We start from the raw sequence: 56300 nt of genomic DNA on the forward strand, positions 1-56300 counted from the left end.
TGCGGGTCGGCGACGGCCTCCCAGATGGCACCCTCGTCGAGCTCGGCGTCACCGAGCAGGCTGACGAACCGACCGGCCTCAGGCGTCTCGGCGAAGTGCGAGCTGGTGTAGCGGTGCGCGATGGCCGCCCACAGCGCAGCGGTCGCGCCGATGCCGACCGAACCTGTGGAGAAGTCCACCGTGTCGGGGTCCTTGAGCCGGCTGGGGTAGCTCTGCAGCCCGCCCTTAGCGCGCAGCGTGTTCAGGTAGTCGGCCTCGAGGTCGCCGAGCAGGTAGTTGACGGCGTGCAGCACCGGCGAGGCGTGCGGCTTCACCGAGACGCGGTCCTCCCCGCGCAGCGCGTGGAACCACAGGGCCACCATGATGTCGACCATCGACGCGGACGAGGCCTGGTGGCCGCCGACCTTCACGCCGCTCACGTTCGGGCGCCCGCGGTTGGCCGCGTCGACGATGGCCGCCGACAGCCAGAGCACGCGCTTCGAGATGTCGCGAAGCACGCCCGCGTCAGTAGCCGGCGCGCGTCCGGACACGCCTGCATCGAGGTGCGTTGCGGTGGCCGACGGGGTGGCGGGCGAGGTGGGAGTGGCGGGCGAGGTGGGGGTGGCGGTCATGCGGTGCTCCTCAAGGCTTGTCGCGTTGCACCAAGAATGCACTATGCTGCACTCGTGGACAACAACGCCTCCCACCTCTCCGCCGCCATCGGCGCAAAGGTGCGCGCCGAGCGGCAGTCGCGGGCGTGGACCCTGGACCAGCTCGCGGAGCACTCCGGGGTGAGCCGGCGCATGCTCATCAACGTCGAGCAGGGCACCGCGAACCCGAGCGTCACCACGCTCCTGCGGCTCAGCGACGCGCTCGGCATCGGCCTGCAGGCGCTCGTCGCCGTCCCGCAAAGCAAGCCCGTGAAGGTCATCCGCGGGGGCGAGGCCCCAGCGCTGTGGACCGGCGAAGGCGGCGGCCGCGGCGTGCTGCTGGCCGGCACCACCGCACCCGACATCCTCGAACTCTGGGACTGGACCCTTGCGCCCGGCGATCGGCACGACAGCGAGGCGCACGTCCGGGGGACGAAGGAGATCCTCCAGGTGCGTGAGGGCACGGTGACCGTCACCGTCGGGGACCAGGTCGAGGTCCTTGAGGTCGACGACGCCGTCTCGTTCGCGAGCGACGTCCCGCACTCGTACGCCAACGAGGGCTCGGCCCCGGCCCGCTTCTCCCTGACCGTGTTCGAGCCCGGTGTCGGTGCCAGCACCAAGACCGACCCGTCGGCGGCCAGCCATGACTGACCACCGTGTCGACCTCGCGGCGTTCCTCTCGGGCGCCAGCATCGACGCAGCTGTGGCCGCCCTGCGGCCCGACTACCGCGCCCTCCTCATCGCCGTCGACGGCTTCGACCCGCACACCGACAAGAACGGCAGCGAAGCACTGCTCGTTCGGGCCGAGGAGCCGGCACGCGACCTGCTGGCCGAGACCCCGGTAGAAGAGCTGCCGCACGTCGCAGCGTGGCGAGAGGCGTACCGGGCGTTCGGCGCCAAGCGGCAACGCACCCAAAACAGCCTCGAGGCACTGGTGCGTCGCGCCGGCGCCCCTGAGTCGGGTCTGCCGCGGGTGAACGCACTCACCGATCTCTACAACGCCATCAGCATCATCCACCAGGTCCCGCTCGGTGGCGAGGACCTCAACGCCTACGTCGGTGCGCCGCGGCTCGTGCGCGCCACCGGCGCTGAGGCGTTCGACACCGTCGCCGGCGGCGAACCCGTCGTCGAGCACCCCGATGCCGGCGAGGTCGTCTGGTGCGACGACACCACCGCGACGTGCAGGCGCTGGAACTGGCGCCAGGGCCGGCGCACCCAGCTCACCGACCAAACCACCTCGGCGCTGTTCATCCTCGACGCTCTCGAGCCGATGACCTATGAGGCCCTCGCCGCGGCCGGTGACGAGCTCGTCACCCACCTGCGCCAGCTCGGCGACAACGTCGCCGTTGCCACCCGCCTCCTCACCCCACTCGTCACCGCCAGTACCCCCGCTCAGGAGCACCCGTGATCTGCTGCCAGTTCATCTTCAAGCCCGGCACATACGACGACGACTTCCACCGCTTCGACGGCCAGATCGACGACTACGCCCGCTCGCTGCCCGGCTTCGACCACGTCGAGAAGTGGCTCTCCCCCGAGGGTGACGTCGTCAACGCGATCTACTACTTCGCCGACCAGAAGTCCGTCGCACTGCTCGCCCGGTTCCCCCAGCACCGCGAGGCAAAGGGACAGGTGGACCGCTGGTACGACGGCTACCGCATCGTGATTTCGGAGATCAAGGCCTCGTACTCCGACGGCCGGCTGCCCGCACCCGCCGGCGCCTCGCAGATGACCGACGACACCCCAGACCAGGACGCCGGCCGAGCCGTCGTCAGCACCGACCCGAGCGCCGGCTCCAACGACTCCAGCGAGGACTTCTCATGACCAGCACCGACACGAGCGCACCCGACGGCACGAGCCGGCCGCGGCCGGACAAGCACGACTTCGACACCCTGACCGGGAACTCCTGGTCGGTCCACGGCGGCAACCATGCCGACGAAACCACCGGCGCCATCCGCACCCCCATCGTGATGGCCAACTCTTACCGGCTACCTGGGGATCCGAGCGACATCGACGCCCCCGGCTACCAGGGCCTGGTCTACACGCGCGAGCACGGCGCGAACCAGCGCGGCCTGGAGGAGAAGCTCGCCAAGCTCGACCACGGTGAGGCCGCAGCCGTGTTCGGGACCGGCATGGCCGCCCTGCACGCTGCGTTCTTCACCGTCCTCAACCCCGGTGACCACGCCATCGTGTCCAACGTCGTCTACATGCGCGTCGCCGGACTGTTCACCGACGTGTTCCCGAACAAGCTCGGCATCGAGGTCGACTTCGTCGACATCACCGACCTCGACTCGGTGCGCGCAGCCGTACGCCCCAACACGAAGCTCGTGCACACCGAGGTCATCGCGAACCCCGACCTCCGTGTCGCCGACGTCCCCGCCCTAGCCGCCATCGCCCACGACGCTGGCGCGCTGCTGACCATCGACTCCACCTTCACGCCGCCCCCGATGATGCGACCCCTCGACCACGGCGCCGACCTCGTCATCCACTCGCTCACGAAGTACTACAACGGCCACGGCGACGCCATGGGCGGCGTCGTCATCGGCGCCCGCGACCTCGTCGAGGAGACCCGCACCGGACCCATGTGGCACGCCGGCGGAGCCATCTCGCCGTTCAACGCCTGGCTCATCATGCGCGGCTCCACCACCCTCCCGCTCCGCCTGGAGCGGCAGTCACAGAACGCCCAGGCGGTCGCGACGTTCCTCGAGGCTGACCCTCGTGTGGTGCATGTGTCGTACCCCGGCCTGCCCAGCCACGACCAGCGCGACGCCGCCGTCCGTCAGCTCGACGGCGGGTTCGGCGGTGTCGTGTCCTTCGCCATTGGGGGCACCCACGCCGACCGACTGCGCTTCGTGAACGACCTGCGCGTCATCACCTCAGCCGTCTCCCTCGGCCACGACGAGACCCTCATCGCCTACGAGGAGTACCCCGAAGGCCCCGCCAAGGCGTTCGCGCAGCCGTTCCGCGACCACGGCCTCGTCCGACTCGCCATCGGTCTGGAGGCACAGGAAGACCTCATCGCCGACCTCGACGCCTCCCTCACCACGGCGTACGGCCCGGCGAGCTGACATCCTTACAAGTCCGTCATCGGCATGTGCGGATACTCGGACTGCGCCAGATAAGCGGCGCTGTGACGCAGGTTGCGGGGACCCTGTCGCCCAGTCGAGCCACTGAGGCCAACGAGGGTTGGCTCGGTGCCGTCGCTGTCGTCGGGCGATCGCCTTCGACGTCAGAGATGAAGCGCAGCCATCGAGTGTTCGGCTGTCGGCAGCGGCCGAGTGGATCAGTCGCCGAGAAGCCAGGCGATCGCGTGGTCGATGTACGGCTTGGTCCGACGTCCGGTCGGCACCAGGTTTGGTGCCGTACGCCGGAGCTGGGCCAGCCCGACGTAGGCGCTGAAGGCGAGCATCGCTCGGTCTGAGCCGCCGTCGGCATCGAGCTCGGCGAAGACCTTGTCGACGAAGGCGAGGCGCTTGCGCGCCACCCGTTCGAGCGCGGCCGCGACCGGCGGATCGTCGGCCGCTGCGAGAAGGTTGGCATCGATCAGCACGCCAGGGTGCTCCTCGAACGCCGACTCGAGCAGCTTCTTGAACCGCTCCCGCGGGTCCGCGACGTCCGCGAGGCGCTCGATGATCCGGTCGGTGTAGTCCCGTTCCCAAAGCTGCAAGGCCGCCTCGATCAGCGCCGGTCGGTCCTTGAAATGCCAGTAGAAGCTCCCCTTCGTCGCACCCAGCTCCCGTGCCAGTCGCTCCACCGAGACGTTGGCAGTGCCCTTCTCGGCGATCGCGGCGAGCGCCGCACTGGTCCAGTCCGCCGCGCCCAGCCGGTCCGCAGTGCTCGTCTTCTTTCTGTCGCGTGTCATGTCCATACGCTAGCGTATTGACTTATCCATACGTAGGCGTATGGTCGTCCGTACTACTACGTATGGAGGACAGCATGAGGTTTGTGACGATGTTCAGTCACGGCGCGAACTGGCAGGCCGGCAGGACGGTCTACCAGCAGGGCGCACCGATCGACGGCCACTTGAGATCGATGCGCCACCGGTTCGACGAGGGTGTCCTACTCCTCGGCGGGCCGTTCGAGGACGGTGGCGGGATCGCGGTGATCGAGGCACCGGACGAGGAAGCGGCAGCGGCCTTGCTGGATCGCGATCCGGCAGTGATGGCCGGAGTGTTGAGCTATCGACTGCACCGTTTGCACGCCTACTTCGACGCCTTCGCAAGCGTGCGCACCGAGGTGTCGGTCGCCGCTCTGGCCGCGCAGCGCAAGGCGGGCTGAGGCATGCGATCTTTGGCACTCATCGGCCCCGGACCGGCATGGACGGATCCTGGCACTGTGTTCGACCAGGACCCGCGCGTCCTGCGCGATCACCTGGCGCACATGCGCCGCCTGTTCGACTCCGACGCCCTGCTGCTCGGTGGGCCCGCCTACGACGGACGGTCGGGCATCGCACTTCTCGAGACGCCCAGCCTTGACGGGGCGGCGGCGCTGATCGGCGACGACCCGGCTGTCCGCACGGGGCTCTTCACGTACACGATCCGGCGGCTGACGCCGTACTTCGATGCCTTCGACGGCACCCGGAGCCCGCGATGACCGGCCCGACGAACGAGCCGACTCGCCTGCAGCCGGCTTCGTCAGCGCATCGCGCCCCGACCCCCAAGGACAAGACCCAAGGAAGGTTCAACATGTCTCAACTTCTGTACCGCATCGGCCACCTCGCCGGCCGCCACCCGTGGCGGATCATCGCAGCCTGGGTCGCGCTCGCCGGCGCGATCCTCGTGCTCAACGTCTCGCAGGGCGGCGAGTACGACGAGAGCTTCAGCCTCCCCGGCTCGGAGTCGCAGCGTGCTGCCGACGCCATCGAGGAACGGCTTCCTCAGCAGACGCTGTACTCCTCGCACGTCGTCTTCCACGCCGACCGGGGCCTCACCGACCCGGCCACCCGGACCGCGATCCGGCAAGCGGTCGACCGGCTCGCCGAGGGCCAGCACGTCGTGGGCGTGAGCAGCCCATACGATCCCCGCGGACCGACGATCAGTGACGACGGCCAGACCGCCTTCGCCACCGTCGCCTTCGACGTCCAAAAGGTGGGCCCGGAGGAGCTGGCCGAGGCGGAGCGCTCCCTCCAAGAAGTTCGCGATGCCGGCATCCAGGTCGAGTACGACGGTGCCTTGGGCTACGCCAACGTCGAGACGGGTGGGAACGGCGAGATGATCGGCATCTTGATGGCGGTCGTGATCCTCGCCGTCGCATTCGGTTCGATGGTCGCGATGAGCCTTCCCATCATCACCGCACTGGTCGCGATCGTGGTCGGTAGCAGCGCCATCGGGATCATGTCCGGAATCGTGCAGGTCTCCGAAGTGACCGGCGTCGTCGCCATGATGCTCGGTCTCGGCGTGGGCATCGACTACGCGCTCTTCATCTTGACGCGGCACCGCCAGAACTTGGCGTCCGGCCAGTCGGTGCCCGTGGCCATCGGGCGCGCCAACGCCACGGCTGGCCTGTCGGTGCTCTTCGCCGGCGTCACCGTCATGGTCGCGATCGTCGGTCTGAAGGTCTCCGGCGTCCCGATGATGGAGAAGATGGGCTACGGCTCGGCCATCATGGTGGCCGTCGTCATGCTGGCGTCGATCACCTTGCTTCCCGCCATCCTCGGTGTGGTGAGGCACCGGGTGAACAGTGCCCGCATCCCGTTCGTCAAGCCGCGCGAAGGACAGGACTCCGACGCGGCGTCTGCTCGCTGGGCAGCGCGCGTCGTCGCCAGACCGGTGCTCTACGGCGGTGTCGCAGCTGCGCTGCTGGGCGCGCTCGCGATCCCCGCGTTCTCGATGTACCTGGGCTTCGCAGACGCCGGGAACGACGCGCCGTCGTCGACCACGCGTCAGGCCTACGACCTGGTTGCCGACGGCTACGGCCCGGGCGTGAACGGGCCGCTGGAGGTGGTCCTCGACAACGAGGGCGCCCTCATCCCCGCGAGCACGATCCGGCAGGTCTCGACGGCGTTGGGAGACGCCTCGGGCGTGGCGTCGGTCAACCGACCGGAGACTAACGACGCACATGACATCGCGATCCTCACCGTCATCCCCACCACGTCCCCGCAGGACGAACGCACCAATGAACTGGTGGAGCGCCTCCGTGAGACGACCCTCCCTTCTGCACTGCGCGGATCCGGAGTCACCGCATCCGTGACCGGCTCGACCGCGCTGATCGACGACGTGTCATCACAGCTGCACCAGCGGATGCCGTGGTTCCTCGCCGCCGTGGTCGGACTGTCGTTCCTGGTGCTGATGGTCGTGTTCCGCTCCGTCCTGGTGCCACTGAAGGCAGCCGCGCTCAACATGCTCAGCATCGGAGCGGCGTACGGCGTGGTCGTCGCCGTCTTCCAATGGGGCTGGGGGGCCGGAGCGATCGGCGTGCACGAGACGGTGCCGATCATGCCGCTCGCGCCGATGCTCATGTTCGCGATCCTGTTCGGCCTCTCCATGGACTACGAGGTGTTCTTGATGAGCCGGGTGCGCGAGCAGTACCGGATGCACTTCGACCCGCAACGCGCAGTCGTCGAAGGGGTCGGGTCGACGGCCCGGGTCATCACCAGCGCGGCACTTATCATGATCTGCGTCTTCGCCTCGTTCGTCCTCGATGTCGACGTGACGACCAAGATGTTCGGGATCGGCCTCGCAGCCGCGGTCTTCCTCGACGTGACCCTGGTCCGGATGGTGCTCGTTCCCGCGGCCATGAGCCTGCTGGGCCACCGTGCTTGGTGGCTCCCGGCTTGGCTCGACCGCCTGTTGCCAAGGATCGACATCGACGGTGGGACCGACGACGGCGAGGAGTCGTGGCCCGAGGCACTGCCGTTGCCGGTCGACCCGGAGCCGGAACGCGTGCTTGTTTGAGCAGCGCCCTGCCTTGAGCCCGGGCGGCACCTCGACCTCGAGGTGCCGCCCGGCCCGGCCGTGCCCCTTCCCGGTCCTGCACTCGCGGCGGGGAACGTCGCCCTTGTCACCCGCCGCAGGCGGGGTCATGCTCGTCGTGTGGTCTCCTCCGTGCTGGTCGAGCTAGCGGAGGATCCGGAGTTCTTCATTCAGCCGCCCGACGGGTCGCAGCGGGTAGCGCAGAGTTCCTACTGCGTGCTCATCGGCCCCCGCCGACGATGGGCCGGCGTGTGTCGGCTCCGGCTTCCGCAGCAAGGAGAGGAGGTGGCTCGAGCCGTCGAGGAGATCGAGCAGATCGTCGCAGGAATCGACCGCGTGGTGTGGAACGTCGGCTCCTCGGCAACCCCCGACGACCTCCCCGGCCGACTTCGCGAGCTCGGATTGTGTGACCCCGACCCGCCCATGGACGCCGTCTGCGCCGGCATGGCGCTGGCCGCAGAGCCCCCTACGGTCACCGGCGTCGACGTACGCCGTATTGCGACACTCGAAGAACACCGCGCGGGGCTGGAGATCGTGCTGACAGCATCGCGCTGGCATCCGCGCGCTGCTGCTGACGAACGAGCCAGGGCCGCGGAGACGTTCGAGCGTCGCACGCGTCGCGGTGGGAACCAATGGCTGGCATGGGTCGACGGGCAACCGGTCGCCTTCGGACTCGCCGAGCCGACGCCCGCCGGCCTCTACCTAGCGGGTGGAGCAACGCTGCCGCAGGCCCGGAGCCGCGGCTGCTACCGGGCGCTCGTACGTGCCCGATGGGACGAAGCCGTTCGGCTCGGCACGCCAGGCCTTGCCGTCCAAGCACAGCACAGCACATCCGCACCGATCCTCAGCAAGCTGGGATTCACCCAAGTCGCCTCGATCAACACGCTGCAATCGCCTGCGACCTGATCGGCCCTCAGCGTCGTCCAGTGCGGGACCCGACGAGCGATCCGGTCCCCGAAGCGCCGCTGGACGAGCGACATCGAGGCGATCCTAGCGCCGCCCGGCCGGATCAACGGCGTCGACCCCGACCAGTGAAGGATCAGTGGTGCGGAGCTCCACTGATCCCGCGAGCGGCAGCTGCGCGGCAAGTGACCCTCCCTCCAGCACCGCCCTGGAGGACTTCAACCTCCCACGTCAAACCTCGGATGGAGGTCACGCATCCGATTCGCGGCGGAAAGACGCTGCCGCTAAACCGCCCGAGGCAGCGCCTGCGCTAATTGTGTCCGCCGGCCCTCACCTGTGCTGGACGAGAACGTCACGATTGATAGAGCGTCCATCGTGGCGTGTCGCCGACGCCACCGCGCATCCGGCTAGGCCACCGGGTGGGGTGACCCACCCGGTGGCCTGACTAGAGAGCCCTTTGGGGCGGCAGCGTCAGGGCCGGCCGGACACCTTCGGTCCCCAGTCCGAGTAGCTGTCGTAGAGCTTGGTCCGAGTCACACGACGGATATCGGTGCCGTCGGCACGCATCACGAACACATCCGCCGAGTTGGCCTTCACCCCGCCGGTCGCCGGTCGCCGCCCGACCGTGATCCACTTCCCGTCCGGCGAGTAGGACGAGCCGAGATATCGAGTAACGCCGTCGTCGGCAAACGTCAATTGGCGCAGGCCCGTGCCGTCGTAGCGGATCGTGAACAGGTTGGCGTTGACATCCTCGTTGTCGAGGTTGTCGTGGAAGAGGATCCGCTTTCCGTTGGGTGACCAGTCAGGAGTGTCCCCGGCCTGGAGCCGGTATGGGGTAACACGGTGCTGACGACCAGAGCGCAAGTTCAGCGTCCAGATGGCTACGCCGCCGGCCGGCCGGGCTGCCCGAACGTTACGTCGCTGGAACAGCAGCATCTCTCCGTCTGGTGAGAACTGCGGTTCGGTGTCCTCGCCAGTGCGTGGTGGGTGGCGCTGGGTGAGCTGTCGGACGCGGGTGCCGTCGGCACGCATGACGAACAGTCCGAAAGCCTCGACTTGATCGTCCACGACGGGGCCGAACGCGCGGGAGAAGACGATCTGCGTGCCGTCGGGCGACCACGCTGGCGAGATATTGCACTCGCCCCCGTCAGGCAGGCAGTTGCCGTCGGGGTATGCAGTGTTCGTCAGCTGCCGTAGTTCGGTGCCGTCGCTGTTCACGACGAAAATGTCGTCCATGGTGGGGCCGGAGCGTTGGAACACTATCCGCCGGCCGTCAGGAGAGACGTCGGGGTTGCGATCGACGAAACCTTCGGGCGGGTGCGTCACCTGGAACTCGTCGGTGCCGTTCGGGCGCACGGTGAAGACCGCACCCGTGTCTTGGTCGGCGTTGAGAAAGCGCCGGAACGCGATCCGGCCGTTGTCGTCAGGAAAAGTCGCATGCGCAGGGACCAGAGCCGTTGCCACGAAGGCAACAACGAGCGACGTGATCAAAGGACTTCGTTTCATTTCATCTCCTCCTCGCAGGGTGGCCCGTCGGGCCACCGACGGTCAGCGGCGATCGTTCGGCGTCGCATCGCGTGAGGTTGCGGGCGTGTCGACTGCTCCGACACGCGAGGTGACAAGTGTCGCCCTTTGTTGCAATAGCAGCGCATAAGCGGCTGTAGCGCCTAGCCAATCCTTAGGCAACCCGAGGGGGCACAGATCAGGGCGGGCAGGGGTGTTCGCGGCGCAATGACGCACCTCATGGGACGAGTGCGGCGGACGCCGATCCTGCGGAAGCCTCGACGTAGCCCCGCCTTGCAGCGGCCGGTGTCCTCTGGCGCGGCAGCGGGCCAGGGAGTAGGCATGAAGCAGACCGAAGGAGCTGTCATGGTTGCCCCACAGCAGACATACGCCGCACACCTCGAGATCGATTACCCCGATCGGCTGAACCGGGTCACCACGCTGTTCCGCGTGGTGCTCATCATCCCCATCGCCATCGTGTTGTCGCTGGTGAGCGCGTCCGCGACGTCGACCACGGTCATCTACCAGTCGGGCGAGGTGGTCGAGAAGACGACAAGCACCGGTGGCGGCATCGCCGGTGGTCTATTCGCCGCCACGGTGCTGATGATCGTCATCCGGCAGCGCTACCCGCGCTGGTGGTTCGACTTCTTGCTCCAGTTCAACCGCTTCGGGACGCGCGTCGGCGCCTATCTCGCGCTGCTCACCGATCGCTACCCCTCGACCGAGGACGAGCAATCCGTCCACCTCGACCTGGACTACCCCGACGCACGCGAGAGCCTCAACCGGTGGCTGCCGCTCGTCAAGTGGCTTCTGGCTCTGCCCCACTACGTCGTCCTGCTGTTCCTCGGGTTCGGCGCCATCGTGGCAGTCGTGATCGCATGGTTCGCGATCCTGCTGACCGGTCGCTATCCGCGCGCGCTGTTCGACTACGTCGTCGGGGTCGGCCGGTGGGCGCTGCGCGTGCAGGCGTACGCATTCCTCCTCCTCACCGACTCCTACCCACCCTTCAGCCTTCACTGATCCGCGCATCGAGCACACGCCGCGTGGTGGAGTGCCTTCGCGGCGGATAACGCAGCCCCGTTCATTGGGTGTGGATGGGGTATCGCAGGTGCGTGACCCCGACCCCCTGGATCGAGGACGGGCTGCCGAGGACCGCGGGCGTGCCGTCGAGATGGTCGAAGAGCCGTACGCCAGAGCCGAGCAGGACCGCGGCGATGTCGACGCTGATCTCGTCGAGCAGGCCGGCGTTGAGCAGCTGCTGGATGGTGTCGGCGCCGTGGACGCCGACTGCCTTGCCCCCAGCGGCGGCCTTGGCTTGTGTCACGGCGCTCTCGATCCCGTCGGTCACGAAGGTGACGGTTGAGTCGGCTCGTGGCCAGCCGGCAGGGATCTCGTGAGCGAGGACGAACGCGGGTCCCCACGCATGGTCGCCTCCCCAGCCGCCGGCGACGTCGAACGTGCGGCGACCAGTGAGCACGGCGCCGAGCTCGGACGTGAGCTCCCGGACGTGCTGGGCGCTCGACTCGGACATCGAGAACGTCATGGGGTTCGATCCGCCGGTGTGGATCTGGACATCTCCCGAGCTGGCGTACCAATCGAAGACCTCGGCCACACCGTCGTCGGGATCGGCAACGAACCCGTCTAGTGACATGGACATGATGGCGACAACCTTGGACATAGCAGTGGTCCTTCCTGTGGTGGAGATGAAGGCAGCTCGTCGCTCGCCCCTGTCCATCCCACGAACGGTGGTCCGCAGATACGACACGGTAGGCCGGGTCAGATTCACCGATCATGCGACGAGGAGCGGCGCTAGAGATCCGAAGCGCTCAATGCTCACCAGCTACCGCGGTCGTTGGCGGCGGAAAGACTCACCCATCGCGGCAGATGAGTGCAATTCGGTGTCGTTCGCCCCACCGCGTTTCGTAGGGTCAAGCCATGGACCGGCTTGCGATCGTCATCGAGCGGAGCCAGGTCGCGATTCTCGTTAACCACGAGCGCCTCGAGGAACTGGCCCGCGTCGTCGAACTGCCGCACGCCAGGGCCGAAGCAAAGCCAAGATTGGCCGGCGACTACGAACCTCTCTTCCTCGACGACATCGCGTCAGACCGGAAGCACTTCCTCGGGGAACCCATGGCAGCCTGGTTCGGCGACGGTGACACCGTCCTGATGGGCTGTGGTTGCGGGACGTGGGGATGCTGGCCGCTCACCGCGAGAGTGAAAGTCGATGCCTCGCACGTCCGCTGGCACGACTTCCGCAACGGCCATCGTGACTGGAACCTGGGCGCCCTCGGCCCCTTCGTGTTCGATCGGCAGCAGTACGAAGCTGCGCTCGTGCCCGTTCGCTGATCGTGCGGAGTCATTCGCCGGGCGCACCCGCTCATCGGCAGATCCGAGCGCGGACAGCGGGATGACAACGCGCTTCCGGCCTAGTCGTCCGACGCGACCAGCAGCGTCAGCAGTCGGCTCGCACGGTCCATGACCACGAACTCGTGGAACCCGTCAACGCCGACAACCCAGCCCCACTCGTGCTCGGCAGTTGAGCGAAGGTCTGGTAGCCGGTACACCGCGTCACCGCCGAGTCGCGGCAGGACGAGATCGTTGAACTGAGCCAGGACTTCGACGCGTTCCTGCTCTCCGTCCAGCCAGGCCGACAGCCAGCGACGCAGGTGAACGCGCGCCTCCTCGGGGTGGCTCTGTTCGTACACGCCGGGGCTGATCGCGCCCAGTTCGTACGGACCGTGAAGGCTGTGGTGGTCCTGTTCCTCTGTCGCTTGTCCCGCGTAGTGGTCGTGGTACTCGGGGGACTCGATCAACGCGCTGAGCAGATCCCGGTCGCTGGACGTGGAATCCACGGCGAAGCGCTTGATGTCGGCCCAGTGGAAGTACGGCTTGAAGAGCACCAGTTGGTGGTCGAGAAACGTCAGGCGGGCGGTCACACGAGGAAGTCTCTCCGCTCGACGCCTCGCCCGCATCGACATTGACCGCTCATCGGCAGGTGCGGATGACTTGGTGCGCGCCGACGGACGGCGGACTGACTCACACATCGCGATTGCCGTTACGCGCGACGTGACGCCAAGAGGAATGAACCCGGCGTCAACTTCGCTTCAGCTCCTCAGCAAGCATGACGATGATGCCGCTGGGGCCGCGGACGTAGGTGAGCCGGTAGACGTCTCCATACGTAGCCACGCCGCGGAGCGGGTGGCAGCCGTGTCGTGCGGCAATCTCGAGGGCCTCGTCGATGTCGTCCACCGAGAAGGCCACGCGGTGCATGCCTATCTCGTTGGGCAGCGTGGCCTCCGTCTCGATCGCCGCGGGATGGATGTACTCGAAGAGCTCGAGGCGACCGGCCCCGTCCGGCGTTTGGAGCATGGCGATGTTCGCGTGGTTGCCGTCGAGACCGACGGCTGTGTCGGTCCACTCCCCGCTGACCGTGTCACGGCCCAGGACGGTGAGCCCGAGGTCGGTGAAGAAGGCGATCGCCGCTTCAAGGTCGCGAACGGCGATCCCGACGTTTTCCAGCTTGATGGGCATGCCTTGCACGCTATCGAGTCGAGCGCTACCGCCTCAGTCGCCTTCCGCCGAGTCCCGGTGGTCAGACTCACTCGTCGCGGCAGATCGAGGTGTCCTCGCCCGCGTGGTCATTCAGCGATGACGATGGTGTTCTGACACGCTGCGAGCAGCCACCGGCCGTCCTCCTTCGCAGCGACGTACATCGGTGACCCGATGCCGGCGGGTCTGCCGTCGCGGTCGTAGGACCGCTGGATCACCTTGACGGCTGCGACGTCCGGCCGAATGAACAGCACGCGCTCGATCTCGTAGGTTGCTCGTCCGTCGGCGCTCGCACCCGGCAGCACCTCGGCCGTGAAGGTGGCGATGGCCTCGCGTCCGGTCAATCGCCGGCCGTGCCCGGTCGTCCAGATCGCATCGCTGCGAAACAGACGGACGAAGGCATCGACGAGCTCGTTCGTCTGGGCGTACTCGACGGCAGCGATCAGCTCCCGGAGTGATCTCAGCTCGGCGTCCTCATCCGCGGGGCGGTGGGCGGCGGACGTGGCGTCAAGGCTCATGCTGACACCCTCGGACATCACGTGTGGTTGAGGTCAACGTCCTTCGTGGCGCAAGCAGCGTGCCCTGCGACTGTGGGCGTCAGGGGTCGCGCCGGGGCTGTACGAGGCCGTGGTCGAACGCGAAGACCACCGCCGCCGCGCGGTCGCGGACGTCGAGCTTGGCGAAGATGTGGCCGACGTGCGTCTTGACCGTCCCTTCCCCGAGGACCAGGCGGCCGGCGATCTCGGTGTTGGTGAGGCCCGCGCCGATCAGGGACAGCACCTCGCGCTCTCGTGGGGTGAGCAGGTCGATCTCGGGGCCGAGCCGGGCTGGCGCAACCCCTTCGCGGTACGCGGCGAGCACCCGGCCGGTGACGCCCCGGTCGAGCCAGGAGTCGCCGGCCGCGACCGCCCGGACCGCGCGTTGGAGGTCTTCGGCGGGAACCCCCTTGAGCAGGAAGCCGGCGGCACCCGCGCGGAGGGCGCCGGCCAGGGTCTCCTCGTCCTCGAACGTGGTCAGCACGAGCACCGGCGGCGATCCGGGTACGGCGCTGAGCAGACGCGTTGCCGTGACGCCGTCGACCAACGGCATCCGTACGTCCATGATGACGACGTGGGGGCGCAGCCGCGCGACGGTCTCGACGATCCGCTCACCGCTGTCGAGCTCGCCGACGATGTCGAAGCCGAACCGTGGCCGCAGGATGCCTCGCAGTCCTGTGCGCACCAGTTCCTGGTCGTCGACGAGGAGCACCCGCACGGAGTCGTCCATCACGGCAGCACTGCCTCGACGAGCCATCCGTCGTCCGTGGGTCCCGCGGTCAGGTGGCCGCCGAGGCTTTCGGCGCGTTCCCGCATACCACGGAGTCCGGCGCCGGGAGCGGCTGCAGGGTTCGGTGGCCCGTCGTTGCGGATGGTCACGGTCGTACCGTCCTGGGTCGGACCGACCCGCACCACGATCGGATGGCCGGGTGCGTGTCGGGTGGCGTTGGTCAGCGCCTCCTGAACGATTCGGTAGGCCGCCAGTCCCCGCGTGGCTCCGAGTGCTCCGAGGTGGTCGTCGACATCGAGCTCGACGTCGGCGCCGGCGCGCCGGAACGACTCGACCAGTGCTGGGAGATCGCCTGCGCCCGGGAGCGGTGCCCGGCGGTCGGGGAGGTCGGTGTGCATCAGGCCCACGGTGGCACGTACCTCCTCGAGGCTCTCGCGTGTCAGCCGTTCGGCTTCCAGGAGCGATTGACGTGCCTCTTGTGGGTCCTCGTCGAGGGCGAGTCGGGCGCCGCCGATGTGCAGCAGGGACACGGTCAGCGCATGGCCGATGACGTCGTGCACCTCGGCGGCGATCCGGTTGCGCTCCTCGGAACGGGACCGCTCGGCCAGCTCGTCCTGTGCCTCCTTGAGCTGCATCATGGCGAGCCGCAATCGACGGGCGAAGACCGTCAATACGGTCGTGAACGAGATCCCGGCGAACCATGCGCCCCATCCCGGTTCGGTCGGGTCCATGAGCCACTCCCCGACGACGACCAGGACCAGGACGGCACCCGCCGAGACCGCCAGTGCTGTCGGCGAGGTCAGTGCGACCCAGGCCGCGACGACGCACAACCCCATTCAGGCCAGGTTCGAGGACTGCTCGTGTCCGAGGAAGACCAACGCGCCCGCGGCGACCGCCAAGCCGGCGACCAGCGGCCAGCCCGTCGCGCGGCGCCAGGCGAGCACGAAGCCGGTGGCGATCGCCATCGCGACCGCGGCGAGTGCCGCCGGAGTCGACCGGTCGGTCATGAGCGCGCCGAGGGCGGCGAACAGCGCGAGCGCGGCCGGTGCCGCGATCCGCGCCGTCCGGTCCGTCATGGGCACGAGCCTAGGTTGGGTCGCGGTCGTCTCACAGCGCGGTGCGCCGCGCGGCCAGAGCTGTGGCCACCACGGCGATCGCGGTCGTCGTCAGCAGCGCACCGGTGGCGTTGCCGATGCCGAGCCAGGGCTCGCGGATCGCTTGGTTGGCCAGGGCGAGCGGAAGTCGGTCCGCGATCTCCCGCAACGCCTCCGACATCACCGCGGGCGGCGGCCCACCCACACCGAGCAGGAACGAGGGGAAGAAGAGCAGCAGCCCGATCGCCTGGGCGGCCCGCGCGGACGGGAGCAGCGTCCCGAGCAGGACGCCGATGCTGACGAACGCGACCGAGCCCACGACGATCCCAGCGGTGACGCGGACCGGGTCGTCCACATCCGGAACGCCGTAGACCGGGGCGGCGACAGCGAGGAGCAGGAGGCCCGCGATTGCGATCGCGGACAGCCCGATCGCGAGCTGAGCGACGGCGAAGGACCATCGCGGGAATCCCGAGGCGGCGAACCGGCGCAGCACCCCGCGCTCGCGGTACGACGCGATGTGGACGGGCAACATGATCAGGCCGGTGGCGCCGATGACGACGGTGAAGTAGGACGCGACGTACCAGTGGGATGGATTCACCGGGAACGCCTCGTCCGGTTCGGTCCCGAACGACCCACCGATGATCAGCATGGTCACGATCGGGAACACCAGGACGAACGTCAGGGTGAGCGGGTCCCGGCCGAGCAACCTGAGCTCGGTGGTCAGCAGTCGCCGGGTCGTCGACCGATAGCGGCGCCGTTGGGTCACCGTCTCGTCGGCGCCTGGCACTGCGGGAGGCGGGTGGTGGATGGTCGAGGTCATGATGCAGCTCCTGTGAGGTTCTGGTCGGTGGGCTGGTCGAGCAGGGTGAGGAGAGCGGCCTCGAGGTCTGGGATGTCGACGTGGAGGTCCGGCGGGATCGGGCGCTGCGAGGCGACGAGCCACGCGCCCACGTGAGCGATCACGCTGCGGGTGCCGCGGACGGTGACCTGATCGTTGCTGTGCGCGACGTTGGACGCGCCGGGCAGACGGTTGAGCTGCTGGAGCGACTCCGCGGTGGCAGCCACATCCTGGTGCGGCAGCGTGAACCGCACCGTTGCGTGGCCGGCGTGCCGGGCGACGAGCTCGGCAGGGGTCCCGTGGTCGAGCACCCGCCCGTCGCGCATCGCAACGACCCGGTCGCACAGGGCCTGGGCCTCGTCGAGCTCGTGGGTGACCAACAGCACCGTCGTGCCGTCGGCGTGCAGCTGGGAGATCGCCGACCAGACCTCGCGCCGGGCGGCCGGGTCGAGGCCCTGGGTGAGCTCGTCGAGGATCACCAGACGGGGCCGGTTGACCAGCGCCAGCACGAGGAACAGACGCTGCCGCTCGCCGCCGCTCAGCCCCGCGAACGGCGACCTGCGTCGCTGCGCCAACCCGAACCGCTCCAGCAGCAGGTCGCCGTCGATCGCCCGGCGACCGGAGAACAGGTCGACTGCCTCGGCGACCCGCAACCGGTCCGGCAGCCCGGAGCTCTGCAGCTGACTGCCGACGTGTTGCCGCACCCGGTCGGCGTCCCGGACCGGGTCCAGGCCCAGCACCCGGACCTCGCCCGAGTCCTGGCGCCGCAGCCCCTGGAGGATCTCGACCGTCGTGGTCTTGCCGGCACCGTTGGCGCCGATGAGACCGAGGACCTCGCCGTCATGGACGGTGAGGTCGAGGTGGTCGACGACCGTCCGGTCGTCGTAGGCCTTGGTGAGCCCGCGCACGGCGACGACAGGCTGGGCCGGGCTGGAGAGATGCTGGATGTCCATGGCCCCATTCGACCGCTGAGCGGTCCCGTCGCACATCGACCGGCGGTCAGAACCTCGCCTCCCCCCACGGGCAGAGTCCCAAGACCCTGGCGCTGCCGGCGGTCGCGATCACGCGTTCGTTCAGCCCCGGCCTGGCCGCCGGTGTCACACATCGGGGTCGACCGGCGTCTTGATGTCCTACCCACCGCATGAGGAGGACGACATGACTGGAACGACCCGCATCCCCGCTGCCGAGATCACGGGCTTCAAGGGTTGGCTCATCAAGCGCTTCGCCCGCAGGACGCTGGGCACGGTGCCCACGTCGATCGGCGTCTACTGGCACCACCAGCAGGTGCTGATGGACATGGCGTCCGTCGGCAAAAAGGTCCAGAAGTGGGACCGGTGCGACGAGCAGCTCAAGTCGTTCGCGCACATGGTCGTGGCCTCGCGCGTCGGCTGCACCTGGTGCCTCGACTTCAACTACTTCGAGGCCCACAACAAGGACCTCGACATGGAGAAGGCCCGCGAGGTCCCGCGCTGGCGCGAGTCAGGGGTGTTCTCCCCGCTGGAGCGGGCCGTGCTCGAGTACGCCGAGGCGATGACCGAGACCCAGCCGACCGTGACCGACGACCTCGCCGAGTCGCTGCTGTCGCAGCTGGGTGAGGCCGGGGTGCTCGAGCTGACCGCGGTGGTCGCGTTCGCCAACTTCACCACCCGCGCCAACGTCGCGCTCGGCATCGAGTCCGACGGCTTCGCCGATGCGTGCGGCCTGAAGCCGTTGGCCCAGCCGACCACACGGCCGGCCGCCGTAGGCTCGTGACCGTGACCGAGGACCCGTTCGTCGCGCACCGCGGACTGCTCTTCACCGTCGCCTACGAGATGCTCGGCTCGGCCGCCGAGGCGGAGGACGTCGTGCAGGAGTCGTGGATCCGCTGGGACGCGATCGGCGACGATGCCCGCGCAGAGGTGCGCGACCCCCGCGCGTTCCTGGTCCGGATGGTCACCCGCAAGGCTCTCGACCAGCTCCGCGCCAGCGCGCGACGGCGCGAGCAGTACGTCGGCGAGTGGCTGCCCGAGCCGCTGCTGACGGCCCCTGACGTAGCCAACGACGTCGAGCTGGCGGAGAGCGTCTCGTACGCGATGCTCACCGTGCTGGAGACGCTGACGCCGGTCGAGCGAGCGGTGTTCGTGCTGCGTGAGGTCTTCGACCTGCCGTACGTCGAGATCGCGGCGGCCGTTGACAAGTCCCAGGCCGCGGTGCGGCAGATCGGTCACCGCGCCCGCGAGCACGTCGCATCCCGCCGGCCGCGGGTCGCAGTCCACCGCAGCGAGCAGCAGCAGGTCGTCGAGCGGTTCCTCGCCGCCGTCACCCACGGTGACCTCCAAGGCCTCCTCGACGCCCTGGCCCCTGACGTCGTGCTGGTCGCCGACGGCGGAGGCATCGCCCAGGCGACGCTCAAGCCTGTCGTCGGCGCGAAGAAGGTCGCCAACCTGCTCCGTACCTTCGAGAAGTTCGGCGCCGGCGCCCGCATCGTCCCCGTTACCCTCAACGGCTCACCCGGCGCCAAGATCGTCGACGTCGTCGACGGCTACGACACCGCCATCAGCCTCGTCGTCGAGAACGGCCGCGTGTCCCAGATCTACGCGATCCGCAATCCGGCCAAGCTCGGCGGCATCGACACCGAGGCCACGCTCAGCCTGTGACCCGAGAGCGGTGGAGATGGCAAGAACCCGCAGGTCAGGTCGACCTGCGGGTTCTTCGTTGTGCTGTGGAGCTGAGGGGATTCGAACCCCTGACCTTCTCAACCAGTTTGGGCGGTCCAAGCGTGGCCCCGACGAGGCCCGACCTTTCGAAGGTACTCGGCGAAACACCCGCTGACCTGGGCAGATGTCCTGGATCGGGAACGGTTGCGCCGTTGAGTCTAGGCGACGATTCGGCCTGTCTGGGAGGTGCTCGATCGACCTCGGCGTGCTCAACTGCCGAGTTTCCGCCGAGTAGTCACCGGGAGGTCCCCCTCAACTCGACTGCCGGCGCAACTACTTGACCGCTTCGCAGCGACGGGACGGGTCAGCCCGCCGGAGTGGTGTCCGAGCTTGATCCTCGGTTCGGGTCGTGTCGGTCAGACCGGGAGGGCCCTAGCGACGCACGGTGGAGTCGCGTGGCCGAAGAGCTCGAGCGCACCCGTCCACGAGTCCGCTGCCCCATTCGGCGGATGCACGATGAAGGCGCCGATAGGCGGCGTTAAGACGCGGGCAGGGATGCTAGCGGTGGCGACACCTGGCCTTGCAGCTGAACTACTCCGGCGGTGCGCTCCCGTGACGGTGGGCGACCTTCCACGTCCCGTCCTCGCGCCGGTAGATCTGTGTCGCACGAAGGGTGTAGGTCCGAGGGACTCCGTCGACAGACGCCGAGGTGTGCTCGAGCCCCACCGTATACGCGGTGTCCCCGAGCACCTCGGCCTCCAAGAGCTCGAAGTCGTACGAAGTGCACTCAGAGAAGCTGTGGGCGAGTCGGTCGAAAAGCTCGTTCAGTTCCTGCTGACCGATGGCATTCTTCCAAGCACCCAACACAGTCACCGGTTCGTTCCGCGACCAGATGGCCCGGCGTGGGCCCGAGTCGCCATTGTGAACCGCGACCTCCGCGTCTCGCAGGACGGACTGCACCCACGCCACGAACTCATCGCGTTCGGTCATGGACGCAGGATCCCACCGGGCCGCCATCCCCGCCAGGCAACGGGGTGTCGGCCTGCGGGGAGCCGTGGCACCTGCCGTTATGCACGTGGCCCGGTAAGCGCCGCCTGGCACATGAGCGACTCCGAAGCTGCTGCCCAGCGGCCACCTGCCGGCGCCGCGGGATTGGGGGTCGCCAGCTGCGTCACAAGTTGGCGCAGGCGACGTCTCCTATTCAAGGACACCGCGGGTGAAGGAACGGGTAATGACTGTGCAGATCATTGAAGTGACCCGGCACAAGACGGAGAGCGTCTTCGACGCCGACTTCTGGCTGGACTGCGAGCGCGAGGCCGATCTCATCCTCCATGCCATCACCGGCGTCGCCGGCGAGTAGTTCGGCCGCCCCTTAACCGCGCCAGCACAGTCGGTCGGACCGCGACGGCCGTCGCGAGCGGCGCGGCGACTGCGGCCAGAAGGGCCCATTGGACGTTTCGCTGTGTGGCGGGCGTCGTCGTACCGGCCGTTGCCGCGCATGCTGAGACGGTGACGGTCCGCGACGCTGTGGAGTGGCGCGGCGACCAGGGCTGCGACCGCGATGCGTGCGCGAATCACATGGGTTGTGCGACTCATCCGGGCCGCCCGACGCGAGAGGTCATGAGCGGACGATAGACAACCGGCCCGGAGAAGCATGCAAGATTCAACGATTCCGCTGCGGTCCCCGAGCTCACGCGGGGCCGCACACGGATCTCGGCAGATCCGCGCACCATCAGCGGCAGATCAGTGCGTTCTCGGTCGAACGTGGTCAGACTTCCTGGGGTGACTGTTCTGGAGTTCTGGCCCGACTACGGACCCGGCCCGCTGTGGACCGACGACGGCAGGCCTGTCGACCTCTCGTCGCTTGGCCTGAGCGGTGATCTCGTGGAGAGGGTCGCGGCCTGGAATTCGGCGTATGAGGAGACCAAGGTGCCTATCGAGGGGACGGGCGACGACGCTTGGCTGAGCGAAGGGAAGCGACTACTTGGTGCGATCCGGGACGCGGTCGGCCGCGAGTACCGAGTCGTCGTCACCGAGCCGTGGTGGGGCGAGGAGCCCACCTGAGGTGCGACCGCCCATCGGCAGATCCGCGCGCTTGATCGCCAGAGATCTGGGCACCTCAATCGCCTGTCTCGCGGGAATTCCGGGCGGCCTGCTGCGCTCGCATGATTGCCTGATCCCTCCAGTTGAGAAGGAAGGCGCCGCTCACAAGCCCGGAGATGGCGCAGGCGCCCAGTGCGATTCTCACCGCGCTGGCCAGCGCCTGGTCGATCGCGCTCGACGCCGTCTTGTCGAGGTACATCGCAATGGCAGCGAAGTAGAGAGTGAGCGCACACAGCACGAGGGTGGCCACCCCCGTCAGACGCACCGCGCTGGGCGACTCACGTCGCTCGCGGCCCAAGGGCTCTGGCTGCATGGTCGCTTCGCGCTCATCCTTCTGCACGGCGGTACCGTCTCACGCGGTGTTGTCATCCACTCGCACATCGGCAGATCCGCGCACCCATCGCGGCAGATTCGGGCGAGCGTAGCCGCCCTCAACGCGGCATGTGCGTGCGTTTCGGCGCGATGCTCGGCCCCGGTCGGTACGGTCTGCGGGTGGCCACTTGGGACGCCGACGCCGAGACAACGCACCCGGTTGACTTCCGTCTCGTGCGCGACACGTTCGTCATCATGTTCTGGCAATCGTCACTGCTCGACGAGACGGTCGGTTGGCTCCAGTCGCACGCTTACCACGGCGCACATGATCCGGCCGGCGTGCACAGCACGAACGGGTGCGCTAGTCGCTCGTGACGGCTCTTGTCGCCTCATCCGGCCCGAGCAACACAGGTCAGGCCTAGTTCCACGCATCCATCTCGACAGTGCACTGGCGCATGTCGCAGGGCGGCAGCGGACGGGTCGAGAAGCGGGGCCGAGCTCGCCTTCCTCGACGCGGTCAGTTCACAGAGAACTGGCCAGCCGTCGCAGCTGGGCTGCGGCGTCTCGCTGGACGGGCGGGCCGTGGCCGAAAAGAATGACCTGGGGCTCCAGAGCGGCAAGTTTGCGAACCGACTCTTCGGCTGTCCTCAGGCTATTGGAGAACTCCGACATCGGGCCTTGCAGCCCGTTCATGGTGTTGGAGATAGCGTCCCCGGCGATGAGCACCCGCGAATCTGTATCAATGACGGCGATGTGGCCGGGGGTGTGGCCGGGGGTCTCGACCAACTGCAACCCAAAGACTTCCTCGCCGTCGGTGACCGGGCGGACCTGTCGCCCCGAGAAGTCCTGGATGTGTCTCAGATCTGCCGCGCCCGCGTAGATGGTCGCGTCCGGCGCCCGAGAACTGACCTCTATAAGGCCATCGTGATGGTCCCAGTGAGCGTGGGTGATCAGGACGTGCCGCACGTGACCCCATCCAGTACCTGCGGCTCCAAGTACCGCTTCGAGTTCGTCCAGGCGACTACCGAGGCCGCAATCGACCAACGCGGCCTCGCGGCCGCGCACGAGCACGTAGGCCGACACATAGGCGAAGTCGACTCGCCACCAGTCCAACCCGGCGGCAGAGCCGCTACGGTCCGGGCCGCTGGGTACATCCGTGTCGTCGTCGCCATCGGCGTTGCAAGCCGCCGCGAGCCCCAGCAACGCAAACCCGATGACGCCCCTGCTTGCCTGCACAAGGAACCACCGCCGCCCCCGCACGCTCGTCGCGGTCACTGTCATTCCCCGAGCGTGCGACGACTGCGGACGGCGGTCAAGGCTCTCGATGTACCCGGCCAGGACGTCAGTAGCGGCGAGCCTGGCTGTCCTGGCCGGATCGGGCGACTTCGACCTGGATTTGCTTGAGAGCCGCACGCTCGACGGTCGTACGCAGGAGCTTCACCATGGCGGCTTGCGCGGGGGGAAGATGGAACGTTCCCACCCTCTGATGACGATTAGAGGTTGAGGGCGACAAGTGCTCACGGTGATGGGACACGATCATGGTCGATGCAGCGAGGTCCGGTGGGGATCCGGCGCCGGACGATGCCGGTTTCCGCGAGTGGATGATCGTTCGGTCCTCGACCCTGCGACGCAAGGCGTTCTTCCTGTGTGGGGACTGGTCGTCAGCTGACGACCTGGTGCAGGACGTCCTGGTCGCGATGTACCCGCGGTGGTCGCGGATCGTGCGCGGCGGGAATGTGGATGCGTACGCCAACCGAGTGCTGGTCGGAAAGGTCGTCGACGCACGGCGCCGGCCGTGGCGGCGCGAACGGTTCTTCAGCAACGTCCCAGACTTGGTCGACGTCACCAGCGAGCGCGCGATCGCCGCGGTCGACGAACGGGACGGGCCTCTGGTGTCGGCGCTGGCGGCACTCCCGGCCGGCCAACGCGCGGTCCTTGTCCTCAGGTTCACCGACGACCTCACCGTCGAGGGGATCGCCGACGTCATGGGGATCCCCGCTGGCACGGTGAAGAGCCGCCTCTCTCGCGGCACAGAGGCCCTGCGAGCCCATCTCGACGCATCCGGTGACCCGGCACGGCGATCGGCACATCCCGATCCGACCCCGACCCTCAGTCCCGTCACGGAGGACCGATCATGAGCGCAGACGTGCAGGAGCTGTTCGATCGAGCAGGTCGGAATGCACCCGCCCCAGCCCTGGACGCTGACGCCGTCCTGCGGCGTGCCCGGCACCACCACCGGCGCCGCATCACCGGCGTGGTGACAGCGACCATCGCCGCGACCGTGGTCCTGGGGGTCGGCCTGGCGGGTCAGGCCGACCGGCCCACGGCGCCAGATCCTGCGGCGCCCCTCCCGACCACGTCGGCACCGGGAAGCTTGGGCCGCCTCGCGTTCGAGCTCGACGGGGACATCTACGTGGCCGACCGGGACGGCGCGAACCGAGTCCGGATCACGGATACCGCCCGATCCGGCGCAGAAGAGGTGTGCGCAGGCTTCTGGGTCGACGGACCCGCCTGGTCGCCCGATGGGCGGCACCTCGCCTACCGAGGGGACAAGGACAGCGGTGACACGCGACCCAACGGTTGTTCCACGAGCACGACCGTCACCATCAGTGATCCATCGGGCCGCCGCATCGCATCCTTCCCCAGCTCCGGCTGGCGCATCGCGTGGTCGCCCGACTCCAGCCGCATTGCTACCTGGGTCGACCTCGAGGGCACGTTGGGGATCTGGGGGCTCGACGGGGTACGCCAAGCGCTGCTTACCGTGCCGCCAGAACTCTTGCCGAGCTGCGACTGCGACCCCGTGTGGTCACCCGATGGCACGTCCCTCCTGCTCCGCGGTGCGGAGATCCCCGTAGACGGCTCCACGCCGCGGCAGCTGTCGCCAGACGACCCGCGATCCCAGTCCCAGTTCGAATACTCGCCCAACGGAGCAGACATCGCGTACGTGCCTCCGGACGGGCTCTACGTCGCGGCGGCCGATGGGTCCCAGGCCCGCCATCTGGTCCCCCAAGATCCCGATGACGCCCTGTACTGGTGGTACGGCATCGAGTGGTCCCCGGCGGGCGACCAAATCGCCTTCGTGAACAAACCGGGCGGCGAGTCGCCCGACGGGAGCCATATGAACGAGCTCACCCTAGTAGACGTGGCGAGCGGGACCCTGGTCCCGCTGGCCGACATGGGTGGTGGCCTCTACGAGTACACCTCCAAGATCACGTTCTCCCCCGAGGGTGACCAGATCCTCTTCACGAGGATTGACGCCACGGGTGCGAAGTCCCTCTGGACGATCAAGACCGACGGCTCCGACCTCCGACGACTGGTCGACGGATCCGAGTGGGGCGAGTGGCAGACCCTCGGCTCGACGGGCTGAGTCACGGGCTCACGTGGCCCACCGCCCCAAGGGTCGGTGCCGCACGCGTTCACCGGGGCGGTCGAAGGCGCTGAAGATCTCCGCCGGTCTGGCAACGGTGCTACCGAACCCGTGTCCGTCTGGAGCCCCATCGGTAGGCGTCTACATTGTGTGACGTCGCCGTTCGAAGCTTCCAGTCACCGCCCCTACTGGGCGAAGTAAAGCGCCCGCTCATCGGCGGATCCGGTCGTTCGCACCCGCGCCGACAGGCGGCGGAATGACGCCCGCTCCTGAGGGCCGGTGACGGTAGCGACGATCGGCCGGTTAGGGCGCCCGTCAATTCTGGACAGCACTCGCGCGTGAGGGGGATGCTGGAGGTACGCCGCTCCAGTCGGGGAGGTCGCGTTTGGGTGCGTTGCCGAGACCTGATATCCCGCCGGGTCCTCAGCGGGATCTCGTGTCTGCGCTCCATGATCTTCATCATCGTGCTGGCTGGCCGAGCCTTAGGACGTTGGCCGGGAAGGCGGGCTGTAGCCACACGACAGTTTCGACGGTCTTCTCCTCGCCCAAATTGCCATCGTGGGGATTGCTGCAACTTGTCGTGGACGCGATGGGCGGCGATGTCGGTGAGTTCCACCGGCTGTGGCTATCGGCCACGGACGGAGACCAGGCCTCTGGGGCGGCCAGACAACTTGCGGGCCGTCGATTCGAGCTCGCCACGGTCCAGCGCCACTTCGATTCGGGTGTGGGGCTTTGCGTTGTGACGGGCGAGGCGGGCATGGGTAAGACGGCGCTTGTGGGCGCCGCGCGGGCCGCTACCGACGTCTTTGTGGCGCGGGGCGACGGGCTCCCGCTTTCGACTTCTGTGCCCCTACTACCGCTGGCGACGATGATGCGCGAGATTTGGGAGCACGACGAAGGACAATGGCTGTTGGACGCGCTGGCCCGTGAGCCGAGATACGTTGCCGATGCGCTGGCGACTCTGCTCCCTGAGGTTGAGGAATCCGACGCCGGCAGACAGGCAGCGGCGGATGGGGGGAGACACCGCATGTTCGCTGCTATCGGCCGCACGCTCACTGGGTTGTCAGGCCGGCATTCGTTAGCGCTATGGGTTGAGGACCTTCACTGGGCCGACATCGGGACGTTAGAGGTCCTGGAACACCTGCTCAGTCGTGGTGCGTCAGTCCCGGTGGTCGGCACCTACCGGTTGGACGATCCCGATGTCCCACCGCTGGTGGCGCAGTGGTTCGATCGGGTTCAGCGACTGCCGTCCACGCGAACACTCGAGCTGGGGCCGCTCACCCAGGCCGAGACGGCGGAGCAGCTCGTTCTACTGGGCGAGTCCGGGGCTGGCGCGAGCGTCGAACGAATCTTCTCCCGCAGTCAGGGTTTACCGCTCTTCACCGAGCAGCTTGCCGTGCACGCCGTCAACGATCAGCCGCTTCCTCGTCTGCTAGCTGATGTGTTGGACAGGCGGTTAGAAGGCCTCCAGCCCGGCGCGTACGCCGTTGTCCGCACGCTAGGTGTCGCAGACAGGCCGGTGCTCGCACGCGTCTTGGGGAAGGTGACTGGGGTGAAGGGGGACGCCTTGAGTGCGGTGGCCCGCGATCTCGACGATCGGCACTTGCTCGCAGATCCCTCCGGCAGTCCGGAGCTGCAGCTTCGCCACCCTCTTCTGGCTGAGGCGGTCCGACGGCGGCTTCGTGGCACGGAGCAGGCCGACACGCACCGCCGCCTCGCCGAGTCACTGGGAGAGGAGGTCGACGTCGAGCCTGCCGAGATCGCCGCGCACTGGCAGCTGGCTGGAGTACCCGAGCGGGAGCTCGTCTGGCGGGTACGTGCCGCTGAGGAATCCGCAGCACGCTATGACGCTCATCAAGAAGCCGAACACTGGCTGAGGGTGCTGGCGCTCTGCAACCGCGACCCCTCCGCATCGGCGCAGTTGAAGATTCGCGCGACTCTCGCCGCGATGGATGCGCTTAAAGCCTCATTGCAGTTCGATCGGGCAGCTGCGCTAAGCGCAGAGACGATGCAACAACTAGAAGTGCTCGAGCCTGTGAACCAAGCGGAGGTGCTTCTGCGCGCCGCGGCATTCCGACCACTCGAGATCGGGGATCCGCAAGTCGGCCTTGATTACATCGAGAGGGCACTTCACATTTACGCGCGGGAACCGGCATCAGCTGGACACGTGTCCGCGCTCGAACGGAAAGCAATCCTTCTCGAGGCGAGCGGCCTCTATACGCAGGCGCGTGCCGCAACTGATCGGGCGCTGGAGGTGGCTGCCGAGCTCGGTACAGGCACCGCCTCCACTCGACTCATGGGGAGGCGGGCTTGGTACGAGGCAGTGGTCGGCTCAGTCCCAACAGCGATCGCTGACGTCCAGCAGGCGACGTTGCTGGCCGCAGAACATCACGACCCCGTGGGGGACATCTGGTTAGCCGACGTCCAGACCGAGATACTGCTACGCCACGGCGCTCCGGCATCGTCCGTCATCGAGGCGGGCCGCCCAGGCATCGACGCGGCCCGCGCCGCCGGCATCGAGAACTTCTCATACCTGTCACTGCTGGCCAATGTCTCCACGGCGCTATTGCGAGCCGGGTTGGTCAACGATGCCGCCGAACTCATCGCTCCTCTCACCGAAGGCGCCTTCGATCCAGACTTCGGCGTCCTTCACTTGGTGCGTTCAGGCCTCGACCTAGTCCGCGGCCACCTGGCCGAGGCCGCCGCCCATGTCTCCCCAGCCCTTGACTCGCCCACCTACGCGGTGGACAACCGGGTTGTGGTGGCGTCCATAGCCGCAGAGGTTGACTTGTGGTCGGGCCGCTCCGCCACGGCACTCGACCGACTGTTGCCTGCCACCCGATCCGCTGCTGCCACCGAGGCCGCCTCACTCACGGGAGAAGCTCTCAGACTGATTGCTCGTGCCGAGGCCGATGCCGCCGTCCCCGGTCGACCACACTCAGAGGCCAGACGTCGGCTCGCCGTGCTCCGGGAGCAAGCACACTCCGATCCGTTCGATAGCACCAGATGGCTCCACGCGCGCGCGCAAGAAGCAACCTGGCACGCAGAGATGAGCCGGCTCACCACGCACCCTGCAATCGAGCCTTGGACGGCAGCGGCTAACGAGTGGGACGCCCTACAACGCCCGTTCGACGCCGCCTACTGCCGCTGGCGCGCAGGGCAGGCCGCGCTGACCAGCAGCCAAGGCTCGATTGCACACCGCCTACTCACAAGGGCCGCGCGCGATGCCCGCGAGCACGTCCCGCTCTCGGCGCGCATCGCCCGAACCTCCCGTGACGCCGGGTCGCCGATGCACACAGAGATGTCGAGGTCAGCAGACAAGGACGCGTAATGGCTAGGGACGCAGGACACCGGCACGCGGCGATATGACGCATGCGGTCACCGCTCCTTCAAGGCCCCGCGCTCCCACCAGTCGATCGCCGGGTCCTCCCGTATGTACCGTGCGACCACCTCGACGTTGCCTGTGTTGCAGTAGTTCCAGAGCTCTTTCGCGGCTCGGGAGTATTGGAACAGCACGCGGTCCATGTCGAATGGGTCGAGATCACCGTCGCGGAATTGATCGATCGCGCCGGCGACGTGTGCGACGAGGTCGGCAAGCTTTGCCTCGTGGTAGGCGGCCACTTGTTGGCGTGCTTCTCGACGCGCTGCCTTCTCGGACACTTGCGCAGGATAGTTCGAGATCTTTCGTACTCATCGCGGCAGATGAGTGCGCACTGCGTCCGCGCCGAACCCCGGGTGTCTGCCACGCTGGCACCGTGGAGGTCATCGTGCGGGCGTGGAAGAACGACGGGGAGTACCTCGGTCTACGTGCCGTGCTGGACCTGATCCAAGCCAACGACTGGACATGGCGGTTGGAGGAGTTCCACGGCACCACAGTGCCAAGCGCAGGGGTCAACCCCGTCGATCTTGAGAACCGCCTGGACGGCGGCGAGTCGGTGTCTTTCGCATGGGAGGAGTTGCTGACCTTCGCGGAGCAGGTGGACCAGTTGATCGACGGGCGCATCGCGGCCCTTATGCCCGAACAAGCCGAGCCGGTGTTGGTCCTCGAAGCCCTCGACAGCACCTATTGGAGGTTCGCCGCACTCGATCGCCACGCACCCGCTGCGGCGGTACTCGACCGCGTCGCAGCGCTGAGCGACTGACCGCTTCATCGGCAGCTCCGCGCGCTCATCGCGGCATGAGCGGATGCTTTGTGTGTCTACTTGGGCTGATGCAGACGTACGGCTCGGTACTCCCACGCCGCCGAGTTGAGAGCACAGGCGGCGGCGTACTGCTCGGCTTCCGTCTCGGTGGCGAACCTGAACGCTTGGTTCTCGCGACCCCACTCCTGACCTCGGCGTTCGCCTTCGTCGCCACACCAGAACAGCACTTGGCCGTCGTTCAGGCGCACCGAAACGGCCCACTCGTTGACACGGTCGGCACGCTTCGACTGACCCTTCTTGCCCACTTCACAAGCATGGCAGCGATGACAGTCCACCGACCGCTCATCGGTGCGATGACCGCCTGAACCCGCAGGCATGTCCGTACGTTCTGTGCAGTCCGCCCTCACCCTCTACTGGGCAACTCGACGGGGGTCCTCGGCCGTGCGGGACTGCCCGGCGGTCATGCGAGGTGTCTAGCCCGCCGGACCTACATCTCTAGGCGCGAGGCGACGTCACGCGCACACTCGACTCATGCGTGCGAGACAGCGACGCGGCCGCCAACGAACCGGTAGCACGCTCCTGGTCCTCGCGGCCCTCTTCGTGTGGTCGGCCGGCGACGCGGCGAAGGCTTCCTCGAAGGCCGAGACGCGAGCCGTGGCGGCGGCCGGGGCTGTGCATGCAGCACACGCTTCGACCTCTGCGGTCCGTCGAGCATGCCGCACCCAACCATCGAGCGCGTGGACCATCGACGAGCGCAAGACACTTGTCGAGCCCGGGTCCGGCACCATTGGAGACCTCGTCGTGGACCGCAAAGGGACCGCGACACTCGCACGCCGCGACTGGGCCGACGACGCCCGGATCGTCCGCACCTCGAGCCTTCCCGCTGCGCCGGGAGACCCGCAGTCAGTGCCCGGCCCACCCCAAGGCGAGCCGGACCCGGACGAGCCCGTGTCGACGTACTTCCCCGAGTACGACGACCACTCGGGTGTCGACGACTCCGGTGCCCTCACCACCCTGTTCCTCCAAGACCGGCTCCTACGAAACGGACAGCTCGCCCCCCTGGGCTACAACCTCGCGCTCTCCGACCGCCCGGCGGGAGGAAACTGGTCAACCACGCCCCACGTGGCAGACGTCGGCCAAATCGACCGCGCCCGACTGCACGTCAACGCATCCGGTGCAGCAGTAGCACTCTGGAACCGCTACCAAGGGCGCCTGCGTCTCTGGGTCTCCTACCGACCGGCCGCCGGCGCCGCGTGGACTCCCGCACAACGCCTGGCACGCGCCGCCTCCTTCTCCTGGGCCTCCGGCATCGACGACAGCGGCCGCGTCGTGGTCGGCTACGCCACCCACCCCGCAGACGTCCGCTTCGTCACCGGCACACCGACCACCGGCTGGAGCCGGCCCCACCGGTTCCCCGACGGCATCGTCGACGACTTCGCCGTCGGCGCAGGAGGCCACGCCCGCGTCACCATCCTCCCCCGCTCCCTCCACGGCTTCAACTACGACGATCGACGCACGTACAGCATGTCCCCCACCGGCCGATGGAGCCGCGGCGTCCGGCAACCGAACACCGTCCGAACCATCACCGCCCTCGACGGCGCTGGGCGCGCGACCAGCATGCGGTGGGAGAAGGAGCAGCTCGTCGCCCGCACGAGCGACCGCAACCGCCAGTGGCGCCAGCCGTGCGTCCTAGCCCAAGGACTGGGAGGAAGGCGCTGGACGCACGAAGCGGACGACCACTTCGCCGTCAACTCCCGCGGCGACGCCGTCGTCATCTACCGAACCTGGAACCGCGCGGGCGGAACCCACCTGTGGGCGTCCTACAAGCCCGTTGGACAGCCCTGGACCGAGCCCATCAAGCTGCCCGCCGGCGACACCCGCCGCTACGCCGAGGCCCGAGCCGCCATCGGACCCGCCGGGCACGCCGCCGTCGCCTGGTCAGCGCACAACCACAAACGAAGCACCATCGTGCGGATGTCCCCTGCTCCCTGACCGCTCGGGTTGGGGCTGATAGCGAACGTCGAGGCTCCGCGTGGTCTAGGAGCGTAGAAGGTGGAGGAGCGCTGAGCAGTTGTCCTGTTGTACCGCGATCCCGCCGAGCTCATCGCGGCAGATCCGGACGTTGCCCTACCGCCATACAGTCCCGTCCGCGTCCCTTAGATCGTCGGCGTCCACGGGCATCGACCCCTCGGGGGAGACGATCGGTCTGCCATCTCCCGACCACATCACTGGACTACGTTCATCCGCTTCCCGCCAGCAATGTGGGCCAAGATGCTCGGCCGCGCGCTGGCAATTAGCGCCCGCGAGCCGAGGTCCCGGCTCGAACGGGAGGGCCGCAGCGCACACAGGGACCGTCACAACGCCACGGTAATTCCTTGTGGGTCGAGCGATCGCACGCTCATCGGCAGATCCGCGCACCGTCAGCGGCGGATGCGGGCGTCCACGATTCCTCTCGGTATGTGTGCCGAGTGCGCCACACACTCCCTCCTTGAGCGCCAGGCGGCACAGGTCGAGTTGGAGGGCTCGCCGTCCCGCCGTACGGCGACAGCAAACGAGTTGCGGCTAGCGCGCTGAGGTTCAGTTTCTCGAGGGCCGCGGATCGCGAGCGGGGGCCGGCGTTTCGGATGCACGATCCGCGGATGTGCGGCTGGACGCCCAGATGCGCTGCGGGATAGTGGATGACCGGCGCGTGACCGGGCCGTGACCGTCTCGGAGGACGCTGACGGCATGCCGAGTCGGCTCTATCCTGACGTCGTGGAGTACGGCGTGCTCGGCTCGCTGGAGATCCGCGGGCCGGGCGGGCGCGTCGAGCTGCGGGGCGCGCGCGAGCGCCTGCTCCTTGCTCACCTGCTCGCTGCGGGCGGGCGAGCGGTGGGCACCTCTGCCCTCGTCGAGGGTCTCTGGGGTGACGATCCGCCTCGCACAGCGGGCAAGGCGCTGCAGAACATCGTCTTGCGGGTGCGCCGGGCGCTCGAGCCTGACCGGACGGGGCCGTCGCGGGTGTTGGTCACCGAGCGTGGTGGCTACCGGCTCGTCGTCGACCCCCTCGGGGTGGACGCGGGACGGTTCGAGGCTATGGTCCGCTCCGCGTCCGCGCTGCGGGCGGACGCGCGAGCGGCCGAGCTGTACAACGCGCTCGGTTTGTGGCGCGGCGAGGCGTACGGCGAGTTCACAGAGGCGCCCTTCGTCGTCGCCGAAGCGCGGCGACTCTCCGAGCTGCGAATGACGGCGGTCGAGGGCTGGGGCGAGGCCGAGCTCGCGGCCGGTCCGCGACCTGACCTGGTCGCCGAGCTCGAGCGGCACGTCGCCGAACACCCACTCCGCGAGCGGCTGTGGTCGCTGTTGGTACGCGCGCTCTACCGGCAAGGCCGGCAGGGAGAGGCGCTCGGCGCTCTCGCGCGTGCCCGCGCAGTGCTTGCGGACGAGCTCGGCGTCGACCCCGGGCCCGAGCTGACGGACCTGCACGAGCGAGTACTCGCCCAAGACCCGCGGCTGAAGGGCCGAAGCGCCCCAGTGCCTGTCCCGCAGGAGCTCCGCCGAGGCACAGGCGTGCTCGTCGGGCGGGAGGACGAGCTCGCAGTTCTCCGGGACCTGTGGGAGCGCACCGCCGCCGGTCAACAGCACGGTACGCACGTCGCGGTGCGCGGGCCGGCCGGCGCCGGCGCCCGCCGTCTCGTGGCCGAGCTTGCCGCCGAGGTCGCCTCCTCCGGCGCCGAGGTCGCCTACTCGGCGTTCCCCGGCGCGGACTCGCCGAGCGCACTCCTAACCCCGTCAGAGAAAGCCCCTGGGCCGCGCCTCCTCGTGCTGCCTCCCAGCGTCGACGCACCGGGCACGGGTTCCGACCCGCTGCTTGTAATCTCGATTGGACCGCCTGGGTCCGACCCCCGGGGTGCAGACGTGGTTCTCGACCTACCGCCTCTTGGTCGCGAGGAACTGCGCCGTGTGGTGGCGCCTATCGTGCCGCCGCTGCTGCTCGACGAGGTGATGGACGAGGTGTGTCAGCACGCCGCCGGTCTGCCTGGGCGCGCTCGCAAGCTCGCCACGGCAGCCGTTCAGCGCCGGATGGCCGAGCAGGTGCGGACCTCGGCGGTGCGGGCGGGCCAGGCGGCGGCGACGCTGGCCGAGGCCAGGGACGAGATGACGGCGAACGTGCTCGGCCTGACGGAGCACGACGAGGCAACGTGGCGTGACGGCGTCGGCTCGTCGCCGTGGCCGGGCCTGCTGGCCTACGGCCCGGCCGAGTCGGCCTGGTTCGCGGGCCGGGAGCGACTGGTTGCGGAGATGCTGGCGCGCCTGCCCGGCAGCACCGCCCTCGCCGTCGTCGGGGCCTCGGGCAGCGGCAAGTCGTCCGTCGTCGGTGCCGGGCTGGTGGCCTCGCTGCGCGAGGGGCGGCTACCGGGAAGTGCCGGATGGACGGTGCTGACGATGCGGCCCGGCACCCGACCGCAGGGCGAGCTCGCGCGCGCCCTCCTCGACGCTGGCAGGCCCGACGCTGGCGACCTGCTCGAGCGGCTGGTCCGAGCTCCCGACGGGAGCGACGACTGGTGGGTGCTGGTGGTCGACCAATTCGAGGAGTGCTGGACCGAGTGCTCCGACGAGGCAGAGCGCCAGGGCTTCCTCGAAGTTCTTACCGGGCTCATCACGGACACGACCAGCCGCACGACGCTCGTCGTCGTGCTGCGCGCCGACTTCCTGCCACGGGTCGCTGAGCATCGAGAGCTCTCTGCTGCGTTCGCTGACAACACGGTCCTAGTTGGCACCCCGACCGTTGATGAGGTGCGGCGCATGGTCCTGCGCCCGGCGCAGCGGGCCGGGCTGGTGCTGGAGGACGGGCTGGTGGATGCGGTCGTCGCGGACGCAGGACTCGAACCCGGCCTGCTGCCCCTGTTGTCGACGTCGATGCGTCGGCTGTGGGAGGACCGCTCCGAGGTGACTCTCTCCCTCGACTCCTACGTGGCGACCGGCGGTCTGCGCGGTGCCATCGGCGGGCTCGCCGAAGCCGAGTACGCGTCACTGGACCCGCTGCGCCAGGCGCAGGCGAAGGCGTTGTTCATGCGCCTCGCCGGTGCTGGTGAGGGGGAGGAAGTCGCACGACGCCGCGTGCCGCTCGAGGAGCTCCGCGGACTTCCACACGATGTGGCGCCACTGGTGGAGCTGCTGGCGGAAGCCAGGCTGGTGACCGTCTCGCGCGGTTTCGTCGAGGTGGCTCACGAGGCACTGTTCCGCGAATGGCCCCGCCTGCGGGAGTGGCTGGGCGAGGGCCGTGAGGGGCGGATGGTCCAGCGTCGGCTCGCCACGTCCGTCCTCGAGTGGCATCAGGAGTCCCGCGACCCGACGCTCCTGTGGTCAGGATCAAGGCTCGACGCGGCCGTCGAGGTGGCCGAACGCCAGGGTGAGGAGCTCACTGAGCTCGAGCACGACTTCCTGGCCGCCTCCCGGGACGCAGCAGCCGCCCGGGAGCGCGCCGCAGAAAAGCGCGTCGCCGAGAAGACCCGGCAGAACCGGAGGCTTCGGATGCTGCTCGCCGGCTCGCTCGCCTTCCTGCTCCTGGCCCTGGCCGCGGGCGCGCTCGCGCTGCGCGCCAGCGACCGCGAGGCGTCCGCTGCCCGGGCGGCCACGCAGGCGGCCGTGACCGCGGACGCCAAGAGGCTCGCCGCGTCCGCGCTCAGCATCCAGCAGCCGGACCTTGCCCTGCTCGCGGCGGTGGAGGCGACCCGGCTCGAGCGCAGCCCCGAGACCTACGGCGCCGTCCTCACCCTCCTCGGGCGCCAGCCCGACGTGGTGACGCGGGTGGCCGCGCCGAGCCGCCTAATGGCGGTTGCCGCGAACCCGCGCGGGCAGGTGGTCTACCTCGCCCAAGAGCGCCCGGAGCTGTGGGCACTCGACGCTGCCACGGGTCGCCGCCTTTGGTCGCGCCCAATCGACGCCATGGGCATCACCATCTCGGTCGCTCCCGACGGTCGGCGGCTCGCGGTGCTGACCGTCGACCGCGCCGGAGTGGTCCGAGACCACGTGGCGGTGATGGACCGGAACGGCGAGGAACAGCGGCGCATCACGGCCGACGACGTCAGCCGGTGGACCGGGGTGGACGTCCCGTACCTGTGGGGCACGGGGTGGCGCGACGACGGGTCGCTCGTGGTCGTCACCAACTCGCACGTGGTGGTGGCCGGGGCTGACGGCGCTCTTGTCCGCGCCGTCCCGTGGGGACGAGCGGTCCTGGACACCAACACCCTCGTCGTCTGGGCTGACGGACGGGTGAGCACCGGCCCATCCGACACGGGACCGGGCGTGGTGCTGGACACGAGCCGACCCGGACGCCCAACCCGCACCACCCAGGACACCATCTGGGCCGTCTCTCCGCGCGCCGACGTAGTGGCGGCGACGCGCCAGGGCGCGGCGGGCACCGAGCTGGTCGTCCTTGACGCCGACACGCTGCGACCACGCGGTCCGGCGCACCCCCTCGCAGGGGTCGTGTCGTTCATGCGCTTCAGCCCCACCGGTGAGCGGCTCGCGGTCGGCGTCGACGAGCGCACCGAGGTCCGCGACGGCACGACGGGAGCGCTGCGCACCACCCTTCTCGGCCAGAGCTCTGACGCCCTCGGCGCCGACTGGGCGGGACCCCAGTCCTCGCGCCTGTGGACGGCCGGGCGGGAAGGCACGGCAGTCTCCTTCGACACCACCGGCGGGCACGGCGTGCTCGCGACCACGCCCTCTCCCGACCAGCCGTGGGCCGGTGAAGGAGCGGTCGACGCCCCGGTCGAGATCTGGTCGAACCGCGACGACCTGGCACCCAACGCCGCGTTCTTGAAACGTGACGGCGACCGGCGAGGCATCCGGCTGCCAATGACCGGGCTCGAGCGCTGTCGTTGCGAGGTGACCTCCACGGACGTCACACCCGACGGCCGCACAGCCTTGGCCGGGGTGCGGGTGCTCGGACCCGACTGGCTCGAGATCCCGGAACGCGGGTACGTCGTCGTGTGGGACGTCGCAACACGCCAGATGCGCTCCGTCGTGGAGACCCCGTGGCCGGTCAACGGCCTCGACTCCTCACCCGAAGGCGACGACGTGGTCCTCAACGGCGGTGCCGGCTGGGGGGTCCTTGACCTGGACACCACAAAGCTCGTCCGCACCGGCCCGCTGGCGCAATGGACTCGCGCCGGCTGGGGGTCGTCGTTGGCTGAGGTGTCCCCAAGCGGAGACCGCGCGGTGCTTCTTCGCGGAGGTGAGGTCCTGGTCGTGGACCTCGCTGACGGCACCGTCACCGCTCGGGACACGGTCGAGACCGACCCGGGCGGGACGCTCCAGTCAGCGGGCTGGTCGGACGCGGAGACCGTCGCGGTCGGCTCGTCGACAGGATGGCTGTACGTCCTCGACGCGGACACCCTGAGCGCCGCCGCGCCGCGTCGCCTGCTCACCGGTGGACCGGTCGGTGACATCGAGGTCAGCCCTAACGGCCGGGTCGCTGCCACCCTCGAGGGGGCTGATGGGGACGTCACGCTGTGGGACACGAGCAGCTGGCGTCCCTACGGCCAGGCCGTGATCCGCGACCACGGCGTCGGGTTCCTGCGTTTCGAACCCGATTCGAGCACCCTGTGGGCCGTCTACGGCATGGGTCTGCGCGCACGGGTGGCCGCCGACCCGCGAGCGTGGGTTGACGCCGCGTGTGAAGCGGCCAACCGAGGGCTGAACGAGGACGAGAAGGCCGTTCTCGACGCCGATCTCGCCGACGGACCTACCTGTTCGCCAGGAGCCGTCGCCGCCCCGTGACCAGCCGGTGACCCGCCGGTGACCGAGCGCGACAGCTCGATGACCGCGGCGGGACCCTCGCGTCCAACGGTGGTGGCACTCGGACGAGACCACTCGTCCACCGCCCGTCAGGACGAGCCGATGAACACCACAACCCGCACCACCATCCGAACCACCATCAGAACTGTCGCCCTCGTCGTCTGCGTCGGAACCGCGACGCCGGCGGTGGCCATCCCCGTACCTGAGCCCGACACGCACGTCTCCAGCACCCAGACGGTCGAGACCGATCTGCCGTCCGGTCACCAGTGCTTCCCGCTGGTGCGCCTTCCCGGACAGGAGTGGTTGCCCGCTCGACGCGTCGGATGACACGCCTGCGGTGCGGCCGGTGCCCGGGGCGGGTGGCGGCCGCACCGCAGGCGTGACCGTCGCGTGACCGGCCCGTGACCGTCCCAGTCGAGGCTCGACGCAGGCGCGGCGACAATGGGGCGCCGCCCGCGAACGAGAGGTGGACGTGGTGAACGAACAACGCAGGCGCAGAAGGGCGAGAACTGTTGTGGCGGCGAGCGCAACGATGACCGCGGTCCTTGCGCTCACGGCCGGGACTTCGATGGGTGCGGAGCACGGCACCGGAGCCAGCCCACGCCAGGCAGCGAGTGAGGGGCCAGCCCTTGGCAAGGCGAGCATCGTGTTCTTCTCCTGGCGCGAGGGCAACGACGACGTCTACGTCACCGACCTCGGTGGCGGGCACGAGCGCCGGCTGACCACCCATCCGGCGATGGACGGGGCACCCACGGCGTCCCCAGACCGGCACACCATCGCGTTCGCCTCCGCTCGGGACGGGTTGATGCAGCTCTTCCTGATGGACGCCGACGGCAACAACCAACGCCCGCTACTGCAAAGCAGCTTCTACGACTACTGGCCCTCGTGGGCGCCGGACGGCAGCCGCGTGCTGTTCCAGCGTCGCGACGCGAGCGGGCAGTTCGACCTGTGGAGCGTCGCAGCGGATGGGACTGATGAACGGAGGCTGACGTCGCTCCCACGCAACGAGATCGGCGGCTCCTACTCGGCCGACGGCTCAACCGTCGTGTTCGCCGGGAACAACGGCACCGGACGGGACGTGTGGGTGGTGCCCGCGACGGGCGGCGCACCCAAGGTCCTCACCGCGGACGCCTGCATCGTAGGTACCGCCCCGTGCGTGCTGGCTTCCGACGTTCAACCCAGCTGGACCCCCGCCGGCGACATCGTGTTCGTCAGCGACCGCAGCGGCAGCAACGCGATCTGGTTCATGAGCGCCGACGGCAGCAACCCCCAATTGGTACGCGACTTCGGCACGGCCAGCGTCGCCATGCCATCCGTGTCGGAGAACGGTCAATGGATCACCTTCGTGACCGATGCGCACGACCCCGGAGGGGAGCGCAACGTCTACGTCATGCGCGCGGACGGAACCCATCTCCGGCAGCTCGTCGACCGGGGCGACGACCTGGCTCCGCGCTTCGCCGGTAGGTCGTAGCGCGTCGCCCGCAGGGATCAGGCAGCTGGGTGGGGGTGTGTCATGGACCACACGGCTGCCGTGGGTGGCATACCTCCAGGGGGACAGACCAAGCGACCGTCTACTTCCCGGTCGCGTTCACAGCTCAACTTCTCCGGACTGCTCGCCCCCGCGGGTAGTCCCTGCCGTTGAAGTGGATCTTGGGCGGGGCTGGAGACGATTGTCAGGTCCATTCCCCGTGTAGCGGTGGTTCTTCCAAGGGGGCCCCAGCGCAACGACCGCTACACCCAGCACAAGGCTGAAGAACACTAGGACGTGTCGACCCCTGGCCTCGCCATGTCCTCAGGTCAGGGGCTGGCGCGATCGCAGCGCTGTGAGTCCGGGCACGTGCCCTCACATAGGCAGATCGGTGCGCTCTTCGCGGCAGATTCAGTCGAGCGTAGCCGCCGTCCGGCGCCTACTCGTCGGTAACGAGGTATCGAAGCGCTGTGTTTAGGTTGTCCTCCGCCGCACCCTCAGCATGGAGTCGAAGCCAGTCGTGCTCTGGGTGGATTAGTTGGTCTTGCCAAGCCTCAAGGGTCGCCTTGGGGGTGCCGAACTCCCAGTCAGTTCCCGGAACGGGGGCTGTTGCCGATGCCACCTGCGAAACTCTGGGGGACCGTTCGTCGAGGCGACCCAGCACGACCCGACCAGTCTCGAACCCACAGTTCGATGAACGCGTAGCGAACCCCGTGCGCGCCAGCCTTACGGCGACCGGAATCCAGCAGTTGCTGATACCTGCATGGCGAGTCCAGGACAACAGTCCTGCCTTGCTCCAACAGGTCCTGAGCAAGCGCTAGTGCCGCGCCGTACGTCACGGGTCCTGCGGCTGCTACAGGTACACCAGAACCGACGATCGAACTTTTCAAGACGTCGGTGTCTACAACCACGAAGCCTGTGGCCTCCGCGATGGATGTTGCGAGCCTCGACTTGCCTGAGCCCGGCACACCGGAGAGTTGAACGAGCACACTTGAACTTATCCGCTCATCGACAGGTAGACCTTCGCGTTGTGAGCGGACGGATGCTGGCCCGACCTGGCCCACAACGTGACAACGTGCGCACATGGACGCGCCCTTTCCGTCGCCCCCGAACCTCGATCGCTCCACCGCGCAGGCTCTCGTCGAATGGCTGGACTCTCTAGCCGCTCGGCTGTCGGCTGAACACGCGACTGCTCGCTCGCATGGCCACGAGGTCTCCGGTCAGACTCTCAAGAATCTGGATCTCTACACGAACGCTGCGTTGCTCTTCCGCGAGGCATACGACCTGGTCTGAGCAACCGACCATGGCCACAGGCCAGGGGCGTTCACGGATCTCGGTAGAGCCGGTTGAGCGGATCGCGGCAGATCCGGATGCCCCGCGTGGAGCCTTGCAAGCGCGTCGGAGTTCGGCACGGAACCGGTGATGCTCGTGCTCTCGCTTGGGCTGATTCCTACTTCTTGCGGGCTTCAGCTTCTTGTAGGGCTTCGAGGATGGCAAGTTGCATGGACCACCAGGCGTGCAGGTCGTCGATCCATTCGACCGGTAGGTGGTCGTGGTTGATGGTGACGGTGGTCCACGTGCCGCCGGTTTCGTCGCGGTGCTCGTCGAGCGTTGCGGCGACCTGGGTGTCGACGGGTAGGAACATCGTGGGCTCCCATCCCGGGCGCCCGGGGATGGGCACGCCCCAGTTCCATCCCCGGACTGCTCGTCGCGGCCGGTCAACCTCGATGAACCAGCTGACGATTGACCCCGCAGACCCGCTGAGCTGGTCGGCGTGGTTGCCCGCCCAACCGTACGAGGGTTGGTTTAGCGCGTACGTCTCACCGTCGCCTCCGCCGAACATCCAACTGCCGTCCGCCACACACCAGCCGCTCCAGCTGGTCACATGGGCGACGCTGAGGAACAGCTTGCGCCGGGTTCCGCGAACGGTTCGCTGCACCTGCACCGAGCCCAGTTGGCCGGACAGGGGTCTGGCGTCGGGAGTGCCGTCGACGTCACGTCCAACGCGCTGTGAGGCGGCCAGCCCCTCGACGGCTTCCACAATCGAAAGGAGCCGGGGTTCGTCCTTCTCGCCGGCGTACCGCAGCTGTCGCACCGCAACGACTGCCGCATCGCCGCCTTCAAGGTTCGTGAAGTCAGCAGCTGTAAGTCGAATCCCTGTGACCACCTCGGCCATAGCCAGCGCGACAGCCGTCGTGTCCTCCTGCGGGACGGACCCGTCCTTGGTCAGGTCAACCCATGCCAGGTCGAACAGCGTCCGCAGGTCGTGCGGCAACGAATCACGATCCGTGAGGAACGTGTACTCGTCGTTGTCGAAGAGAAGGTCTCCGTCGCGCGCGCACCCGAACCGGCAGTGGGCCTGGATGTTGTTCCGCACCACCGCGGCCGCCCGTCCATCCTTGGACAGCGCCACCAGGACTGAGTTCGGCGGGTCCGCGTAGCCGGTGTCCTCGCTTGCGAGCACCCCACCCTCGATCGCGGTGAGGGTGTACGCCGCCCAGATCGGCTCGTCGCCGTCCAGCTCGTCTGTGGGCACGTCGTCGAGCGGCACACCACCGAGCGCGTCAACGACCTCCTGCACCGAAGCACCGCGGACCACCAACGTGCTTTCGTCCCCGATGGGCAGGCCCTTGTAGTGCTCGAGCATCTCGTCTAGGTACCCCATGCGCGGGAGCCTAGAGACCCAGGCGTGATCGCGGGCAGGATCCAGACGACGCCACGGCACGCACTCATCGGCAGATCCGGTAACTCAGGCACGCCGGCAGGCGGCGGATCGACGCACCCGTCGCGCTAGATCCCTGCGATGGTCGAACTCGCGGGCGGCATAGAAGGTTCTCAGTCAGCGAGGCGCCTGCCGCCCACCAATCACGAAGGCCGCGACGCCGACGCAGAACACGACGACGCCCAGAAGGATCGTGCCGATCCCACCTTGGTCCGGCGACACGACCGGTGCAACAACGGCCAGGACGCCGAGTGTCGCGAAACCTGCTCCGAAGTACTGCCAGAAGGCCATGCCGCACCCTGACACACGCCATCGCCCCACCAGCGGACAACCGCTCATCGGTATGAGCAGCTGTTCAAACTGACGCCGTCAGACGGCGGAATGACGCACGTCGCGTGGTCGAGCTGGATGTCGCACGCTTGCGAGACCGGGGGTCTGTGGGCACTCTGAGGTGAGGTGGACAAGCACCGCGTACCTGTCGGAGGGGCATGCGCGCAGTTGGCTCTTACGTCGCGCTGGTGGCGATGGTCGTCTTGTTCGCTGGGTGCAGCGAGGAGAGCCGCCAGCGCGGTGAGTCACGTTCCCCGGGCCAGCCCAGTGGGAGATCTGCTCCCGAGAGCACGGACAGCAAGAGGGCTGACGAGAGTCCATCGGCTGCTCCGGTGGCTCCGGCCACGAAGGGACCGATTTCGCCGAAGCGTCGCGAGAAGCTCGATGGGTTCCTCGACCGGATTCAGTTCCTCGACCACGTCGGCCCGGACCTCGAGCTGCGCGAGATCGAGTACACCTCCCGGACCGACGCCGTGGCGATGTTCCTGGACCCGCGCGCGGGGAACGAAGGCACGGTCATCGCTACCACCGACGACAACTGGGCTCACGCCACTCGGATGTACATCAGCGACGCTCTCGCTTACTTGGTGTACTACAGCCCGCTTGGAGGTGGGGCGGTGGCCGTCAGGCCTCAGCAGCAGGACCCCTACATCAACTACCCGGCGTTCGTCTTGTACCCGAACGGCAAGACGAAACCTCTGCGAGTCTTGGAGCCGCAGGCCCGCGGACGCGGAGACGTGCTCCTCGACCTCGACCGCTGGGGCAGCATCTTCGGCGGTCTCGGCGACGTCCAGACACGGCAACTTTGGGCTGCCGACGTCGATGCTGCCGAAATCTATCCGGTCGAGGGCACGCGGTTCGGTGAGGTATGGAAGCACGTACCGGGCCGACGCGGAGCGATCGTGAGCGTCCAAGGCTTCAAGCGTCGCGGTCAGCAGTGGCGTTTCGAGACCAGTAGCGACCGCGGACGCACATGGACCACTACCGAAGCCGACCTGCCGGGAGGCAGGTCCACCGGCGGCCCAGGATTCGGGTACGGCCAAGCGGGGGTCGCCGTGGGGCCCGGACACCTGCAGGCGACGGTGTCGACGCAGTGGTTGCAGGACCTGCCGTCGTACGTGAACGCGCTGTGGCAGACAGATGACGAGCAACGATTCCATCAGGTCCCGCTGCCCTGGGACCGACCGTACTTCGGCGGCATCGCGTACGCCGACGATGGAGCTCTGCTCTTCGGCCGACTCTTCGTTTCCGACATCCCGTGCAGCAAACCGATCTGCGGGCCACCCGGCGAGATCTGGCGCTACGCCCCGGGGAGCCGCGTGCCCGAGCCCCTAGCCGGCGCCCCTAGCCTGCTCGGTCCGTATTGGTCCGGGGGGATCGACACTTCTGGTGGTGTCATCATCGCCAGGACCGGAGTGCGAACGATCTCCGTCTCCTCCGACGGATATCACTGGACGCCGGTCACACCCGGGTAGGTCGGCCGCGAGCGCTTTGTGCCAACCGGGCTACTGCGGAGGCGAATGGTCGAGGTCATGCCGGAGAAGCCAGCCCCGCGTCATCATGCCAAGACGCCACGCTCATGGGCGGATCTGGATGTCGACAGCGTCCCCGAGAAGCGGCGGTTTGACGCACCTCGCAAGCGCGCGGGTCGCGATGGGTCCATGGCCTCACGACTGTCACTAGGTTTCGAGAGGTGGAGTGCGACGAAGGCGCGGGTACCGCTTGCGAGAACGCCCCGCCGGACGTGGTCCGGTGGGTCAACGACGGCTGGCCGCCCACTTGTCTAGCGGCTGGTTTGCCGCTTCACTCTCCCGGTGAGTAGCAGCCGATTGTCGCCACTCGCGGCCCCCGCCTTCCGCTACTTCTTCATCGGTCAGGTCGTGAACCGGGCTGGCTCGTCGATGGCGGGCGTAGCGCTGGCGTTCGCTGTCCTCGACATCGACGACTCCGCCTCGGCCCTCGGCTGGGTCCTTGCCGCGTCGAGCGTGCCGACGGTCGTGTTCATGCTCCTGGGCGGAGCAATTGCCGATCGGCTGCCACGGGCGCTGGTGCTGCGTGGGTGCAACCTCGTCCAAGGCGTCACCCAGGCGCTCACCGCGGGCCTGGTCATCAGCGGGCATGCCGAGATCTGGCACCTGGTGGTCTTGCAAGCGGTGGCCGGCACCGTGTTCGCAGTGAGCTATCCCGCGTTCCTCGGGATGGTCCCGATCCTGCTGCCGGTCGAGGAACGCCAAGCAGCGTTCCTGCTCATCGGTCAAGCCACCAGTGCCCTGGGGATTCTCGGCCCAGCGGTCTCGGGGGTGCTGGTCGCGACCGTCGGGCCGGGCTGGGCACTGGCGGTCGACGCAGCGACCTACTTCGTCGCCGCAGCGCTGCTGCTGCTGGTGCGTCTGCCGGCGGGTGATCGCAGTCAGGCGAAGGCGAGTGTCATCGGCGACTTTGTCGCGGGGTGGGCGTTCGCGCGTCAGCTCGGCTGGGTGATCCCGGCCTCGTGTGCAGCGTTGGTCTTCAATGCACTGGTGAGTGGGGCGATCAACGTCTTGGGTCCGGTGATCGCCGACGACACGATCGGCAGCGAGGGCTGGGGGCTGGCCAGGTCCGGGCAGGCGGTGGGCGTGTTCGTCGCCGCGTTCTTCCTCGCCAAGGTGACGGTGACTGCGCCGATGAAGGTCATCATGATTGCCTTCGTCGGGTGGTGCGTTCCGATGCTGGTGCTCGGCACGCACGTGACCGTGTGGGTCCTGTCGGCGTCCTTCGTTCTCGCTGGAGCCGCCTTGAGCCTGCTGGACCTGTCGTGGAACCTGCTGGTACAGGAGAAGGTGCCCGAGGCGATGCTGTCGCGGATCATGGCGATTGACGGCTTCTTCTCCTTCGTGGCCACACCGATCGGCCTCGTGGCCGTGGGTCCTCTTGCTGCCGCCTTTGGCGCGGGCCAGGTTGAGCTCGCCTGTTTCGCCACCGCCGTACTGGTGGCTGCGTTCGCGCTCACCAGACGCACCATCACCGATGTCAGACTGACCGGCGCACCCCCGCCGCAGCTCGCGAGTCAAGACGTCTGAGCCACGGTCCGCATCGTTCTTCGGGCGCGCTTGGGTGAGTCGCTGTAAGCGCGAGCTGGGTCGTCCACAAACGTCGTCGCGGCAGATCTGGGCGAGCGTAGCCGCCCTCATTGCGGCAGACCCGGATGTTCGAGAACGACTATCGACCGGTCCCAGCCAGTCGCCAAGCGCACAACCGCTCGGCCACAGCAGCCATTCGGCTGGATCTCCCGTGGGCTCTGCGGCCCCCACGGACGGGTGCAAGGTGTTGCAACAACTCCTCTGCCATCGCCTCCTCCCACATGGCCGGGTGGTCGTGCGCATGGTCGCGTAAGTCCCAGAACGCGTCTACAAGTCGGCGTGCAGGTGACATCTCCTCAGACACGAAAAGCCAGCCGGTCACCGGCGGGCCCGGGCACTGTTGCGGCAAAGACGCGTGCGTCTGTGCACTGCAGCTAGGTGCGGCCAGGAGGGATCGGGCCGGCTGAGTGCGTTACAGCCAGAGACGGTCAGCCGCGTCGGATGCGCTCTCCGAGGCGAGGCCAGTGCCCGCCACCGCCGTCGCGACCACCGTCATCGACGTAGAACGGGACGTCTTCCGAATCGGTATCGTTGAGCTCCACACCCGTTGTGGACACGCCGACCTGCACCCAGCGGGGTGAGTCGATGCAGGCGGCCGGCACCACCACGGTGACTCGGTCCTTCCCGCCTTCGTAGGTGCCGGTGAAGCCCTCGCACTCGATCGCGCCTCTGCGTGGGTGGCCGAAGAGGGTCCGCACCTTGCGCGGACCGCGCACTACCGACCCGAAGTAGCGGCCATCAGGTGTCCGGATCAGGACATCCGTCCGCATTGCGGAGGCATTGCGCAGGTCGCGGAGGTGGACCGTGACCTTGAGCCGCTCCATGCCGTACGCGGTCACCGTCCGCGTGATGTCACTTGCAGCGTAGTGCGGTGCGGGCAGGGTGTCCTGGTCCTCGTTGAGGTAGAACGCTTCGACATCGCCGACGGCGTCGCGAGCCGTCACGGTCTCCGCGTGTGCGGCCGACGGGGCCGTCAGAGTCATGAGAACGGCAACGGTGAACACGCGAGACCTCACACGAGACGTCATGCGCGAACGATATGCAGGCGACCGGGGGGCGCAGTCGATTTTCGCCGTTTCGCTGCGCCCGCCGAGGCTGGTCCGACTACCCGCGCCGGCCGCAGTCGTCGGACACACGCACATCGGCTGTCCGTGCGATCGGATCGCGGCAGTTCCGGCCGTCTAACCCCGGGACACAGACTCAACTACGCGGTCGTCCCCGAAGCAGAGATTCAACCGATTGAAGTTGAGGTCCGCAGTAACCATCGCCTCGGGCTCGTGTGCTCGAACGAGCCACCCAGCTCCGTTGGCTCGGGCAGCCGCCTCGTCCACATTCAGTCCCACGAGACTCTCATCGTCGAACTCTTCATCGCGAGCGCTGGCGTCCTCGGCGGGCGGGGAGGTCCAAGAGTTTCCGCGCCGAGGCTTCGCAATCACTCGGACCGGCGTCCCGTCTGCCAAGGCCAATGGATGCTCGACGAACTAGTCGGTCGCGGTGACGCAGTCTCGCGGCGCGACCTCGAACTCGATGGCGTGGTCGTCAGGGCCCATCACGTACCAAGCAAACGGGAGTTCAAGGTGGGTGGGGTGCGCGGCAACCTCGCTCAGGTCGCGAACGACGGCATGACACAGGCTCGCACATCGCTTGCTCCACGCCCATCAGCGGCAGATGCGGACGTTCACTTCGTGAAGTGACGCGCCGTCTCTGTCCCGGTGCGCACGTCGAACTCGACGAGCCAACCGGACCAGGAATTGGCGGACACCACGTCGCCGCGTACGGAGACAGCGATCCAAGCGTCCCCTTCGCCGCCGGGCGGAAGCGCCTGCCACGCCACACCCCCGTCACGCCCGCGACGAATGAGTTGAGACGTACCCATCGTGGGTGCTGGGTAACTCGATGTGCCCGCCACCCGGCACGTCGATCGTTTGTGTCATTCCCCGGATGATGCCACCCAATGTGCGCCCCGATTGAGCGGCCGACCGTGGTGCACGCATCTCGACAGATCCGCGCACATCGCGGCAGATCCGGATGTTCAGGCGAGCGCGATCCGACCTAGGATGACGTCGCCGACGGGCCGCTCGACGTCCACGGAATGGGCGACCCATGCTCGCGCGGCCAACGCCTGGGCCGGCAGCACGTCGACTTCAGAAACCACGCAGCAGACGTCTCGAAGATCAGCGATGACATCCGCGCCGGGTTCGGCAATTCGCTGTCGCGGGACTGCCAGCCCTCCCACTCGGCGCCAGGTTCTCGGCGGGGTAGATGTTCGTGAGCGGCGCAGCGGAACCATCGCAGTGCACATGGCCGTCGCCCACGACGGTGAAGCAACCGTCGGATACAAGTGCTGGCACGACGCTCTGGAACAGGGTGGGGTCGTCACTGACGACGGTGACTGACCTAGCACCCGCGTAGTAGTCGCGGATCGCGATGGTCAGTCGTGCGTCACGCGGTACGTCGTCTGGACCATGCCGCCGTCGAGTACGACGCTCCTGCCGAGCGTGAGGTCGATGTCCTGCGGCACCGTCCGGAAGAGTGGGATCCCGGCGCCGATGAGGACCGGGACCTGGGAGATCGTGAGCTCGTCCACCAGGCCCGCCTCCAAGCAGGACTGGATGGTGCTGGCGCCGTCGATGTAGACACCCCTGGCCCCCATGCCATTGAAGACCTCCGTCGCCTCGTCGAGGCCCCGCTCGATGCGAACGCGGTCGTCCTGGTCGTCCTGGAGTGTCGTGCTGAGGACCACGACGGGCGTCGCCTCGTACGGCCACGGCTCGAAACCCCGAGCCACCTCGTAGGTCGCTCGCCCCATCAAGATCACGTCCACCCGCTCCATGAACTCGGCGTAGCCGGCATCGCCTGCGGTCTCGCCACGGCTCACCAGCCAGTCGAGCGATCCGTCGGACCGGGCCACCTGCCCGTCGACGCTCGTCCCGATGAAGACAAGGCCCTCCCATGTCCTGTTCGTCATTGTCCTGTCCACCTCTCGATGTCGTTGTTGATGTAGCCGAGCGTGCGGGTTGCCGCTCTTGTGGATTGCTCGATGGCGCCGGTGATGGTCGCGCCGGCCAGCAGATCGAGCCAGAGCTCTCCGGCGTTGGCCGGTGGCTCATGGCGCAGCTGACCGCGCTGGTGTGCGTCGATCAGCGCGGATTGCAGGTATCGGGCCTGCTTCTCGCGACCGCGTGCCAGCAGGGGTCGCGTCTCGTCGTCGACGACCTCGTCGAGCAGCAACGTCAGGTGACCTACCGCGTCGTCGGGTTGCGCGGTAGCGGCGAGCCAGTTGCCTACCCACTCCCGCAGGAGTGCAAGCGGGTCGGTGCTCGACTCGTTGGAATAGTCCGGCAGGTCACGTTCCCACGCGGTTACGACGGCGAGGAGCAGCCCTCGCTTCGATCCGAAGCGCTTGACGACGGCCGCGGGGGTGAGTCCTACCACCGCTGCGACCTCCGCCAGAGACCAGGACCCGTCCGCCCGGCGGGCGGCAGCCGTCGCTGCCGCCTGGATGAAGTCGTCGTCAGAGACGGTCCTGGGGCGCACCATGACATTAGTGTACGTCCATTTACTAATGGTGCAAGTCAGCAGCAACTTCCGACGGGGCTGCGGCCGGATCGTTTGATGGCTTGGGGGTCTCCCACTTAGGCGAACCCCGATGGGTATCTGGAATGGGGCAAGGCCGCACGGGACGCACTCGCGGAGGCGAAGCGGTCGGAGCGGTCGACCGATTTATCCTCCAGCCGCCAGTCGTCGGGACCTGATCTCGGCGAGGCCTTGCCTAGCAAATGACTAATTGACAGCCCATCCGCGCCGTGCGTGGCGTCCGTTGTAACCGTCGTGGGTCTGATGATGATGCAGGTCCGACAGGCGGCCGAAAGACGCCCCATTGCGGCAGATCCAAGATGCCTGAGGGGATGCCACTCGACCGTGACCGTGACCGAGCACGACAGCCGGAGCGTGAGGCGTACGAGTCCTGGCGTGTGCTGCAGGAGGCGCTCGAGGAGTGCGACCGCGACTGGTGGGCTGAGACCGAGGCTGACTGGAATAGAGGCAGCGGGCGAGGTCCGCGCGAGTCACGCCTCGCAGTTCCGGGCGCCGTTGTACCGGTCGGGGTTCTGGCAGGTGTCTAGCCCTTTCCCGCCGTCGATGGCGTTGGTGCCGGTTCCGCCGTCAAGGCGGTCGTTGCCCTCGAGCCCCACCAATTTGTCCGCGCCTTCATCGCCATACAGATCGTCCGGGCCAACTGACCCGGTCAGGCGGTCGTCGCCGCCTCGACCCCTTATGACGTCGCCACCATCGCTGAAGGTCGACGGGCGGTCCGATAGTCGATTGGGGCCGTCGTCTCCCATGATCGTGTCTGCGTACTCGGTCCCGGTTACGTTCTCGATCGAGTCGAGCTTGATGCCTACTACCGCGTCGATGAACGGGCTCAGACTTCGTTGTTCTGCGGTCCCGAGGGCCAGATCAACGACGACGGGGCCGAAGGCTGAGCTCAGCTCGAAGTGGTTGCTGTCGAAGCTGATTCGGTCCCAGCCGCCCCCGCCCGCGACGGCCTCACGCGGAGCCCGCTCGTCGTAGCACGCCCCCGCCGCTGAACCGACGTAGAAGGTGTTGTTGGCCGAGTTGCCCACGAGCACATCGTTTCCACCACCGCTTGCCAGGTTTTCGACACCGTTGAGCGTGTCGACGCCGAACCCTGCCGCGGAGACGACCCCACTGCTCAGGTCGGCGGTGACATCGTTGCAGTGACTTGAACCGCTGATGCGTCCGCGCACGTTGATGTAAGCGCCTACGTCGCTTCCCGGCCCACCGTAGATGGTGTCGTTCCCCCGACCGCTGTCGAAACGGTCGTCGCCTGCGCCGCCTCGAAAGACGCTGTTGTCGCCCAGCCCACCCTGGAAGAAGTCGTCGCCCTTGCCCCCGTAGAGGCTGTCGGCGCCTCGGATACTGTAGAACTGGTCCGGCCCCGCTCCTCCACGAAGCACGTCGTCATCGAGTTGTGCCCCCCTGTCGTGGACAGACATGCTGTCGCCTCCACCGCGCCCGAGTAGTAGGTCCACGCCATTGGTGTCGCTGAGCACGTCGTGCCCCGGCCCACCTACGATCACGTCGTCTCCAGGGCCGCCGGACAGCAATTGAGGGACCTTCTCGCCCTCCTCGACGCGAAGCCCGCTGCGACCGCCGCAGATGATGTCGTCTCCGGCCCGTCCGTAGATGCTGTCGGTACCACGTCCTCCGACGATGACATCGGCCCGGGCGGTTCCGATGATGTCGTCATTCCCCGGTGTGCCCACGATTGTCGCCACCTTGCCGCGACACGTAGGTCGGGGGGCGTCGGTGTGACCTTCAGCCGAGCCAGTGCTGACGCCCCAAAGCAGGCAGCCACTGGCAAGCATCAGGGCGGTTGCCGTCGTGACCCGTACCGGGTCTCGATGGACGATTCTCGTGGCCAAAACTCAGTCTCCCCAGCCAAGGCGCGACGCGCCCCAACGGAGAACGTTCCGCCCGGCACCGTTCGTAGGATTCTGCGCCCCGTCCACAATGGAGACCAGCATGTCTAAACCGGTGGCGGCGCAGATCCCGCGAGCGCACCCGAACAGCACCGGGACGAGTGCAACTCAGCGGGAAGACCTAAGAATTTCGTTGCGAGCACAGGTCGCCAGAAGCGCCATCAAGTGATGCGTCAAGCGGGACTAAAAACAGGAAGACGACTAGCGGGCGTCGCGTGGCCTTGAGGCGTGCTCGAAGGGCTTGTCGCCTAGTGGTAGCTGAGGGGGAGCCAGACAAGGACTGACTCCTACATCTCGCAGTTCAGGGCACCGTTGTGCCGATCGGGATTCTGGCAGGAGTCCTTTCCCCGTCCACCGTCGATGGTGTTGACGTCGAGTCCGCCGTCGAGGCGGTCGTTGCCCGCACGGCCGCGGAGCGTGTCGGCACCCTCGTCGCCATTGATCGTGTCCCGGCCGTCCGATCCTGAGAGGCGGTCGTCGCCTCCTCCCCCGTAGATGGCGTCTCCTACGCCGCTTTGAGTACCGCCGCCCGTCGTTAGTCGATTGGGGCTGTCGTCACCACGGATGACGTCAGGGAACTCGGTGCCGGTGACGTTCTCGATCGAGTTCAACGCGATTTCCACCACTGTGGCGTCGAAGTCACTGCGTTGCCCCGCTGTTCCGGCGACCAGATCGACCGTGACTGGACCGAAGGCGGCTTCGTACTCCCAGGGGCCGCTGTCGAAGCTGATCCGATCCGAGCCACCGCCTCCTGCAACAATCTCGCGGTGGATCGGCGCGCCAAGGCACGGTTTGCCCACGTAGAAAGTGTTGGCGCGCGCGTCGCCGGTCAGCACGTCCTGCCCGCCACCGGTCACGACGTTGTTCACTCCCTTGAGGGCGTCCACGCCAAAGCCCGCCCCGGAACCAACCCCGGCGCTCAGATCCGCCGTGACAGTGCTGCAATGATCGACGAGCGAACTCCCACGGGGCAGGACGGTGATGTAGTCGACCGTGTCGACCCCGGGCCCGCCGACAATGACGTCGTTCCCGGGGCCACTTAGCAGGCGGTCGTTACCGCTACCACCGAGGAGACTGTTGTCGCCGCCTCCGTCCTCGAAGTAGTCCCCTCCAGCTTGGCCGAGAAGCATGTCGTCTCCGCCATGGCCGTCCAGCCAGTCGGTGCCAGCTCCACCGCGCAGAACGTCGGCTTGACCGGGCCCCTCGCCCTCTTCGCCGCCGTACACATAGTCATCGCCCCCACGTCCAAGCAACCAGTCCACCCCGTCACCACCGCCGACCACCTCATCCCCGGGGCCGCCGACGATTACATCTTCGCCGGGACCACCGTAGAGAAGTTGGATGACCGCGTCCCCGTTCTCAGTGCGAGTCGGACCTAGCCCTCCGCAGATGATGTCGTTCCCGCGGCCACCATTGATGATGTCCCGGCCGCCGCGGCCCACGATCACGTCCGCCTTGGCGGTTCCGACAATGTCGTCGTCCCGCTCCGTCCCGACGATTGTTGCCACTTTGCCATAGCACTTAGGGCGCGAGTCTTCGGAATGACGTTGAGCCACGGCAGCGCCGGCCGGCAGAAACAGGGAGCCAGCTACAAGCGCCAAGGCCGAGGCAGTCCCAACGCTGACCGCGTCTCGGTAGGCGGCGTGCCTAGCCATGGCTCAGCCTCCTCACCGAAGCTCGTTACTGCTGATCGCCGTGCGTTCCGAACATTGTGCGACCCGTCCCCGGCGCAGGGCCACGATGTCTAAACCGGCGCAAGGTTGCAGGAGAACGCCTGTCCTGCCACTAGGACCCGATGATCGGCCTCGGGCATCAGATCGCTTCGGCCTCCCGACGCATCTACGCGAGCACGTCGGGCTGCACGATGCCATCGACGTCGGATAGCTCCGGACTGAGTAGGCCGGGAAGGTACCCAGGCCGACCATGTGGCGTGGCGTGATCTACCGGCAGTGCTCGAGGAACGCGACCGCGAATGGGGTCTGAAGCAGAGCCAGGCGAGGACTGACGCCTACATCTCACAGTTCAAGGCACCGTTGTACCGGTCGGGATTTTGGCAGGAGTCCTCTCCTCGTCCACCGTCGACGATGTTGACGTCGAGTCCGCCGTCGAGGCGGTCGTTGCCCCAACGACCACGCAACTTGTCGGCACCTTCATCGCCGTAGATGGTGTCCGACCCCTCGGATCCGACGAGGTAGTCGTTGCCACCCCTGCCCCGTATGACGTCGCCCTCGCAGCACCCCCTTAGGCCGCCCGAGAGCCGGTTAGGGCGGTCGTCTCCAACGATCGTGTCTCGCCCACGGGTCCCGGTGACGTTCTCGATCGAGTCCAGCACAACGGTCACTACGACGTCGGATGGACCTGAGTTTGGCTGTACTGCGGTGCCGGCGGCTAGATCCACTGCGACCGGACCAAGAGGAGTGTTGCCGTCCCAGAGATGGCTGTCGAAGAGGATTCGATCCCAGCCATCGCCGCCGGCCACCGAGTCTCGCTGTGCAGCTTCTTCCGTCGGGTGGCACGGTTTTCCGGCGTAGAAGGTGTTGTTCCGCGAGTCCCCGATGAGCACGTCCTCTCCACTACCACTCTTGATGTTCTCTACCCCGGTCAGCGTGTCGGCGCCAAAGTGCGTCCCAGAGGCGACCCCTCTACTTAAGTCGACCATGACGTCGGGGCAGTTGCTCGCCGGGATCGAACTGTCAAGGACCAAGGCATACTCGCCTCTGTCGACCCCGGGCCCACCGTAGATGGCGTCGTTCCCGGAACCGCTTCCCAAGGTGTCGTTGCCACCGCCCCCGCGAAGGACGTTGTTGCCCAACCAGTCCTCAAGCAAATCCTCACCCTTGCCCCCGTAAAGCTCGTCGTCACCCCGCGAGCTCGTCAGCTGGTCCGGGCCCGGACCTCCACGAAGCACATCATCGTCACCACGTCTGAACGAGTCGGTGGACAGCAAGTCGCCCCCACCGCGCCCCAGCAGCACGTCCTCCCCGCGCGGATCGCTGAGCGCATCACCTTGCGGTCCACCGACGATCACGTCGTTGCCTGGACCACCGAACAATGACTGGGGCACGTTCTCAGCCGGCTCGATGATGACGCGAACCCCACTCGGACCGCCGCAGATGATGTCGTCGCCGGACTTACCGCCAATACGGTCCGTACCCCCACCGCCGACGATGACGTCTGCCTTGGCGGTTCCCGCGATGTGGTCGTCCCCGGGCGTCCCCACGATTGTCGCCACTCTCCCGTAACAATTGGGCCGAGCGTCGGCGACCGCACCTCCGGCCGAGCCGGGGCTGACGCCCCACAGTAGGGCGCCACTGGCAAGCGTCAGGGCGGTGGCAGTCGTGACCCGCAACCCGTCTCGACGGACAATTCTCGTAGCCATGGCCCAGCCTCCAGCTCGGCACCGTTGTTCGCATTCTGCGCCGCTTCCCCGTTGAGGACCAAGGGCCGAGCGTGACGCCGAGCACAGGTCTGAGGCGGGGTCCGTCGAGGACTGCGTCCTACATCTCGCAGCTCACGGCCCCGTTGTACCGCTCGGGGGTTTGGCAGGAGTCCTGTCCCCGTCCGCCGTCGATGGTGTTGACGTCGAGTCCGCTGTCGAGGAGGTCGTTGTCCAAGGTGTTGAGTCTGAGATGGGGGCACACGCCGACCTAACCCTGGTCGACTGGCGCAAGACGGACGATCGACATTGGCTGGACACATCAAAGAGATCGGAAACAGCCCACTCGCTGCAACTAAGCGTCGGCAAGCCCCTAGGTCCGCTCAGCGGTCTCTGGTACGAGGGAGGCACCGACAAGCGGCGGTTGGCAGCGGCACGACGTTCCGGCGGAGCGTTGCCCGCACGGGTGGCGGGTGTGACTCGACGCGGAGGCTGGCGCAGGTCGTCGCGGGTTCCGTGTCGGCCCTACCGTCGACCGGCCACGCCACACTGGTTTGTTTCGGAGAGTGCGGGCCGATCCGTCCTCGCCGGAGGTCGGGGCCGTCAGAGTCCGAGGTCGCGGCTGGAGGTGGTGGCCAGGGCGTCGAGTGGGCGGATGTAGCGCTCGATGAGGACGGAGATGTCGCGGTGTCGGGTCTGGGCGGCGATCCGCTCGAGGGGGACGCCGGCGAGGGCGGCGGTGGTGGCGTGTCCGGCGCGCAGGGAGTGGGCGGTGATCCGTTCGGCGGGGAGCCCGGCGGCGGCGGCGCGGGCGTGCAGCATGCGGGTGATGGTGTTGCCGGTGAGCGGGTCGGCGTGGATGCGGGTGGCGTAGACGCGGGTGAACAGCGGGCCGGGTTGGCGTCCGCGCCGGGTGAGCCAGGCGTCGAGGGCGGCGATCGGGTCGGTGGCCGGGTGCTGGCCGTGGGCGATGCCGACGACCTGGCCGCGGGCGTCCTGGTCGGTCTTGGACGGGCGGATGTTGAGCAGCAGCCCGGCGGTGTGGTGGTCGAGGTCGGCGAGGGTGAGGGCGACCAGCTCGGAGCGGCGCAGCGCGCCGGCGTAGCCGAGCAGGATGATCGCGGTGTCGCGGACGCCGATCGGTCGGGTCCGGTCGATGTGGTCGATCACCTGCCGGATCTCGGGCACGCTCAGCGGGCGGGCCTGCCGGTGGGGCGCGGTGCCGTAGGTGCGGCGCAGCCCGGCGCGGACCTGGCGCACCGACTCGTGGGTGGTCGGGTTGGCCACGCCGTGGCTGCGGTGCTGGTGCCCGATGGCCGAGCAGGCGACGTCGAGGGTGGCCATGGTGATGCCGTGCGCGGCCCGTTCGGCGAGGTAGGCGCCCACCGCGGCGGGGTCGCCCGGCAGCGCGGGGAGGCCGCGGTCGGCGCACCAGCGCTGCCACTGCCGCCAGGCGTAGCGGTACACCGTCCGGGTCGAGGCGGTCCGGGCGGCTGCGTGCGCGGCGGCGATCCGGGCGTGGTCGGCGTCGGTGAGGCCGGCGTCGGTGTGGCCGGCGTCGGTGCGGCCGGCCGGGTGGAGGTTGTGGGTGTCAGCTGGGTCGGTGCGGGTCATGCCCGGGTTGTAGCGGCGGCTCCACCGTCTCCACCACCGACGCCGGCGGCCACTCCCCCACCAGCGCACACCGACGTGCTCGCCGACGTGCTCCGTGCTGGGCAGGGGAGGCACGGAAACCCCGAGTTTCCGCCGAGTAGTCACCGGGAAGTCCCCCTCCACTCGACTGCCGGCGCAACTACTTGACCGCTTCGCAGCGACGGGACGGGTCAGGCCCGCGAGGAGTGGTCTACGAGCTTGTCCCCCGGTCCGGGCCGTGTCGGTCAGACCGTGAGGGCCCCTAGCGACGCACGTGGAGTCGGGTGGCCGAAGAGCTCGAGCGCACCCGTCCACGATTCCGCTGCCCAATTCGGTGGGGTGCACGATGAAGGCGCCGATAGGCGGCGGCAAGACTCGCCCTTGCCTCGGCGTTGGAGGGCCGCCAACTCATCCGTGCTGGGTGAGCTGCGACGCGGCGGCTCCTGGTTACCGTCGGGCCCGCGGACCTTGTTCCGTCAGGGCCGGCGACGACGAGGGAGAGCACCCACCGTGAGCGAGACCGTGAAGCCCGATGGCTACAACACACCCGTGCCGGCCAAGATCTTCACGCCGGACAAGGTCGAGACCCGCATCGGCACCCTTGAGTTCGACGACGGCCTCCCCACCCAAGCGACCGCGCAGATCCTCTTCGACCATCTTGACTTCCTACGCGGTGTCGAGGCGTTCCTCACCTGCGTGCCCGCTGCGTCGGTGGAGGCAATGCGCCTCGGCATGGAGGAAGTAGGAATCACTGCCTCCCACCAGGTCGGGATCGCCGATCAGCTGTTGGACTCGAACCCGCTGTTCCTGACGGGAAACACCGACACCGTCTACGTCTCGGGCATCCTCGACCTCGAGCGCGACGGCCCCACGGTCGTGGAGATCCCACCCGGCTGCGGTCCGACCACCGTGAACGACGCCTGGTTCCGGTTCGTCACCGACATGGGTCGCCCGGGGCCTGATCGTGGGCAGGGCGGCAAGTACCTGATCGTTCCCGCCGGGTACGACGGGCCCGTCCCCGATGGTCACTTCGTCGCCGAGACACGGTCCCGAATCAACTGGCTGATCATGCGGGGACTCCTGGTCGACGGCAGACCCGATGCGCCGACCAAGA

55 protein-coding genes (2 of these 55 only partly in view) are annotated in these 56300 nt (G+C 67.9%); 27 read left to right on the forward strand and 28 right to left on the reverse strand.

The features are described 5' to 3' along the window. Nucleotides 1-611 carry the beginning of a pyruvate dehydrogenase gene (locus ACFQW6_RS09835; protein ID WP_378543910.1) on the reverse strand. The gene continues 1795 nt to the left of window position 1, outside the view, so the window shows 611 of its 2406 coding nt (coding positions 1-611); the start codon lies at nucleotides 609-611; its stop codon lies beyond the left edge, outside the window. 54 nt (nucleotides 612-665) lie between these two features. Between ACFQW6_RS09835 and ACFQW6_RS09840 the strand changes: the two genes are divergently transcribed. From ACFQW6_RS09840 to ACFQW6_RS09855, 4 genes are read left to right on the forward strand one after another with little or no spacing between them, the layout of a single operon-like run. Then, the gene (locus tag ACFQW6_RS09840; RefSeq protein WP_378543913.1) at nucleotides 666-1280 is read left to right on the forward strand and encodes a helix-turn-helix domain-containing protein; all 615 of its coding nucleotides are present in this window, start codon (nucleotides 666-668) and stop codon (nucleotides 1278-1280) included. After that, a complete protein-coding gene (locus tag ACFQW6_RS09845) occupies nucleotides 1273-2037 on the forward strand; it encodes a B3/4 domain-containing protein (RefSeq protein WP_378543916.1) in 765 nt (254 codons plus the stop codon). Before ACFQW6_RS09840 ends, ACFQW6_RS09845 begins: the two co-directional genes overlap by 8 nt. Further along, nucleotides 2034-2450, forward strand: coding sequence for a hypothetical protein (locus ACFQW6_RS09850; RefSeq protein ID WP_378543919.1), 417 nt, complete (start codon nucleotides 2034-2036; stop codon nucleotides 2448-2450). The genes ACFQW6_RS09845 and ACFQW6_RS09850 overlap by 4 nt, the downstream gene beginning before the upstream one ends. Beyond that, nucleotides 2447-3694 carry a trans-sulfuration enzyme family protein gene (locus tag ACFQW6_RS09855; protein ID WP_378543922.1) on the forward strand — a complete coding sequence of 416 codons (1248 nt, stop codon included), beginning with the start codon at nucleotides 2447-2449 and terminating at the stop codon, nucleotides 3692-3694. The genes ACFQW6_RS09850 and ACFQW6_RS09855 overlap by 4 nt, the downstream gene beginning before the upstream one ends. Before the next feature lie 215 nt (nucleotides 3695-3909). Here the strand turns inward: ACFQW6_RS09855 and ACFQW6_RS09860 are convergent, their stop codons facing one another. Beyond that, the gene (locus ACFQW6_RS09860) at nucleotides 3910-4488 is read right to left on the reverse strand and encodes a TetR/AcrR family transcriptional regulator (RefSeq protein WP_378543925.1); all 579 of its coding nucleotides are present in this window, start codon (nucleotides 4486-4488) and stop codon (nucleotides 3910-3912) included. 89 nt (nucleotides 4489-4577) lie between these two features. Here ACFQW6_RS09860 and ACFQW6_RS09865 point away from each other — a divergent pair, with 89 nt between their 5' ends. The 4 genes from ACFQW6_RS09865 (at nucleotide 4578) to ACFQW6_RS09880 (ending at nucleotide 8443) form a co-directional block, all read left to right on the forward strand. Then, nucleotides 4578-4904, forward strand: a complete 327-nt coding sequence (locus ACFQW6_RS09865; protein ID WP_378547512.1) for a YciI family protein — start codon at nucleotides 4578-4580, stop codon at nucleotides 4902-4904. A gap of 57 nt (nucleotides 4905-4961) precedes the next feature. Next, the gene (locus ACFQW6_RS09870) at nucleotides 4962-5219 is read left to right on the forward strand and encodes a YciI family protein (protein ID WP_378543928.1); all 258 of its coding nucleotides are present in this window, start codon (nucleotides 4962-4964) and stop codon (nucleotides 5217-5219) included. Nucleotides 5220-5311: 92 nt separating this feature from the next. Continuing rightward, on the forward strand, nucleotides 5312-7519 hold the full coding sequence (locus ACFQW6_RS09875; protein WP_378543931.1) for an MMPL family transporter: 2208 nt from the start codon (nucleotides 5312-5314) through the stop codon (nucleotides 7517-7519). Nucleotides 7520-7657: 138 nt separating this feature from the next. Then, nucleotides 7658-8443 (forward strand): hypothetical protein, encoded by a 786-nt coding sequence (locus tag ACFQW6_RS09880; protein ID WP_378543935.1) that lies wholly within the window; start codon nucleotides 7658-7660, stop codon nucleotides 8441-8443. Between the two features lie 468 nt (nucleotides 8444-8911). Here ACFQW6_RS09880 and ACFQW6_RS09885 read toward each other — a convergent pair whose 3' ends face one another. After that, a complete protein-coding gene (locus tag ACFQW6_RS09885; protein WP_378543938.1) occupies nucleotides 8912-9946 on the reverse strand; it encodes a TolB family protein in 1035 nt (344 codons plus the stop codon). 363 nt (nucleotides 9947-10309) lie between these two features. Between ACFQW6_RS09885 and ACFQW6_RS09890 the strand changes: the two genes are divergently transcribed. Then, nucleotides 10310-10963 (forward strand): DUF4389 domain-containing protein, encoded by a 654-nt coding sequence (locus ACFQW6_RS09890; protein WP_378543941.1) that lies wholly within the window; start codon nucleotides 10310-10312, stop codon nucleotides 10961-10963. Between the two features lie 61 nt (nucleotides 10964-11024). On the opposite strand, the gene ACFQW6_RS09895 is transcribed toward ACFQW6_RS09890, so the two are convergent. Then, nucleotides 11025-11621, reverse strand: coding sequence for a dihydrofolate reductase family protein (locus ACFQW6_RS09895; RefSeq protein WP_378543943.1), 597 nt, complete (start codon nucleotides 11619-11621; stop codon nucleotides 11025-11027). Between the two features lie 257 nt (nucleotides 11622-11878). Here ACFQW6_RS09895 and ACFQW6_RS09900 point away from each other — a divergent pair, with 257 nt between their 5' ends. Then, nucleotides 11879-12289, forward strand: a complete 411-nt coding sequence (locus ACFQW6_RS09900) for a hypothetical protein (protein ID WP_378543946.1) — start codon at nucleotides 11879-11881, stop codon at nucleotides 12287-12289. Between the two features lie 80 nt (nucleotides 12290-12369). Here the strand turns inward: ACFQW6_RS09900 and ACFQW6_RS09905 are convergent, their stop codons facing one another. From ACFQW6_RS09905 to ACFQW6_RS09940, 8 genes are all read right to left on the reverse strand, one after another. Continuing rightward, nucleotides 12370-12879: a hypothetical protein gene (locus ACFQW6_RS09905; protein ID WP_378543949.1), complete on the reverse strand. Its 510-nt coding sequence runs from the start codon at nucleotides 12877-12879 to the stop codon at nucleotides 12370-12372. A gap of 157 nt (nucleotides 12880-13036) precedes the next feature. Next, on the reverse strand, nucleotides 13037-13474 hold the full coding sequence (locus ACFQW6_RS09910) for a VOC family protein (protein ID WP_378543952.1): 438 nt from the start codon (nucleotides 13472-13474) through the stop codon (nucleotides 13037-13039). Between the two features lie 107 nt (nucleotides 13475-13581). After that, nucleotides 13582-14010 carry an SgcJ/EcaC family oxidoreductase gene (locus ACFQW6_RS09915; RefSeq protein WP_378543955.1) on the reverse strand — a complete coding sequence of 143 codons (429 nt, stop codon included), beginning with the start codon at nucleotides 14008-14010 and terminating at the stop codon, nucleotides 13582-13584. A gap of 79 nt (nucleotides 14011-14089) precedes the next feature. Next, nucleotides 14090-14758, reverse strand: a complete 669-nt coding sequence (locus ACFQW6_RS09920) for a response regulator (RefSeq protein WP_378547515.1) — start codon at nucleotides 14756-14758, stop codon at nucleotides 14090-14092. Further along, on the reverse strand, nucleotides 14758-15594 hold the full coding sequence (locus ACFQW6_RS09925) for a sensor histidine kinase (protein WP_378543958.1): 837 nt from the start codon (nucleotides 15592-15594) through the stop codon (nucleotides 14758-14760). Before ACFQW6_RS09925 ends, ACFQW6_RS09920 begins: the two co-directional genes overlap by 1 nt. Continuing rightward, nucleotides 15595-15834, reverse strand: a complete 240-nt coding sequence (locus ACFQW6_RS09930) for a hypothetical protein (protein WP_378543961.1) — start codon at nucleotides 15832-15834, stop codon at nucleotides 15595-15597. A gap of 31 nt (nucleotides 15835-15865) precedes the next feature. After that, nucleotides 15866-16672 (reverse strand): ABC transporter permease, encoded by an 807-nt coding sequence (locus ACFQW6_RS09935; protein WP_378543964.1) that lies wholly within the window; start codon nucleotides 16670-16672, stop codon nucleotides 15866-15868. Further along, on the reverse strand, nucleotides 16669-17643 hold the full coding sequence (locus ACFQW6_RS09940; RefSeq protein ID WP_378543967.1) for an ABC transporter ATP-binding protein: 975 nt from the start codon (nucleotides 17641-17643) through the stop codon (nucleotides 16669-16671). Before ACFQW6_RS09940 ends, ACFQW6_RS09935 begins: the two co-directional genes overlap by 4 nt. A gap of 202 nt (nucleotides 17644-17845) precedes the next feature. Here ACFQW6_RS09940 and ACFQW6_RS09945 point away from each other — a divergent pair, with 202 nt between their 5' ends. Together ACFQW6_RS09945 and ACFQW6_RS09950 are read left to right on the forward strand one after the other, a co-directional pair. Continuing rightward, nucleotides 17846-18442, forward strand: coding sequence for a carboxymuconolactone decarboxylase family protein (locus tag ACFQW6_RS09945; RefSeq protein ID WP_378543971.1), 597 nt, complete (start codon nucleotides 17846-17848; stop codon nucleotides 18440-18442). A gap of 2 nt (nucleotides 18443-18444) precedes the next feature. After that, nucleotides 18445-19326, forward strand: a complete 882-nt coding sequence (locus ACFQW6_RS09950; RefSeq protein ID WP_378543974.1) for an RNA polymerase sigma-70 factor — start codon at nucleotides 18445-18447, stop codon at nucleotides 19324-19326. A 591-nt stretch (nucleotides 19327-19917) separates the two neighbouring features. On the opposite strand, the gene ACFQW6_RS09955 is transcribed toward ACFQW6_RS09950, so the two are convergent. Continuing rightward, a complete protein-coding gene (locus tag ACFQW6_RS09955; protein WP_378543977.1) occupies nucleotides 19918-20316 on the reverse strand; it encodes a nuclear transport factor 2 family protein in 399 nt (132 codons plus the stop codon). A 241-nt stretch (nucleotides 20317-20557) separates the two neighbouring features. Between ACFQW6_RS09955 and ACFQW6_RS09960 the strand changes: the two genes are divergently transcribed. Further along, a complete protein-coding gene (locus ACFQW6_RS09960; protein ID WP_378543980.1) occupies nucleotides 20558-20686 on the forward strand; it encodes a hypothetical protein in 129 nt (42 codons plus the stop codon). A gap of 422 nt (nucleotides 20687-21108) precedes the next feature. Then, on the forward strand, nucleotides 21109-21390 hold the full coding sequence (locus ACFQW6_RS09965; RefSeq protein ID WP_378543983.1) for a hypothetical protein: 282 nt from the start codon (nucleotides 21109-21111) through the stop codon (nucleotides 21388-21390). A gap of 55 nt (nucleotides 21391-21445) precedes the next feature. Here ACFQW6_RS09965 and ACFQW6_RS09970 read toward each other — a convergent pair whose 3' ends face one another. Then, nucleotides 21446-21769, reverse strand: coding sequence for a hypothetical protein (locus ACFQW6_RS09970; protein ID WP_378543986.1), 324 nt, complete (start codon nucleotides 21767-21769; stop codon nucleotides 21446-21448). Between the two features lie 152 nt (nucleotides 21770-21921). On the opposite strand from ACFQW6_RS09970, the gene ACFQW6_RS09975 reads away from it, so the two are divergent. Continuing rightward, entirely contained in the window at nucleotides 21922-22116 is a 195-nt protein-coding gene (locus tag ACFQW6_RS09975; RefSeq protein ID WP_378543989.1) for a hypothetical protein, read from the forward strand. 147 nt (nucleotides 22117-22263) lie between these two features. Here the strand turns inward: ACFQW6_RS09975 and ACFQW6_RS09980 are convergent, their stop codons facing one another. Continuing rightward, the gene (locus ACFQW6_RS09980) at nucleotides 22264-23022 is read right to left on the reverse strand and encodes an MBL fold metallo-hydrolase (RefSeq protein WP_378543992.1); all 759 of its coding nucleotides are present in this window, start codon (nucleotides 23020-23022) and stop codon (nucleotides 22264-22266) included. Between the two features lie 320 nt (nucleotides 23023-23342). Here ACFQW6_RS09980 and ACFQW6_RS09985 point away from each other — a divergent pair, with 320 nt between their 5' ends. The 3 genes from ACFQW6_RS09985 (at nucleotide 23343) to ACFQW6_RS09995 (ending at nucleotide 28439) form a co-directional block, all read left to right on the forward strand. Then, nucleotides 23343-23879 carry a sigma-70 family RNA polymerase sigma factor gene (locus tag ACFQW6_RS09985; RefSeq protein WP_378543995.1) on the forward strand — a complete coding sequence of 179 codons (537 nt, stop codon included), beginning with the start codon at nucleotides 23343-23345 and terminating at the stop codon, nucleotides 23877-23879. Continuing rightward, complete coding sequence (locus ACFQW6_RS09990) at nucleotides 23876-25108, forward strand: hypothetical protein (RefSeq protein WP_378543998.1); 1233 nt, start codon at nucleotides 23876-23878, stop codon at nucleotides 25106-25108. Before ACFQW6_RS09985 ends, ACFQW6_RS09990 begins: the two co-directional genes overlap by 4 nt. Before the next feature lie 589 nt (nucleotides 25109-25697). Continuing rightward, nucleotides 25698-28439 (forward strand): ATP-binding protein, encoded by a 2742-nt coding sequence (locus ACFQW6_RS09995; protein ID WP_378547518.1) that lies wholly within the window; start codon nucleotides 25698-25700, stop codon nucleotides 28437-28439. 47 nt (nucleotides 28440-28486) lie between these two features. Here the strand turns inward: ACFQW6_RS09995 and ACFQW6_RS10000 are convergent, their stop codons facing one another. Further along, the gene (locus ACFQW6_RS10000) at nucleotides 28487-28768 is read right to left on the reverse strand and encodes a hypothetical protein (protein WP_378544001.1); all 282 of its coding nucleotides are present in this window, start codon (nucleotides 28766-28768) and stop codon (nucleotides 28487-28489) included. Between the two features lie 95 nt (nucleotides 28769-28863). On the opposite strand from ACFQW6_RS10000, the gene ACFQW6_RS10005 reads away from it, so the two are divergent. After that, entirely contained in the window at nucleotides 28864-29250 is a 387-nt protein-coding gene (locus tag ACFQW6_RS10005; RefSeq protein WP_378544004.1) for a hypothetical protein, read from the forward strand. A 56-nt stretch (nucleotides 29251-29306) separates the two neighbouring features. On the opposite strand, the gene ACFQW6_RS10010 is transcribed toward ACFQW6_RS10005, so the two are convergent. After that, the gene (locus ACFQW6_RS10010; RefSeq protein WP_378544006.1) at nucleotides 29307-29555 is read right to left on the reverse strand and encodes a hypothetical protein; all 249 of its coding nucleotides are present in this window, start codon (nucleotides 29553-29555) and stop codon (nucleotides 29307-29309) included. Nucleotides 29556-30051: 496 nt separating this feature from the next. On the opposite strand from ACFQW6_RS10010, the gene ACFQW6_RS10015 reads away from it, so the two are divergent. From ACFQW6_RS10015 to ACFQW6_RS10030, 4 genes are all read left to right on the forward strand, one after another. Continuing rightward, entirely contained in the window at nucleotides 30052-31242 is a 1191-nt protein-coding gene (locus tag ACFQW6_RS10015; protein WP_378544008.1) for a hypothetical protein, read from the forward strand. Between the two features lie 735 nt (nucleotides 31243-31977). Further along, the gene (locus ACFQW6_RS10020) at nucleotides 31978-37017 is read left to right on the forward strand and encodes a BTAD domain-containing putative transcriptional regulator (RefSeq protein WP_378544010.1); all 5040 of its coding nucleotides are present in this window, start codon (nucleotides 31978-31980) and stop codon (nucleotides 37015-37017) included. 120 nt (nucleotides 37018-37137) lie between these two features. Further along, nucleotides 37138-37362 carry a hypothetical protein gene (locus ACFQW6_RS10025; RefSeq protein WP_378544013.1) on the forward strand — a complete coding sequence of 75 codons (225 nt, stop codon included), beginning with the start codon at nucleotides 37138-37140 and terminating at the stop codon, nucleotides 37360-37362. 319 nt (nucleotides 37363-37681) lie between these two features. Further along, complete coding sequence (locus ACFQW6_RS10030; RefSeq protein WP_378544016.1) at nucleotides 37682-38506, forward strand: TolB family protein; 825 nt, start codon at nucleotides 37682-37684, stop codon at nucleotides 38504-38506. A gap of 584 nt (nucleotides 38507-39090) precedes the next feature. On the opposite strand, the gene ACFQW6_RS10035 is transcribed toward ACFQW6_RS10030, so the two are convergent. After that, entirely contained in the window at nucleotides 39091-39588 is a 498-nt protein-coding gene (locus tag ACFQW6_RS10035) for an AAA family ATPase (RefSeq protein WP_378547520.1), read from the reverse strand. Here ACFQW6_RS10035 and ACFQW6_RS10040 point away from each other — a divergent pair. Further along, nucleotides 39587-39796 carry a hypothetical protein gene (locus tag ACFQW6_RS10040; RefSeq protein ID WP_378547611.1) on the forward strand — a complete coding sequence of 70 codons (210 nt, stop codon included), beginning with the start codon at nucleotides 39587-39589 and terminating at the stop codon, nucleotides 39794-39796. The genes ACFQW6_RS10035 and ACFQW6_RS10040 overlap by 2 nt on opposite strands. Before the next feature lie 157 nt (nucleotides 39797-39953). Here the strand turns inward: ACFQW6_RS10040 and ACFQW6_RS10045 are convergent, their stop codons facing one another. Beyond that, a complete protein-coding gene (locus tag ACFQW6_RS10045) occupies nucleotides 39954-41168 on the reverse strand; it encodes a DUF6461 domain-containing protein (protein WP_378544019.1) in 1215 nt (404 codons plus the stop codon). A 174-nt stretch (nucleotides 41169-41342) separates the two neighbouring features. Further along, entirely contained in the window at nucleotides 41343-41516 is a 174-nt protein-coding gene (locus ACFQW6_RS10050) for a hypothetical protein (RefSeq protein WP_378544022.1), read from the reverse strand. Nucleotides 41517-41743: 227 nt separating this feature from the next. Between ACFQW6_RS10050 and ACFQW6_RS10055 the strand changes: the two genes are divergently transcribed. Both ACFQW6_RS10055 and ACFQW6_RS10060 read left to right on the forward strand, forming a co-directional pair. After that, nucleotides 41744-43030 (forward strand): hypothetical protein, encoded by a 1287-nt coding sequence (locus ACFQW6_RS10055; RefSeq protein ID WP_378544025.1) that lies wholly within the window; start codon nucleotides 41744-41746, stop codon nucleotides 43028-43030. A gap of 339 nt (nucleotides 43031-43369) precedes the next feature. Continuing rightward, nucleotides 43370-44614: an MFS transporter gene (locus tag ACFQW6_RS10060; RefSeq protein WP_378544028.1), complete on the forward strand. Its 1245-nt coding sequence runs from the start codon at nucleotides 43370-43372 to the stop codon at nucleotides 44612-44614. A 488-nt stretch (nucleotides 44615-45102) separates the two neighbouring features. On the opposite strand, the gene ACFQW6_RS10065 is transcribed toward ACFQW6_RS10060, so the two are convergent. From ACFQW6_RS10065 to ACFQW6_RS10100, 8 genes are all read right to left on the reverse strand, one after another. Continuing rightward, on the reverse strand, nucleotides 45103-45702 hold the full coding sequence (locus ACFQW6_RS10065) for a hypothetical protein (RefSeq protein WP_378544031.1): 600 nt from the start codon (nucleotides 45700-45702) through the stop codon (nucleotides 45103-45105). A gap of 1004 nt (nucleotides 45703-46706) precedes the next feature. Continuing rightward, the gene (locus ACFQW6_RS10070; protein ID WP_378544033.1) at nucleotides 46707-46829 is read right to left on the reverse strand and encodes a hypothetical protein; all 123 of its coding nucleotides are present in this window, start codon (nucleotides 46827-46829) and stop codon (nucleotides 46707-46709) included. A gap of 276 nt (nucleotides 46830-47105) precedes the next feature. Next, entirely contained in the window at nucleotides 47106-47642 is a 537-nt protein-coding gene (locus tag ACFQW6_RS10075) for a dihydrofolate reductase family protein (protein ID WP_378544036.1), read from the reverse strand. Then, complete coding sequence (locus ACFQW6_RS10080) at nucleotides 47639-48214, reverse strand: TetR/AcrR family transcriptional regulator (protein WP_378544039.1); 576 nt, start codon at nucleotides 48212-48214, stop codon at nucleotides 47639-47641. The genes ACFQW6_RS10075 and ACFQW6_RS10080 overlap by 4 nt, the downstream gene beginning before the upstream one ends. 527 nt (nucleotides 48215-48741) lie before the next feature. Then, nucleotides 48742-49974: a calcium-binding protein gene (locus ACFQW6_RS10085; protein ID WP_378544042.1), complete on the reverse strand. Its 1233-nt coding sequence runs from the start codon at nucleotides 49972-49974 to the stop codon at nucleotides 48742-48744. 491 nt (nucleotides 49975-50465) lie between these two features. Continuing rightward, entirely contained in the window at nucleotides 50466-51686 is a 1221-nt protein-coding gene (locus ACFQW6_RS10090) for a calcium-binding protein (protein ID WP_378544044.1), read from the reverse strand. Nucleotides 51687-52186: 500 nt separating this feature from the next. After that, nucleotides 52187-53410 (reverse strand): calcium-binding protein, encoded by a 1224-nt coding sequence (locus ACFQW6_RS10095; protein WP_378544047.1) that lies wholly within the window; start codon nucleotides 53408-53410, stop codon nucleotides 52187-52189. Nucleotides 53411-54157: 747 nt separating this feature from the next. Continuing rightward, the gene (locus ACFQW6_RS10100) at nucleotides 54158-55168 is read right to left on the reverse strand and encodes a tyrosine-type recombinase/integrase (protein ID WP_378544050.1); all 1011 of its coding nucleotides are present in this window, start codon (nucleotides 55166-55168) and stop codon (nucleotides 54158-54160) included. A gap of 528 nt (nucleotides 55169-55696) precedes the next feature. On the opposite strand from ACFQW6_RS10100, the gene ACFQW6_RS10105 reads away from it, so the two are divergent. Then, nucleotides 55697-56300, forward strand: partial view of a DUF1254 domain-containing protein gene (locus ACFQW6_RS10105; RefSeq protein ID WP_378544053.1) — the start only. 869 nt of this gene lie beyond the right edge of the window; 604 of the gene's 1473 nt are visible here — the first part of the coding sequence; it begins with the start codon at nucleotides 55697-55699; its stop codon lies beyond the right edge, outside the window.

Source organism: Nocardioides sp. GCM10028917 (genome assembly GCF_042666175.1).
Lineage (GTDB): Bacteria > Actinomycetota > Actinomycetes > Propionibacteriales > Nocardioidaceae > Nocardioides.

Excerpts from the sequence above, each read along its gene's own strand:
- ACFQW6_RS09895 (WP_378543943.1), bottom strand. The coding sequence starts at position 11,621 with ATGTCCAAGGTTGTCGCCATCATGTCCATGTCACTAGACGGGTTCGTT.
- ACFQW6_RS09980 (WP_378543992.1), bottom strand. The coding sequence starts at position 23,022 with ATGACAGTGACCGCGACGAGCGTGCGGGGGCGGCGGTGGTTCCTTGTG.
- ACFQW6_RS10100 (WP_378544050.1), bottom strand. The coding sequence starts at position 55,168 with ATGACCCGCACCGACCCAGCTGACACCCACAACCTCCACCCGGCCGGC.
- ACFQW6_RS10020 (WP_378544010.1), top strand. The coding sequence starts at position 31,978 with ATGCCGAGTCGGCTCTATCCTGACGTCGTGGAGTACGGCGTGCTCGGC.
- ACFQW6_RS09960 (WP_378543980.1), top strand. The coding sequence starts at position 20,558 with ATGACTGTGCAGATCATTGAAGTGACCCGGCACAAGACGGAGAGCGTC.
- ACFQW6_RS09985 (WP_378543995.1), top strand. The coding sequence starts at position 23,343 with ATGATCGTTCGGTCCTCGACCCTGCGACGCAAGGCGTTCTTCCTGTGT.
- ACFQW6_RS09955 (WP_378543977.1), bottom strand. The coding sequence starts at position 20,316 with ATGACCGAACGCGATGAGTTCGTGGCGTGGGTGCAGTCCGTCCTGCGA.
- ACFQW6_RS10035 (WP_378547520.1), bottom strand. The coding sequence starts at position 39,588 with ATGTGCGCACGTTGTCACGTTGTGGGCCAGGTCGGGCCAGCATCCGTC.
- ACFQW6_RS10080 (WP_378544039.1), bottom strand. The coding sequence starts at position 48,214 with ATGGTGCGCCCCAGGACCGTCTCTGACGACGACTTCATCCAGGCGGCA.
- ACFQW6_RS09920 (WP_378547515.1), bottom strand. The coding sequence starts at position 14,758 with ATGGACGACTCCGTGCGGGTGCTCCTCGTCGACGACCAGGAACTGGTG.
- ACFQW6_RS10040 (WP_378547611.1), top strand. The coding sequence starts at position 39,587 with ATGGACGCGCCCTTTCCGTCGCCCCCGAACCTCGATCGCTCCACCGCG.
- ACFQW6_RS09900 (WP_378543946.1), top strand. The coding sequence starts at position 11,879 with ATGGACCGGCTTGCGATCGTCATCGAGCGGAGCCAGGTCGCGATTCTC.
- ACFQW6_RS09860 (WP_378543925.1), bottom strand. The coding sequence starts at position 4,488 with ATGACACGCGACAGAAAGAAGACGAGCACTGCGGACCGGCTGGGCGCG.
- ACFQW6_RS09845 (WP_378543916.1), top strand. The coding sequence starts at position 1,273 with ATGACTGACCACCGTGTCGACCTCGCGGCGTTCCTCTCGGGCGCCAGC.
- ACFQW6_RS09910 (WP_378543952.1), bottom strand. The coding sequence starts at position 13,474 with ATGCCCATCAAGCTGGAAAACGTCGGGATCGCCGTTCGCGACCTTGAA.
- ACFQW6_RS09930 (WP_378543961.1), bottom strand. The coding sequence starts at position 15,834 with ATGACGGACCGGACGGCGCGGATCGCGGCACCGGCCGCGCTCGCGCTG.
- ACFQW6_RS09865 (WP_378547512.1), top strand. The coding sequence starts at position 4,578 with ATGTTCAGTCACGGCGCGAACTGGCAGGCCGGCAGGACGGTCTACCAG.
- ACFQW6_RS09855 (WP_378543922.1), top strand. The coding sequence starts at position 2,447 with ATGACCAGCACCGACACGAGCGCACCCGACGGCACGAGCCGGCCGCGG.
- ACFQW6_RS09890 (WP_378543941.1), top strand. The coding sequence starts at position 10,310 with ATGGTTGCCCCACAGCAGACATACGCCGCACACCTCGAGATCGATTAC.
- ACFQW6_RS10025 (WP_378544013.1), top strand. The coding sequence starts at position 37,138 with ATGAACACCACAACCCGCACCACCATCCGAACCACCATCAGAACTGTC.
- ACFQW6_RS09925 (WP_378543958.1), bottom strand. The coding sequence starts at position 15,594 with ATGGGGTTGTGCGTCGTCGCGGCCTGGGTCGCACTGACCTCGCCGACA.
- ACFQW6_RS09875 (WP_378543931.1), top strand. The coding sequence starts at position 5,312 with ATGTCTCAACTTCTGTACCGCATCGGCCACCTCGCCGGCCGCCACCCG.
- ACFQW6_RS10045 (WP_378544019.1), bottom strand. The coding sequence starts at position 41,168 with ATGGGGTACCTAGACGAGATGCTCGAGCACTACAAGGGCCTGCCCATC.
- ACFQW6_RS09885 (WP_378543938.1), bottom strand. The coding sequence starts at position 9,946 with ATGAAACGAAGTCCTTTGATCACGTCGCTCGTTGTTGCCTTCGTGGCA.
- ACFQW6_RS09940 (WP_378543967.1), bottom strand. The coding sequence starts at position 17,643 with ATGGACATCCAGCATCTCTCCAGCCCGGCCCAGCCTGTCGTCGCCGTG.
- ACFQW6_RS09935 (WP_378543964.1), bottom strand. The coding sequence starts at position 16,672 with ATGACCTCGACCATCCACCACCCGCCTCCCGCAGTGCCAGGCGCCGAC.
- ACFQW6_RS10075 (WP_378544036.1), bottom strand. The coding sequence starts at position 47,642 with ATGACGAACAGGACATGGGAGGGCCTTGTCTTCATCGGGACGAGCGTC.
- ACFQW6_RS10050 (WP_378544022.1), bottom strand. The coding sequence starts at position 41,516 with ATGGCCTTCTGGCAGTACTTCGGAGCAGGTTTCGCGACACTCGGCGTC.
- ACFQW6_RS09915 (WP_378543955.1), bottom strand. The coding sequence starts at position 14,010 with ATGAGCCTTGACGCCACGTCCGCCGCCCACCGCCCCGCGGATGAGGAC.
- ACFQW6_RS09945 (WP_378543971.1), top strand. The coding sequence starts at position 17,846 with ATGACTGGAACGACCCGCATCCCCGCTGCCGAGATCACGGGCTTCAAG.
- ACFQW6_RS09990 (WP_378543998.1), top strand. The coding sequence starts at position 23,876 with ATGAGCGCAGACGTGCAGGAGCTGTTCGATCGAGCAGGTCGGAATGCA.
- ACFQW6_RS09995 (WP_378547518.1), top strand. The coding sequence starts at position 25,698 with ATGGGCGGCGATGTCGGTGAGTTCCACCGGCTGTGGCTATCGGCCACG.
- ACFQW6_RS10065 (WP_378544031.1), bottom strand. The coding sequence starts at position 45,702 with ATGACGTCTCGTGTGAGGTCTCGCGTGTTCACCGTTGCCGTTCTCATG.